This window comes from Streptococcus ovis DSM 16829, from assembly GCF_000380125.1.
In the GTDB taxonomy this organism is placed as follows: domain Bacteria; phylum Bacillota; class Bacilli; order Lactobacillales; family Streptococcaceae; genus Streptococcus; species Streptococcus ovis.
Genome location: NZ_KB904580.1, coordinates 115,344 through 172,843, shown reverse-complemented (window position 1 = coordinate 172,843; position 57,500 = coordinate 115,344). Strand labels below are relative to the sequence as shown.

General features: G+C 41.9%; 57 protein-coding genes and 3 pseudogenes (2 of these 60 cut by a window edge). 43 read left to right on the top strand and 17 right to left on the bottom strand.

Annotated features, from left to right (window positions below):
* The 4 genes in view from A3I9_RS0108565 to dhaK are tightly spaced (at most 12 nt apart) and all read right to left on the bottom strand, a layout consistent with a single transcriptional unit that may run on beyond the window.
* Positions 1-608, bottom strand: the 5' portion of a protein-coding gene (locus A3I9_RS0108565) for an MIP/aquaporin family protein (protein WP_018378634.1). It extends 106 nt beyond the left edge of the window; 608 of the gene's 714 nt are visible here — the first part of the coding sequence; its start codon is at positions 606-608; its stop codon lies beyond the left edge, outside the window.
* 12 nt (positions 609-620) lie between these two features.
* Complete coding sequence (dhaM, locus tag A3I9_RS0108560) at positions 621-995, bottom strand: dihydroxyacetone kinase phosphoryl donor subunit DhaM (protein WP_018378633.1); 375 nt, start codon at positions 993-995, stop codon at positions 621-623.
* Positions 996-1,574, bottom strand: a complete 579-nt coding sequence (dhaL, locus tag A3I9_RS0108555; protein WP_018378632.1) for a dihydroxyacetone kinase subunit DhaL — start codon at positions 1,572-1,574, stop codon at positions 996-998. It lies immediately after the preceding gene.
* 10 nt (positions 1,575-1,584) lie between these two features.
* Complete coding sequence (dhaK, locus tag A3I9_RS0108550; RefSeq protein WP_018378631.1) at positions 1,585-2,577, bottom strand: dihydroxyacetone kinase subunit DhaK; 993 nt, start codon at positions 2,575-2,577, stop codon at positions 1,585-1,587.
* A gap of 163 nt (positions 2,578-2,740) precedes the next feature.
* Between dhaK and dhaS the strand changes: the two genes are divergently transcribed.
* The 8 genes and pseudogenes from dhaS to A3I9_RS12730 form a co-directional block, all read left to right on the top strand.
* Positions 2,741-3,280, top strand: coding sequence for a dihydroxyacetone kinase transcriptional activator DhaS (gene dhaS / locus A3I9_RS0108545; protein WP_018378630.1), 540 nt, complete (start codon positions 2,741-2,743; stop codon positions 3,278-3,280).
* 10 nt (positions 3,281-3,290) lie between these two features.
* Entirely contained in the window at positions 3,291-4,277 is a 987-nt protein-coding gene (gene dhaQ / locus A3I9_RS0108540) for a DhaKLM operon coactivator DhaQ (protein WP_026217405.1), read from the top strand.
* A gap of 296 nt (positions 4,278-4,573) precedes the next feature.
* Positions 4,574-6,667 carry an ATP-dependent Clp protease ATP-binding subunit gene (locus A3I9_RS0108530; RefSeq protein ID WP_018378627.1) on the top strand — a complete coding sequence of 698 codons (2,094 nt, stop codon included), beginning with the start codon at positions 4,574-4,576 and terminating at the stop codon, positions 6,665-6,667.
* Positions 6,668-6,778: 111 nt separating this feature from the next.
* Positions 6,779-8,302, top strand: a complete 1,524-nt coding sequence (locus A3I9_RS13050) for a hypothetical protein (RefSeq protein WP_018378626.1) — start codon at positions 6,779-6,781, stop codon at positions 8,300-8,302.
* Positions 8,303-8,428: 126 nt separating this feature from the next.
* On the top strand, positions 8,429-9,046 hold the full coding sequence (locus tag A3I9_RS0108520; RefSeq protein WP_018378625.1) for a CPBP family intramembrane glutamic endopeptidase: 618 nt from the start codon (positions 8,429-8,431) through the stop codon (positions 9,044-9,046).
* Between the two features lie 13 nt (positions 9,047-9,059).
* Positions 9,060-9,470 (top strand): peptide deformylase, encoded by a 411-nt coding sequence (locus A3I9_RS0108515; protein WP_018378624.1) that lies wholly within the window; start codon positions 9,060-9,062, stop codon positions 9,468-9,470.
* A gap of 295 nt (positions 9,471-9,765) precedes the next feature.
* Positions 9,766-10,026, top strand: coding sequence for a DUF3592 domain-containing protein (locus tag A3I9_RS13610; RefSeq protein WP_018378622.1), 261 nt, complete (start codon positions 9,766-9,768; stop codon positions 10,024-10,026).
* Positions 9,990-10,649, top strand: a pseudogene (locus A3I9_RS12730) (aldo/keto reductase); the annotation flags it as partial. The gene A3I9_RS13610 and the pseudogene A3I9_RS12730, both read left to right, overlap by 37 nt.
* A gap of 48 nt (positions 10,650-10,697) precedes the next feature.
* On the opposite strand, the pseudogene A3I9_RS12725 reads toward A3I9_RS12730, so the two are convergent.
* From A3I9_RS12725 to A3I9_RS0108490, 3 genes and pseudogenes are all read right to left on the bottom strand, one after another.
* Positions 10,698-11,665: pseudogene (locus tag A3I9_RS12725) on the bottom strand (aldo/keto reductase).
* A gap of 93 nt (positions 11,666-11,758) precedes the next feature.
* The gene (locus A3I9_RS12720) at positions 11,759-12,385 is read right to left on the bottom strand and encodes a DUF2812 domain-containing protein (RefSeq protein ID WP_018378620.1); all 627 of its coding nucleotides are present in this window, start codon (positions 12,383-12,385) and stop codon (positions 11,759-11,761) included.
* A gap of 11 nt (positions 12,386-12,396) precedes the next feature.
* Positions 12,397-12,708 (bottom strand): PadR family transcriptional regulator, encoded by a 312-nt coding sequence (locus tag A3I9_RS0108490; RefSeq protein WP_018378619.1) that lies wholly within the window; start codon positions 12,706-12,708, stop codon positions 12,397-12,399.
* Positions 12,709-12,900: 192 nt separating this feature from the next.
* Here A3I9_RS0108490 and A3I9_RS0108485 point away from each other — a divergent pair, with 192 nt between their 5' ends.
* The gene (locus A3I9_RS0108485) at positions 12,901-13,617 is read left to right on the top strand and encodes a YebC/PmpR family DNA-binding transcriptional regulator (protein ID WP_018378618.1); all 717 of its coding nucleotides are present in this window, start codon (positions 12,901-12,903) and stop codon (positions 13,615-13,617) included.
* Positions 13,618-13,755: 138 nt separating this feature from the next.
* Here the strand turns inward: A3I9_RS0108485 and A3I9_RS0108480 are convergent, their stop codons facing one another.
* Complete coding sequence (locus tag A3I9_RS0108480) at positions 13,756-14,616, bottom strand: metallophosphoesterase (RefSeq protein ID WP_026217404.1); 861 nt, start codon at positions 14,614-14,616, stop codon at positions 13,756-13,758.
* A gap of 90 nt (positions 14,617-14,706) precedes the next feature.
* On the opposite strand from A3I9_RS0108480, the gene A3I9_RS0108475 reads away from it, so the two are divergent.
* Together A3I9_RS0108475 and A3I9_RS0108470 are read left to right on the top strand one after the other, a co-directional pair.
* On the top strand, positions 14,707-15,780 hold the full coding sequence (locus tag A3I9_RS0108475; RefSeq protein WP_018378616.1) for an MmcQ/YjbR family DNA-binding protein: 1,074 nt from the start codon (positions 14,707-14,709) through the stop codon (positions 15,778-15,780).
* Positions 15,752-16,177, top strand: coding sequence for a GNAT family N-acetyltransferase (locus tag A3I9_RS0108470; RefSeq protein ID WP_018378615.1), 426 nt, complete (start codon positions 15,752-15,754; stop codon positions 16,175-16,177). The genes A3I9_RS0108475 and A3I9_RS0108470 overlap by 29 nt, the downstream gene beginning before the upstream one ends.
* Before the next feature lie 46 nt (positions 16,178-16,223).
* On the opposite strand, the gene A3I9_RS0108465 is transcribed toward A3I9_RS0108470, so the two are convergent.
* Entirely contained in the window at positions 16,224-16,931 is a 708-nt protein-coding gene (locus A3I9_RS0108465; RefSeq protein WP_018378614.1) for a UTRA domain-containing protein, read from the bottom strand.
* A 182-nt stretch (positions 16,932-17,113) separates the two neighbouring features.
* On the opposite strand from A3I9_RS0108465, the pseudogene malQ reads away from it, so the two are divergent.
* The 3 genes and pseudogenes from malQ to A3I9_RS0108450 all read left to right on the top strand — a co-directional run bounded on the left by malQ (position 17,114) and on the right by A3I9_RS0108450 (position 21,645).
* Positions 17,114-18,625 (top strand): annotated as a pseudogene (gene malQ, locus A3I9_RS12715) (4-alpha-glucanotransferase).
* A 20-nt stretch (positions 18,626-18,645) separates the two neighbouring features.
* The gene (locus tag A3I9_RS0108455; protein WP_018378611.1) at positions 18,646-19,440 is read left to right on the top strand and encodes an endonuclease/exonuclease/phosphatase family protein; all 795 of its coding nucleotides are present in this window, start codon (positions 18,646-18,648) and stop codon (positions 19,438-19,440) included.
* Between the two features lie 39 nt (positions 19,441-19,479).
* Positions 19,480-21,645 (top strand): PTS transporter subunit IIBC, encoded by a 2,166-nt coding sequence (locus A3I9_RS0108450; protein ID WP_018378610.1) that lies wholly within the window; start codon positions 19,480-19,482, stop codon positions 21,643-21,645.
* 55 nt (positions 21,646-21,700) lie between these two features.
* Here the strand turns inward: A3I9_RS0108450 and A3I9_RS13045 are convergent, their stop codons facing one another.
* Positions 21,701-22,342 (bottom strand): hypothetical protein, encoded by a 642-nt coding sequence (locus A3I9_RS13045; protein WP_018378609.1) that lies wholly within the window; start codon positions 22,340-22,342, stop codon positions 21,701-21,703.
* A gap of 243 nt (positions 22,343-22,585) precedes the next feature.
* On the opposite strand from A3I9_RS13045, the gene pulA reads away from it, so the two are divergent.
* The 8 genes from pulA to A3I9_RS0108400 all read left to right on the top strand — a co-directional run bounded on the left by pulA (position 22,586) and on the right by A3I9_RS0108400 (position 32,121).
* Positions 22,586-27,286 carry a type I pullulanase gene (gene pulA / locus A3I9_RS13655; protein WP_018378608.1) on the top strand — a complete coding sequence of 1,567 codons (4,701 nt, stop codon included), beginning with the start codon at positions 22,586-22,588 and terminating at the stop codon, positions 27,284-27,286.
* 159 nt (positions 27,287-27,445) lie between these two features.
* The gene (gene rsmD, locus A3I9_RS0108430; RefSeq protein WP_018378607.1) at positions 27,446-27,985 is read left to right on the top strand and encodes a 16S rRNA (guanine(966)-N(2))-methyltransferase RsmD; all 540 of its coding nucleotides are present in this window, start codon (positions 27,446-27,448) and stop codon (positions 27,983-27,985) included.
* A complete protein-coding gene (locus A3I9_RS0108425) occupies positions 27,975-28,259 on the top strand; it encodes a hypothetical protein (protein WP_018378606.1) in 285 nt (94 codons plus the stop codon). The genes rsmD and A3I9_RS0108425 overlap by 11 nt, the downstream gene beginning before the upstream one ends.
* A complete protein-coding gene (gene coaD / locus A3I9_RS0108420; protein WP_018378605.1) occupies positions 28,252-28,734 on the top strand; it encodes a pantetheine-phosphate adenylyltransferase in 483 nt (160 codons plus the stop codon). Before A3I9_RS0108425 ends, coaD begins: the two co-directional genes overlap by 8 nt.
* Positions 28,724-29,773 (top strand): SepM family pheromone-processing serine protease, encoded by a 1,050-nt coding sequence (locus A3I9_RS0108415; RefSeq protein WP_018378604.1) that lies wholly within the window; start codon positions 28,724-28,726, stop codon positions 29,771-29,773. Before coaD ends, A3I9_RS0108415 begins: the two co-directional genes overlap by 11 nt.
* Positions 29,774-29,889: 116 nt before the next feature.
* Positions 29,890-30,477, top strand: a complete 588-nt coding sequence (locus A3I9_RS0108410) for a YutD family protein (protein ID WP_018378603.1) — start codon at positions 29,890-29,892, stop codon at positions 30,475-30,477.
* Positions 30,478-30,481: 4 nt separating this feature from the next.
* Positions 30,482-31,603: a dual-specificity RNA methyltransferase RlmN gene (gene rlmN, locus A3I9_RS0108405; RefSeq protein ID WP_018378602.1), complete on the top strand. Its 1,122-nt coding sequence runs from the start codon at positions 30,482-30,484 to the stop codon at positions 31,601-31,603.
* Positions 31,603-32,121 (top strand): VanZ family protein, encoded by a 519-nt coding sequence (locus tag A3I9_RS0108400; protein ID WP_026217403.1) that lies wholly within the window; start codon positions 31,603-31,605, stop codon positions 32,119-32,121. The genes rlmN and A3I9_RS0108400 overlap by 1 nt, the downstream gene beginning before the upstream one ends.
* 3 nt (positions 32,122-32,124) lie before the next feature.
* Here A3I9_RS0108400 and A3I9_RS0108395 read toward each other — a convergent pair whose 3' ends face one another.
* The 4 genes from A3I9_RS0108395 to A3I9_RS0108380 all read right to left on the bottom strand — a co-directional run bounded on the left by A3I9_RS0108395 (position 32,125) and on the right by A3I9_RS0108380 (position 36,003).
* Positions 32,125-32,694: a GNAT family N-acetyltransferase gene (locus A3I9_RS0108395; RefSeq protein ID WP_018378600.1), complete on the bottom strand. Its 570-nt coding sequence runs from the start codon at positions 32,692-32,694 to the stop codon at positions 32,125-32,127.
* Between the two features lie 246 nt (positions 32,695-32,940).
* Positions 32,941-33,765: an ammonia-dependent NAD(+) synthetase gene (gene nadE / locus A3I9_RS0108390; RefSeq protein ID WP_018378599.1), complete on the bottom strand. Its 825-nt coding sequence runs from the start codon at positions 33,763-33,765 to the stop codon at positions 32,941-32,943.
* On the bottom strand, positions 33,765-35,222 hold the full coding sequence (locus A3I9_RS0108385) for a nicotinate phosphoribosyltransferase (RefSeq protein ID WP_018378598.1): 1,458 nt from the start codon (positions 35,220-35,222) through the stop codon (positions 33,765-33,767). Before A3I9_RS0108385 ends, nadE begins: the two co-directional genes overlap by 1 nt.
* A 118-nt stretch (positions 35,223-35,340) precedes the next feature.
* On the bottom strand, positions 35,341-36,003 hold the full coding sequence (locus tag A3I9_RS0108380) for a prepilin peptidase (RefSeq protein WP_018378597.1): 663 nt from the start codon (positions 36,001-36,003) through the stop codon (positions 35,341-35,343).
* A gap of 147 nt (positions 36,004-36,150) precedes the next feature.
* On the opposite strand from A3I9_RS0108380, the gene A3I9_RS0108375 reads away from it, so the two are divergent.
* From A3I9_RS0108375 to mnmM, 5 genes are all read left to right on the top strand, one after another.
* Complete coding sequence (locus tag A3I9_RS0108375; RefSeq protein ID WP_018378596.1) at positions 36,151-36,984, top strand: AraC family transcriptional regulator; 834 nt, start codon at positions 36,151-36,153, stop codon at positions 36,982-36,984.
* Positions 36,985-37,064: 80 nt separating this feature from the next.
* Positions 37,065-38,000, top strand: a complete 936-nt coding sequence (gene mnmL / locus A3I9_RS0108370; RefSeq protein WP_018378595.1) for a tRNA modification radical SAM protein MnmL/YtqA — start codon at positions 37,065-37,067, stop codon at positions 37,998-38,000.
* Positions 38,001-38,068: 68 nt separating this feature from the next.
* Positions 38,069-38,854 (top strand): aminoglycoside 3'-phosphotransferase, encoded by a 786-nt coding sequence (locus tag A3I9_RS0108365; RefSeq protein ID WP_018378594.1) that lies wholly within the window; start codon positions 38,069-38,071, stop codon positions 38,852-38,854.
* Between the two features lie 11 nt (positions 38,855-38,865).
* On the top strand, positions 38,866-39,567 hold the full coding sequence (gene gloB / locus A3I9_RS0108360) for a hydroxyacylglutathione hydrolase (protein WP_018378593.1): 702 nt from the start codon (positions 38,866-38,868) through the stop codon (positions 39,565-39,567).
* Between the two features lie 25 nt (positions 39,568-39,592).
* Positions 39,593-40,153, top strand: coding sequence for a tRNA 5-(aminomethyl)-2-thiouridylate-methyltransferase MnmM (gene mnmM / locus A3I9_RS0108355; protein WP_018378592.1), 561 nt, complete (start codon positions 39,593-39,595; stop codon positions 40,151-40,153).
* Positions 40,154-40,159: 6 nt separating this feature from the next.
* Here the strand turns inward: mnmM and A3I9_RS0108350 are convergent, their stop codons facing one another.
* Positions 40,160-40,519, bottom strand: coding sequence for a type II toxin-antitoxin system PemK/MazF family toxin (locus A3I9_RS0108350; protein ID WP_018378591.1), 360 nt, complete (start codon positions 40,517-40,519; stop codon positions 40,160-40,162).
* The gene (gene mazE, locus A3I9_RS0108345) at positions 40,512-40,724 is read right to left on the bottom strand and encodes a type II toxin-antitoxin system PemI/MazE family antitoxin (protein ID WP_018378590.1); all 213 of its coding nucleotides are present in this window, start codon (positions 40,722-40,724) and stop codon (positions 40,512-40,514) included. The genes A3I9_RS0108350 and mazE overlap by 8 nt, the downstream gene beginning before the upstream one ends.
* Before the next feature lie 298 nt (positions 40,725-41,022).
* Between mazE and A3I9_RS0108340 the strand changes: the two genes are divergently transcribed.
* From A3I9_RS0108340 to pflA, 10 genes are all read left to right on the top strand, one after another.
* On the top strand, positions 41,023-42,138 hold the full coding sequence (locus tag A3I9_RS0108340; protein ID WP_018378589.1) for a carbohydrate kinase: 1,116 nt from the start codon (positions 41,023-41,025) through the stop codon (positions 42,136-42,138).
* Positions 42,125-43,045 (top strand): pseudouridine-5'-phosphate glycosidase, encoded by a 921-nt coding sequence (locus tag A3I9_RS0108335; protein WP_018378588.1) that lies wholly within the window; start codon positions 42,125-42,127, stop codon positions 43,043-43,045. The genes A3I9_RS0108340 and A3I9_RS0108335 overlap by 14 nt, the downstream gene beginning before the upstream one ends.
* A 135-nt stretch (positions 43,046-43,180) precedes the next feature.
* Positions 43,181-44,515: a hemolysin family protein gene (locus tag A3I9_RS0108330; protein ID WP_018378587.1), complete on the top strand. Its 1,335-nt coding sequence runs from the start codon at positions 43,181-43,183 to the stop codon at positions 44,513-44,515.
* Between the two features lie 160 nt (positions 44,516-44,675).
* Positions 44,676-45,395 (top strand): thiol-disulfide oxidoreductase-associated membrane protein CcdA2, encoded by a 720-nt coding sequence (gene ccdA2, locus A3I9_RS0108325; RefSeq protein ID WP_018378586.1) that lies wholly within the window; start codon positions 44,676-44,678, stop codon positions 45,393-45,395.
* 28 nt (positions 45,396-45,423) lie between these two features.
* Entirely contained in the window at positions 45,424-45,753 is a 330-nt protein-coding gene (locus A3I9_RS0108320) for a hypothetical protein (protein WP_018378585.1), read from the top strand.
* A gap of 12 nt (positions 45,754-45,765) precedes the next feature.
* A complete protein-coding gene (locus A3I9_RS0108315; protein WP_018378584.1) occupies positions 45,766-46,374 on the top strand; it encodes a redoxin family protein in 609 nt (202 codons plus the stop codon).
* Between the two features lie 21 nt (positions 46,375-46,395).
* Complete coding sequence (msrB, locus tag A3I9_RS0108310) at positions 46,396-47,514, top strand: peptide-methionine (R)-S-oxide reductase MsrB (RefSeq protein ID WP_018378583.1); 1,119 nt, start codon at positions 46,396-46,398, stop codon at positions 47,512-47,514.
* Positions 47,515-47,561: 47 nt separating this feature from the next.
* Positions 47,562-48,296 (top strand): response regulator transcription factor, encoded by a 735-nt coding sequence (locus A3I9_RS0108305; RefSeq protein ID WP_026217401.1) that lies wholly within the window; start codon positions 47,562-47,564, stop codon positions 48,294-48,296.
* Positions 48,293-50,008, top strand: a complete 1,716-nt coding sequence (locus tag A3I9_RS0108300) for a cache domain-containing sensor histidine kinase (protein ID WP_018378581.1) — start codon at positions 48,293-48,295, stop codon at positions 50,006-50,008. Before A3I9_RS0108305 ends, A3I9_RS0108300 begins: the two co-directional genes overlap by 4 nt.
* A 74-nt stretch (positions 50,009-50,082) precedes the next feature.
* Positions 50,083-50,874, top strand: a complete 792-nt coding sequence (gene pflA / locus A3I9_RS0108295; RefSeq protein WP_018378580.1) for a pyruvate formate-lyase-activating protein — start codon at positions 50,083-50,085, stop codon at positions 50,872-50,874.
* 67 nt (positions 50,875-50,941) lie between these two features.
* On the opposite strand, the gene A3I9_RS0108290 is transcribed toward pflA, so the two are convergent.
* Positions 50,942-52,639, bottom strand: a complete 1,698-nt coding sequence (locus A3I9_RS0108290; RefSeq protein WP_018378579.1) for a M3 family oligoendopeptidase — start codon at positions 52,637-52,639, stop codon at positions 50,942-50,944.
* Between the two features lie 184 nt (positions 52,640-52,823).
* Between A3I9_RS0108290 and A3I9_RS0108285 the strand changes: the two genes are divergently transcribed.
* From A3I9_RS0108285 to A3I9_RS0108260, 6 genes are all read left to right on the top strand, one after another.
* Positions 52,824-53,717: an ABC transporter ATP-binding protein gene (locus A3I9_RS0108285; protein WP_018378578.1), complete on the top strand. Its 894-nt coding sequence runs from the start codon at positions 52,824-52,826 to the stop codon at positions 53,715-53,717.
* Positions 53,714-54,919, top strand: a complete 1,206-nt coding sequence (locus A3I9_RS0108280) for an ABC transporter permease (RefSeq protein WP_018378577.1) — start codon at positions 53,714-53,716, stop codon at positions 54,917-54,919. Before A3I9_RS0108285 ends, A3I9_RS0108280 begins: the two co-directional genes overlap by 4 nt.
* Before the next feature lie 151 nt (positions 54,920-55,070).
* Positions 55,071-56,006 carry a manganese-dependent inorganic pyrophosphatase gene (locus A3I9_RS0108275; protein WP_018378576.1) on the top strand — a complete coding sequence of 312 codons (936 nt, stop codon included), beginning with the start codon at positions 55,071-55,073 and terminating at the stop codon, positions 56,004-56,006.
* A 120-nt stretch (positions 56,007-56,126) separates the two neighbouring features.
* Complete coding sequence (locus A3I9_RS0108270; RefSeq protein ID WP_018378575.1) at positions 56,127-56,573, top strand: rhodanese-like domain-containing protein; 447 nt, start codon at positions 56,127-56,129, stop codon at positions 56,571-56,573.
* 46 nt (positions 56,574-56,619) lie between these two features.
* Positions 56,620-57,282: a DUF1803 domain-containing protein gene (locus A3I9_RS0108265; protein ID WP_018378574.1), complete on the top strand. Its 663-nt coding sequence runs from the start codon at positions 56,620-56,622 to the stop codon at positions 57,280-57,282.
* Between the two features lie 194 nt (positions 57,283-57,476).
* On the top strand, positions 57,477-57,500 hold the beginning of the coding sequence (locus A3I9_RS0108260) for a hypothetical protein (protein ID WP_018378573.1). Its footprint extends 597 nt past the window's final position; the window shows 24 of its 621 coding nt (coding positions 1-24); its start codon is at positions 57,477-57,479; its stop codon lies beyond the right edge, outside the window.

The window sequence follows — 57,500 nt, the reverse complement described above, 5'->3', positions numbered from 1 at the left end:
TTTTCGATTGGAAGGAGGGCGTGCATGATACGTGGACCAAGGTCACGCGATGGGTTGATGGCATAGCCTGTTGTTGGGCCAAGTGAGAAGCCGACAGCAAAGATGACTAATCCGACAATAATTGGACCTAAGCCAGCAGCAACTTTATTTGGACCAATGGCAAGGATGGTCATCACGAGGATAGCTGTGCCAAGTGCTTCACCAAGGAAGTTTGAAGCTGTATGACGGATGGCTGGTCCTGTTGAGAAGCTCGCAAGAATCAAGCCTTGATCTTTGGTTTCTTTCCAATGTGGGAAATAATGTAACCATAGGACAACAGCAGCCAGCATGGCTCCTAGCATTTGAGCGAGAATGAATGGGACAACTAAGTTCCAAGAGAGGGCTCCGATAGCTGCCATTGCTAGTGTGACAGCAGGGTTCAGATGAGCAGGGCTAAACAGTCCTGAAATATAGACGGCTACTGTACAGGCAATCCCCCATCCAAAGACAATGGCTGTCCATCCTGTTCCTTCTTCTTTGGTTTTGCTGAGGATATTTCCGGCAACAACACCGTCTCCAAGTAGAACCAAAATGAAGGTTCCAATAAATTCACCTAAAAATTGAGTCATGGGTAATCTCCTTTATTTATTGATTGTTAATTCCGATAATTGTGTTTGGATACTATCTAGATCAGCGCCAGCTTGCAAGAGAGCAGCAGCGGTGTAAGCACCTTCTACAATCGGTACGGAATTAATGATGATGTCCTTATCTGAGAAATCAGCGACTAATTCTAAATTCATTTTGGCTGATCCGAGATCGAAGAATGCGAGCAAAGTATCTTTGTCATTTTGTTCCACTACCGCCTGTACTTGGTCAAATGAAGTGCCGATACCGCCGTCTTCAGTCCCACCGACGTAGGTGATAGAAATGTCTCTTGCAACTTCGGAAACCAAATCGATCACGCCTTGGGCAATATGTTTTGAATGTGAAACGACCACAATTCCAATATCTGACATTTAGACACCTCCGACTTCAAGCAGGGCTTTGAAGAGCAAGCCAGATGAGAAGGAACCTGGGTCAATATGCCCAATTGACCGTTCACCGACATAGGAAGCGCGGCCTTTTGTAGCTTTCATCTCTTTTGTGGCCTCAACTAATTCATCAATGATTTCTTCAGATAGGTTTCTGTCCTTCAAGGCAATCACAACACCCGACCAGACGTCCACCATTGTTTTTTCATTGCGCTCCGCTTTTCCTCGCTTTTGAATCATGTCAAGGCCAGCAGCAACGGTGTCTGCTAAATCGGCGCCAGCCTGCTCTGCCTTTGTCATGCCCATAAAAGCTGAGCCGTAGAGAGGACCAGAGGCACCACCGACTTTGCTCAAAAGTTGCATGGAGACCATTTTAAGGACATCTGCTGCGCTAGCAAATTCATTGGCTTCCAAATTTTCCATGACGGCGGACATGCCACGCGCCATATTGCCCCCGTGATCGCCGTCACCGATTGGCGTATCGAGTTCGGATAAATAATCTTTGTGTTCTTGGATTTTTGCATGAAAGGCAGTCATCCAAGCTTGTGCAGTTGTTACATCCATTTTCTTCTCCTTATCCCCAAGCGATAGTTGTAACTGGGCTTTCAAGGGCAGCACGCCAGTCCTCGTTTTCCAGTTTAATTAAGGTCAATGACAAACCGGCCATGTCAATAGAAGTCATGTAGTTGCCTAATTTTTTGTAAGTGATGGCTAAGCCTTTTTGATCTAAAAGCTCCGCTACATCGTTGGCAAAGACATATTGTTCCATAAGTGGTGTAGCCCCCATACCATTGATGAGAATACCGAATTTGTCTCCTGCTTTGGCATCGAATGAATCAGTCAATTTTTCCACCAATTCCTTGGCTAACTCTTTTGAACTTTGCATTTTTTCTTTGCGATAACCTGGTTCGCCGTGGATACCGATACCAAATTCGATTTCATCTTCTTCAAGAATGAAGCCAGGTTTCCCAACTTCAGGGACAGTGGCACCGCTAAGGGCAAGCCCTACGGTATGAATGTTTTGTACCAATTCATCCGCAACGGCTTTGATTTCTTCAAGAGATTTACCAGCACGTGCCATTTCTCCAAGAATCTTGTGAACAAAAATAGTACCTGCTACCCCACGTTTTCCTTGAGTGTAGAGACTGTCTTCTACAGCGATGTCATCATCTACGATAACACTGGCTACTTGAATTCCTTCCATCTCTGCCAAATCTTGCGCCATCTCAAAGTTCATGACATCACCCGAATAATTTTTAATGACCATGAAGACCCCAGCGCCTTCGTCTGCTTCTTTGATAGCTTCTAACACTTGGTCAGGAGTTGGTGAGGTGAAGACAGCACCACAGATGGCTGCTGAGAGCATACCGTCTCCAACAAATCCTGCGTGAGAAGGTTCGTGACCGCTTCCTCCACCAGAGATAATACCGACTTTCCCTGTTTTTTCAGCATTACGTGCAATAATGTCAAAACCTTCTACGCGATGGACCAAGTCACTGTGGACAAAGGCCAGTCCGTCAAGCATTTCAGGAAGGACGTCTGTTGGGTTATTGATGATTTTTTTCATGAGTGAAACTCCTTTTTGTTTTTTCATTTTCATTATAAAACCTTGCAAATTTTTCGGGAAGGGACAAAAAAGAAGATTTGTCCGCATGGAGAGAGTTTTCAATTGATAGAAAACATGATAGACTGACTATAGCAAATCACTTAGTATAGCATAGGAGGAAGAGATGGTCTCCTCATTGATTACAAAAAAAAGGATTGCGAAGGCTTTTAAAAAAATATTTGTCACGCTGCCTTTTGATAAGATTTCCGTCAGTGTTATAATGGAAGAGGCTGGGATACGACGTCAGACCTTCTATAATCATTTCCTCGATAAATATGAATTGTTGGAATGGATTTTTCAGACGGAATTACATGAGCAAGTAACGGACAATCTGGATTATATTTCTGGGCGACAATTGTTGACAGAGTTGTTGCACTTTTTTCAGTCTAATCGAGAATTTTACAGAAAATTATTTGAGATTGAAGATCAAAATGATTTTTCGTCGTATTTTGAAGGGTATTGTCAGCAGTTGATTGATAAGTTAATTGAAGATTATCACATCAGGACATTTGAATCAGCAACAGAGCGAGAATTATTTTTAACCTATCATAGTTTGGCTTTGGCTAATCTAATCAAGCATCTGTTGACTGGTTCAACGACTTCTTGTCAGTTGGATGGAGAAGCTATCGTACAGCTAATTACAACATCATTAAAGAATTATTAGGGTAAGAATTATGGTACAGGTATGTAATAAGGGGATGGATTTTGTATTGGAAAGTGTTGACGCGATTACTCAGGTTCATCCACATTTGAAACAGATTGGACAGTTAGCAGCTATCTTTGACAGCCAAGTCTCTGAGCACCAGATTCCAATCTTATCAGGTGGTGGTAGCGGACATGAGCCAGCACATTTTGGCTATGTAGGGCAAGGCATGCTGACAGCTGCTATTAGTGGTCCCATTTTTGTGCCACCGTGTGCGGCGGATATTTTAGAAGTTATTCGTTTTTTAAATCGTGGCAAGGGTGTCTTTGTGATTGTCAAGAATTTTGAGGCGGATTTACGTGAGTTTTCGCAGGCGATTTATGCGGCGCGTGCGGAAGGGATTCCAGTCAAATATGTCGTGTCACATGATGATATTTCTGTAGAGACATCTAACTTTAGATTGCGCCATCGCGGGGTTGCAGGGACTGTCTTACTTCATAAAATCGTGGGACAAGCTGCTTATCAGGGAGCAACATTAGACGAGTTAGAAGCGTTGGGCTTGGCAGTTGCAACCTCCATGGCGACCTTAGGGTTTGCTACAAAGCCAGCGACGATTTTAGGAGATGATCATCCGATGTTTCAATTGGAGCCAGGGAATATTTCGTTTGGAATTGGGATTCATGGAGAACCTGGGTATCGGACGGTTCCGTTTGAATCGTCAGAGATTTTGGTCAATGAATTGATTAATAAGCTTAAGCTTAAATTGAAATGGCAGGATGGGGAAGCTTTCGTGTTACTTGTCAATAATCTCGGGGCGACGTCTAAAATGGAAGAATTGATTTTTACAAATGATGTTCTTAATTTTTTAGCGCTAGATGACTTGAAAATTGTATTTGCAAAAACAGGGCACTTGATTACTAGCTTGGACATGGCTGGTTTGTCCATTACGCTCTGCCGTTTGCAGGATAAAAAATGGCTCCAATATCTACAAGCTCCGACAGATGCATTTGGTTGGTAAGAAAAATAAGTAGTGAAAAACATTCGCTTCACCGGATGTTTTTTTTCTGATGGTCAAAAAAAGTCAAACAAACCTATTGACCTTTACTGACCAAAGGTATATAATACAGTCATAGGGATAAGAAATCCCATGTAGGTTGCGATAGAGGAGGTTGGAAATCATGGATTATTTTTTTAAGAAATTGGTCAGGGAACGTCAGCTTTTGCAATCGGAGCCTGAACCTGTTTTAAGAGTAGTGACCATATTTTTTTAACAAAAAGGTCAGTTTAGGTCAAACAAGAAATAGGAGTACAAACATGAACAACAATTTTAACAATATGGATGATTTATTTAATCAATTAATGGGCAATATGGGTGGCTATCGTTCTGAAAATCGTCGCTACATGATTAACGGTCGAGAAGTGACACCAGAGGAATTTGCCATTTATCGTCAGACAGGTCAGTTGCCACAAACTGAAGGAGCGCAAGCTATTCCTCCACAGGCAGAAGGACAAATGAAGCAGGACGGAATTTTGGCCAAGTTAGGTCGAAATCTAACAGAAGAAGCTCGTCAAGGCAAGTTGGATCCAGTCATCGGACGGAACAAGGAAATTCAAGAAACAGCTGAAATTTTGGCTCGTCGTACCAAGAACAATCCTGTTCTGGTGGGAGATGCGGGTGTCGGAAAGACTGCTGTTGTCGAAGGATTGGCACAGGCCATTGTCAACGGAGATGTTCCTGCTGCGATTAAGAACAAGGAGCTGATTTCGATTGATATTTCAGGTCTTGAAGCAGGGACGCAGTACCGTGGTGCCTTTGAAGAAAATGTGCAACATTTGGTGAAAGAAGTCCAAGAAGCGGGCAATGTGATTCTCTTCTTTGATGAAATTCATCAAATTTTGGGAGCTGGCTCGACTGGTGGGGATTCTGGCTCCAAGGGCTTGGCAGATATTTTGAAACCTGCTCTTTCTCGTGGGGATTTGACGGTGATTGGGGCAACAACCCAAGATGAATACCGCAATACCATTTTGAAAAATGCAGCGCTGGCTCGTCGTTTCAATGAGGTTAAGGTCAACGCTCCATCAGCTGAAGATACCTTTGCGATTTTGAAAGGCATTAAGCCCTTGTACGAAGCCCATCACAATATCAGTCTTCCTGATGAGATGTTGAAGGCTGCAGTGGATTATTCTGTGCAATACATTCCGCAACGGAGCTTGCCAGATAAGGCTATTGACTTGGTCGATGTGACGGCAGCCCACTTGGCAGCCCAACATCCTGTGACAGACATCAAGGCTTTGGAAGCTGAGATTCTGCAAGCCAAGCAATTGCAACAGGCGGCAGCAGACAAGGAAGATTACGAGACCGCTTTAAATGAGAAGGTTCGCATCGACAAGTTGCAGGAGAAGATTGACAACTATACCGAGGGACAGAAGGCTGTCGCGACAGTCAATGATGTGGCCGAAGCGGTGGAGCGGATGACAGGGATTCCAGTATCGCAAATGGGAGCTTCTGACATTGAACGCCTCAAGGGCATGAAAGAGCGCTTGGAAGCGAAGGTCATTGGTCAAGATGAAGCCGTTGAGGCTGTGTCTAAAGCCATTCGTCGAAATCGTGCAGGCTTTGATGAGGGCAATCGTCCGATTGGTTCCTTCCTCTTTGTCGGACCAACGGGTGTCGGAAAGACCGAGTTGGCCAAGCAGTTAGCGTTGGATATGTTTGGTAATAAAGAAGCCGTCATTCGTCTCGATATGTCAGAATACAGCGACCGAACTGCGGTGTCTAAGTTGATTGGGACAACGGCTGGTTATGTGGGCTATGATGATAATTCGCATACTTTGACGGAGCGCGTGCGTCGCAATCCCTACTCAATTGTCCTCTTTGATGAGATTGAAAAGGCGGACCCGCAAGTTATGACGCTTCTGCTCCAAGTCTTGGACGATGGGCATTTGACAGATGGTCAGGGCAACACGGTAAACTTCAAAAATACGGTTATCATTGCTACTTCCAATACTGGCTTTGGTTATGAAACGGCTGATGAAGACGATGAGAAAGTGGACATTATGGACCGTATCGCTCCATACTTCCGTCCAGAATTCCTCAATCGCTTCAACGCGGTCATTGAATTTCACCATTTGACCAAGGAAGACTTGCTGGAAATCGTGGACTTGATGTTAGCACAGGTCAATGTGACCCTTGGTAAGAAAGGCATTCACTTGGACGTGACCAAAGAAGCGAAAGATTTTCTCATGGAAAAAGGCTATGACAAGGCGATGGGGGCTCGTCCACTCCGTCGTGTGATTGAAAGCCAGATTCGTGACAAGGTGACCGATTTCTACTTGGAACACTTGGATGCCAAAAATCTACAAGCAGATGTCGTAGATGGCGAGATGGTGATTTCTGAAGTCGCCTAAAATAGAAAAGGCTGTGGGTGATTCCACAGCTTTTTTTGTGATTCCTTGCGTTTACATTTGCAATTGAGAGTGATACAATTGGGGGTGTTTAAAGCAAAAAGGAGAATGCTGATGAAAAAGAATATTGCTACCAAGTGGGGAATGATACTGACGATCGCTCTGGGAGGATTGATTTTACCGACGCATGTTTTAGCGGTGGACCATGAGGATATGACTAGTAGCACTCAACAGTCAACTATCCATACAGCTATTGCTGAAGTTCCTACGACGAGCCGTCAATCAACGACTAGTCGTTTGACAAGTGAGGGAACTTCCAGTTTGCCTATGACTTCTACCGACACGAGCACAAATCACCAAACGTCTACTACAATCAGTCAGACAACCGTTACGACACCAACGACGACAAAAAGTACCATACCAGCTCCTCCTCAGGATCCAAAACCTGAAGCAAAACCAATTTATCGCCTTTATCACCCTATTACAGGTGAGCATCTGTACACGACAGACCGAAATGAAAAAGATGTACTTTACCAGCAGCGTGGCTGGGGCTATGAAGGAATTGCTTGGTATGCTCCGGGTGAAGGAAAACCAGTCTATCGACTCTATAATGCAGGCCTGATGAATCACTTGTATACAAGTGACACAAATGAAGTGAAGGTACTAACCAGTCGCCATGGCTGGAAATCAGATAATAACGGTCGTCCAGTTTTTTATTCAGGCGGTACCGTGAAAATCTATCGTGTCTACAATTATCGATTGCGTGGTTTACATCACTGGACGACAGATGAGTATGAATACAGTGTGTTACCGCGTCATGGATGGACGCAAGAAGGGAATGTTTTTCATGGGGAGCGAAAAGGACAGCCGATTCGGACTCAGTTTGCTGCAGATGAGGCCATTGCAGCGCAGGTCAAGGGACTAGGAGGTTACCACCTTTCTGGGAATGCAAAACAAGATGTTGTAAAGGCCATTAAACAAATTAAGGCTCAAGGGTATCAGATGGGCTTTGTGATGATGGATGTTCATACAAAACGTGGTGTAGAATACAATGCAGATCAGCGTTTTTACGCAGCTAGCACTGTTAAAGGCCCTTATGTGGCTAGCCTTGCAGCGAAAAATCCTGTCTCAATTGCGCAATCGGGAACAATTATGCGACAAGTATTGAGTTATTCGAGCAATGAAGGTTACGAATATCTCGCCAATCGATATGGCTTTGGAACATGGCGCCAATGGCTAGCAGAAGCAGGTGTCCGTTCGGATATCGGCAAGGATCTCTACCCTTACTATAGCAGTCGGGAATTGTTCAAGTTATGGCAGAGAAACTATACTTATTTTACAAATGATAGACAAGGTCAGCAAGTGGGGCTCTGGTATGAAAATCCGAATTTATCTCCCATAAAATCAGCTTTAGGTGGGCAGTACCGTACGCGGAGTAAGGCAGGCTGGATTGGTGATTGGGAGTTTCAATCAGCTAGTGATGGAGGTATTGTCTATGCTAAGAGCGGTCCTTATATCATTGCCATCATGACCGATGCTAGCGGGCAGTTAGATAAACTACAACCAACCATCCGTGCTTTACATACTCTCGTTATGACCTTAAATGAGGTCCATAAAGAAATGATTCCTACCCAGTAATAAAGTGCTTTCCCCTGTTTCATTGATATTCGTCATCCATGTAGAAAATAGTCTTGTTTTCTTATTGAATCGGGTACAAAAACAATTTAAAATAGATAGATGTCATTTAAAAATAGGAGATTTAGTTTGAAAAAATTACTAGGATTTTTATCAGGAATCGGTTTGCTATTGATGTTTGGAATGGGGGCCAGTTTTGTGCTGGATAAACCAAGTATAGTTGAGGTAGTTGTGGCTTCTTTAGTAGAGGGAGTTGCTCTTATATTAGCTATCTGGTATGCCAAGAAACAGGGATTTTTTGCCGATGAAGAGCCCTTGTTTTTTTGGAAAAGGTTAGCCTATGTTCTTCTTTTCTATATGATGTTGCGTGCAATTGGCGACATAGGTCATTGGTTGATGGCGATGCAAGGGAAAATAGTGACGGATAACAGTGCCTTAATTGACAGCATTAGTCGTCAGATACCGATTTTTTATGATGTCTTTAGTAGAGTTATTACTTCTCCTGTTGTAGAAGAGATTATTTTTCGAGGGATTATCCCTCGGATACTTTTTCCAAAGCATCAGATTGTAGGCCTTATTGTCAGTGCGATCATCTTTGGCTTCCTACATGGTGTTGCAACGGTGGGAGAAGCTGTAATTTACATCGGTGGTGGCCTGGTATTTGGTCTGGCTTACTACCGTAAGAAATCTGTAACAGATAGTATACTGGTTCATATAGTGGCTAATTTGCTAGCCTTGATCAACTAAGAGGGAGGACACTATGATTCGTCCTATTGTGAAAGATATGTTGTTTTTGCAACAAAAATCCTTACCTGCTACTCAGGCTGACTTGCCTATCGGTAAGGATTTACAGGATACCCTGCTGGCCCATAAAGATAGTTGTGTTGGTCTAGCAGCCAATATGATTGGGGTCAGAAAACGGATTATTATTGTGAATTTGGGCGTGCTGGACTTGGTGATGTATAATCCTGTCCTTCTCAGCAAATCTAGTTCTTATCAGACGGAGGAGGGGTGTTTGTCATTGACAGGTACGCGTGAAACTACTCGTTATCAAGAAATTGCAGTTCACTTTTTCAATGATGCTTGGCAGGAGCAGACCATGACCTTTACTGGATTTACCGCTCAAATTATCCAGCATGAATTGGATCATTTGGAAGGGATGTTAATTTAGGAGAAACTGAATGCATTGGAATGTATTTTGGGGCTGTTACTGCTTATTTTTTTGCAGTGTCTATGTTTGTTTTATCTTACTTCTTGGTGTTTCAGCGATTTCGTAAAGATAGTGATTGTACAGAAAAAGTCATAGGTGAAGTTGTTGATTTTTCCTTTGTGCAGTACTACCCATTGTTGTCTATCCTGTTAATGGTAAGATTTATCGAGTGGTGGGACCGAAATTTCAAGGGAGTGTACAAACCACGACTCGGTCACCCTTTTCTCATCCGAATTCTCAAGTGGATGCACATGGGATGACGAGGGAACATCTCCCTCAGATTTTAACATTTTCTACGGTGGCTAATTCCTTTATTTCCATTACAAAGTCACCATTGTTAGACTTATTTCCAGTCGGAAGTACTGTCATGGTCTACTATAATCCTCGCACTCCCAAGTATGCCTATGTCGAACGTCCCTTAGATCCATCTGCTAAATGGGCTGTTTTCTCAATGTGGTTTCTGATTTTGAGCGGAATGAATTTGATTGGACCAAGGAAAATATCTTGGCAAGTGTAGAAGAAAGTTTGGAACGTTTGCAGACAGATTATGTAGATTCTCTCTTGCTTCATCGTCCAGATGTTTTATTTGAACCAGAGGAGGTTGCAGCAGCCTTTGATGAGTTAGAAGAGAGTGGAAAGGTTCGTTACTTCGGTGTCAGCAATGTGATGCCACTACAAATTGAATTGTTGAAGAAATATGTAAAACAACCACTTGTCTTCAACCAACTGCAACTATCATTGGAACAATCCCAGTTGATTGACCAAGCACTCTATATGAACAATAAAGAAACAGATATGTCCATCAATCGTGATGGAAGCATCTTGGATTACTGTCGCTTGCATGATATTACGATTCAGGCTTGGTCACCGCTTCAATATGGTTTCTTCCAAGGAACCTTTGTGGACAATCCAAAATTCCCAGAATTGAATGCAGTATTGGATAAATTTGCCAAACGTGAGGGCGTGACAAAGGCAGCCATTGCCCTAGCGTGGATTTTGCGCCACCCTGCTAAGATGCAAGTGATTATTGGCAGTATGAGCCCTGCCCATATCCAAGAAGCAGCAGAAGCAAGCAAGATTACCCTATCTCACCATGATTGGTATGAACTTTATCTCGCTTCTGGAAAATATTTGCCATAACTAACTGAAAACGCCTAGCTCTTGCTAAGCGTTTTTTGCTTGATAAGGTTAGGATAGATTAGCAGAAATTTGACTGAGTGTTTCCCAATCTTCTTGTGAAAGCTGAAATTGCATGGCTTGACATTGCTTTCGCCTTGCTTGACGCTACTTGCCCCAGGGATGGCAAAAATGGACGCCTTTGGATGAGAAATGAGCCAATTAAGCGCGATGTGCGCAGGAGTGCAATCATAGGCAGTTGCTAGTTCTTGAATGCACTGCATCAGTGGTCGTGTTTTCTCTAGATAGCGTGGATGGATGTGTGAAGATAAGCGGCGCGAGAGGGACACTTGTTTGTAGGCTGTCTTATCGCTGTGAAAACGTCCAGTAAGAAGTCCTTGTTGGAGTGGAGAGTAGGCAATGATGGAAATTCCAAGTCTTTGTGCGGTTTCTAAGACGCCATTGGTTTCTGGACTGCGGTCAAGGAGATTGTATTTGACTTGGTTAGAAGCCAGTGTCAACCCATACTCCTTGAGGTAGTTGTGCGCCAGCTCCATCTCTTTAGCTGAAAAATTGCTGACGCCGACATGGCGGATGAGGCCTGCCTCCACTAATTTGGCCATTTCCTCGATTTGCTTTTGAAGAGAAGAAAGGGAGTTTGGTCGATGAATCTGATAGAGGTCAATCACGGGTCGTTCTAGGTAAGCTAGACGCTGGTTGATGGTACGAGAGATAGAAGAAGCAAAGCGAAAGGCAGGCCACCACTTGTCCGCAATCATTGTGCTTCCTTTTTCTAGTACCTTCTCATCTTCTAGACGATTCAAGGTACGGCCGACAAATGATTCAGAAATCCCATTGCCATAGATTTCGGCGGTGTCTATCCAGTTCACACCCTGTGTTAGTGTAGTTTTCATAATCTGATAGACAAGGTCGTCTGTCACGGTTTTCCAGGTTCCATGGCTGTTGCTAAATTGCCAGGTACCAAGTCCGATTGGGGAGAGATAGAGGTCAGTTTGACCGAGTTGTTTCGGTGTGATCATTGTGAGAAATTCCTTTGTATGATAGTTGTTCTGCCAACGAATCAGTTGACTGAACATGGAGAAGCTAGCTAGTATCTGCTAGCTATGGTTATCCTAGTTTTCAAATTGTTTTTTCTGTTTTTGGGCGCTATAGAGGTAATAGGCGGCGCTACCTAGCGTGAGGAAAAATAGGAAAGGCGTTCGAAATGTCAAAACAAATAAGCTTTCAAAGATGAAGGAGAACCAAAAACGGGTACCTGTCATGTCCCAGAGTGATGGAGTGAGATAGAGAGATTTTATGTCTAAAAAGCCCCAGAAACCCTGTGGAGAGTTGATAAAATGTGTTAACCAAAAAAGAGAAACTGCAAGGAGTGTCCAAAAGCTACTCATCGTTCGCTGATATTGGCGCTTGGCTAAAGCCTCTTTGGAATCATCATCAGAGAAGATGACAGCATCGGTCGCTTCAGGTGTCTGTTGGAAGAAGTAAAAATCATCCGAACTGACATAGAGCAATTTCCAGCCATTATCCGTAAAAAGGGTGATGTAATCTGCGTAATCTTCTTTGGCAAGATTGGGACGGTAGTCAATACGAACAGTTGGAATAAACTCATCTGTTCGTGGTTTGAACGTATAGGAGCTAAAAAACTCGTTAAAGGCTATTAGCTGATAACCTTGGCTTTGAATGGCGTTAATCCAGTTTTCCATCTCCACAATCGTTGTAAAATTTTTCCGTTTTTTCATGATGTATCTCCTCAAAAATCTAGTTTTTCAGCTACTTTACTGAGTTTTTGGATGCGTTTGGTTTCTAGTTGTAAGATTTCTTTCCCACTGTCCGTGATGTGATAAACTTTGCGTCGTGGATCTTCACTTGGGATATTCACAATCCAACCGGCTTTTAGAAGATTCTCAATAGCACCATACATAGTGCCTGCTGCGATCCGCACTTCTCCCTCGCTTAGTTCTTCTACTTGTTGCATGATGGCATAGCCATGAGCGGGCGTTAAAAGCGTCAGCAGGATATAATAAGTTGTTTCGGTCAGGGGTAAGGCTTTATGACGTTTCAAAAAAATCACCTCCATATTTTAAAATATATATCGTTTAAATGTATAGTTTTATTATATATCGTTTGACTATATAAGTCAACTGTATAATGGAATTAGGCTAGTCTTCTCAAAAAACGGACTTTGTGGTATAATAATCCATGCTGGAAAGTAGCTCTGCTATTTTCAAAAAAGAAAACAAAAGAGGTGATCCCCATGGGACGTAAATGGGCCAATATTGTAGCCAAGAAAACCGCTAAAGACGGTGCCAACTCAAAAGTGTATGCCAAATTCGGTGTAGAGATTTATGCAGCTGCGAAGAAAGGTGATCCAGATCCAGAGACAAACTCTGCTTTGAAATTTGTTATCGACCGTGCTAAGCAAGCACAGGTACCAAAGCACATCATTGACAAGGCGATTGATAAAGCCAAAGGAAACACAGATGAGACTTTCGTGGAAGGTCGTTACGAAGGGTTTGGACCAAGTGGCTCCATGCTTATCGTTGATACCTTAACATCAAATGTGAATCGGACTGCTGCCAATGTCCGTGCTGCCTTTGGTAAAAATGGTGGGAACATGGGCGCTAGTGGTTCGGTTTCCTATCTCTTTGACAATAAGGGAGTGATTGTCTTTGCTGGAGAGGATGCAGATAGTGTCTTTGAGCAACTCTTAGAAGCAGATGTTGATGTAGAAGATGTGGAAGCAGAAGAAGGCACAGTAACTGTTTATACTGCGCCAACTGACTTGCACAAGGCTATTTTAGCCCTTCAAGAGACTGGTACAACTGATTTCCAAGTAACGGAATTAGAAATGATTCCCCAATCAGAAGTTGTTTTGGAAGGGGATGACCTTGCCATCTTTGAAAAACTCTACGATGCACTAGAAGATGATGAAGATGTTCAAAAAATCTACACCAACGTAGAAGGATTTTAAATTGATGAAACCAGCCCAAAGGCTGGTTTTTTGCAACAGAAAAGTAGGTAAAAGAATAAATTCTTACCTACTTATAGGATTGGGTGAATAAGGTGGGAAAATTGAATCGCAAAACCATAGGTATAATTAACATTTCTTTTACTTGTCACATTCAAACAGACTCATAGAATTGAGGAGTTCGGTTTTGAACTTCTCTTTTTTGTATGCTTGATAGTGGGGATTGGTTTTGACGAGGTTGTAGCGTTTGGAGAGGTTCCAGGTGCCTGTGGGGTTGAGTTCGGGGTGGTCTTGGACGAAGTTGATGGTCAGATCCCATTCGCGAATGTAGCCAAGTGGACGTGAGTGGTAGCGAACCGTATCTAGCTCGACTGTCCCAAAGGAACGGTGGGCGTGGCCAAAGACGACATCTTGAACGCCATATTTGACAAAGAGTTGGTGGAAGGCTTGACTGCCGAGAAAGGCGTTGAAGGGGGCAAATTTCTCGTGCCACATGGTGAAGTGCTGGTGGGGCACAAAATGCATGGCAAGGATGAGGGGGGTTGTGTCCAACTTTTGTAATACTTCTTCGAGGCGCTTGAGGGTGTTTTGACAAATTTCAGGGTCAGGGAGTGGACGGTCAATCCGTCGATCAAACCAGAGTTGCTTGCGCTTGAGAATAGTTTTCTCATCTTCATTGACAAAGGAATAATCGTACCAACCATGAAAGGCAAGGAGTTGCCGATTGCCAATTTGATGGAGCTGGAAATCCTGTGTTTCAATCTCTTCTTCCGTCAAATCCAGCATATCATGATTCCCAAGATTGTAGGTCACAGTGAAATGCTGGCGCAGGGTTTCTAAAAAGGGTTCTGAGATGCTCTTGTGATGATTGGAAATATCCCCAGCCAGATGGAGGTGGGTCACCTTTTTTTCATGTAAGGTTTGGATAAGAGTGCTCATCTCCCACTCGCCAAAAGCATTCAAATCAATGTGGAGATCACTCATGATAGCTAGTATTTTCATGAGACTATTGTAGCATGAAGCCTGCTCACTGTCAGAAATGAGGTATTTCCAGCGAAATTTGATATAATACAGTCAACATAAGGAGGAAGTATGGGAATCGAAGAGGGATTGTTTGAGAGAAAACGTGTCATTTTAGAGAATTTGTTGCCATTTGGCTTTGTCCAGACAGAGCAGGGCTATGTTTACCGAGAGCTGATGTTATCAGGAGACTTTGAAGTAGAAGTACTGCTGGATAAAAAGGGACAGTTGACAGGGCGTGTCATCGATGTGGACTTGGGGGAAGTGTATACAGCCTTACACGTTACGACAGCGGTGGGAAACTTTGTTGGCCAGGTGCGAGCAGCCTATCTTGCTGTACTCAGTCGGATTGTAGAAGCTTGCTTTGAGAACCAGCCCTTTATCAGCCAACAGATGAACCGTTTAGCCCGTCGGATCGCACAGGAGTGGGGCGACCCTTTGGATTATCCTTTTGAAAAATATCCAACTTACAGCTCTTATCGTATCGGTGGCAAGTGGTATGCTCTTATCTTTCCTTTACAGTGGAAAAAGCTGGGTGATTTTGCCCAAGAAATAGCAGAGCAGACAGTGGAGGTGGTCAATCTTAAAGTGGCGCCTACTGATATGGAAACTTTGCTGGGTAAGGAGGGGATTTATCCGTCTTACCATATGTCGAAAAAAACGTGGATTTCCCTTGTTTTAAACGATAGTTTGTCAGATGATGAGGTCTGGAACTTGCTGGAGAATAGTCGAAAACTAGCAAATCCCAATGCGTTGGCAAGAAGTGAGGGGCCGAATTATTGGATACTACCTGCCAATCCAAACTATTATGATATTGATGCGGAATTTGCGGCACATTCGATTGTCGATTGGCCTCAAAAGGCTTCGATTCGTAAGGGCGATTTTCTAGCCATATACATGACAGCGCCTATTCGATCCCTTCGTTATCTGTGCCGTGTGCTAGAAGACGGTCTCGAAAAGTCCGCTGAATCCAAGCGAATGAAGTTGGAATTAGTAGAGAAGTTTGAAGACGAGATATTTCCAATTGACCGCCTCAAGGAATGCGGTGTGACCAATATCCGAGGACCTCGTCGGATGACCAAGGAATTAATTACAGCCATAAAGGAGGTGGCATCAGATGATTCGACCGATGGTGGAAAAGGATAGTGAGGCTATCTGCCAGTTAAATAATGAAGAATTAGACTATGATTTAGACAGGGAGGCGACAACCAGAAACATTGCTCGTTTGCTAGAGAGTTCTCAGCATTGTCTTCTGGTGGCTGAGGTCGATGGGCAGGTAGCGGGTTATGTCCACGCTCAATTATACGAAACGCTCTATTTCAAACCACTCTGGAATGTGCTGGGCTTGGCTGTAGCAAGCTGTGTTCAGGGGCAGGGGATTGGGAGAGAACTTATGGTGGCCTTGGAAGATAGCGCAAGACAGGCAGGAGTTGCGGGTATTCGAGTTAATTCAGGAATTAACCGCAGAGGCGCTCATGAATTTTATCGGGCTCTAGGCTATCAGGAACGTCCCGACCAAAAACGCTTTTTGAAAGAATTATAGTCAAAAAAACTGCTCTGAATCATCAGGGCAGTTTTCCTCTGTTCTTTTACCGCTTGGCCATAGATACGAATGTCACTTGATCTGGACGGTAGCTGATACTACCATATTGGAAGGGTTGACCGTTGGATAGATAAGTTGTACTCGTGACAACAACGACCATATCATATCCTTCCAAATCCATGTGTTGCCGTTCGCTTTCAGTAGCGTAGCGAAAGGATATTTCGCGTCTAGAGTGTGAGATTTTTAATTGCAATTCTTCTTCTAAATAGCGGTAAATCGAATGTTCAGCAATTTCTTGATTAAGATAGGGGACGATGCGACGATCAAAGTAGGAAATGTCATACTCTAAGCGCTTCTGGTCAATACTACGGACGCGCGCCACTCGATAAAAATCCACTTTCTCATCTACCTCAAAGTTCTCCATCAGCTCTTTTTCACCTTGAACAATATAGAGTTCAAGCAACTGTGTATGGATATCATGCTGAGCATTTTTGTTTAATTCATCAACCGTTCTGATTTCGGACACGTATTGTTTCTTCACGAGGTGGTGGTCCAAAACAATTGAATTTTTCCCCTGTCTTTTTTGAATATAACCATCTAATTCAAGCATAGAGAGAGCTTTTCGAATAGTATCTTTTGAATAAGAATAGAGCTCCATTAATTCATTTTCGGTAGGGAGTTCTTGATTGGCATCCCAGATATTTTGTTCAATTTTATTTTTGATGTCTGTGTAGACTTTTTTGTATTTGCTCATCTTTTCCCATCTTCCTGAGTGATAATCCTCTGTATTTCTAGTGTACCATAAAATGACATGGCATGGTATATTATTTTTTGACGACATTTACGTAAAACTTTAAATTATTACGTAAAACCTATTGACAAATGAAAACGGTTCCGTTAAAATGAAAGTGCATTCAATTGGAAAGGGACTAGTTTATGTTCAAAAGAACAAGTGGTGTATTGATGCACATTACTTCTTTAGCAGGGAAATTTGGGATTGGGACCTTTGGACAATCTGCCTATGATTTCGTGGATTTCTTAGTAGAAACAAAACAAAGTTATTGGCAGATTCTTCCGTTAACAACCACAAGTTATGGGGATTCTCCCTATCAATCTTTTTCTGCTATTGCTGGAAATACGCATTTGATTGATTTTGATTTATTGGCTAGGGAGGGCTGGTTAGATAAAAGTGATTATGAGCGTGTTGATTTTGGAACAAATCCTGAGAAAGTAGATTATGCGTTGTTGTTTCAGGCTCGTAGACCTATTTTAGAATTAGCAGTTCAAAATTTTTTGAAGGATACAACTGCACAGTCCATTTTTTCAGCCTTTAAAACGGCGAATTCCTCTTGGCTAGATGCTTATGCTGAGTTTATGGCGATAAAGGAATATTTTGGCAACAAGGCATTACAGGATTGGCCTGACCAAGCCGTCATTTCTCGAGACGAAGTAGCACTTGCTCGTTACCGACAAGATTTGGCAGAGCAAATTGACTATTTCAAAGCCTGTCAGTATTTCTTTTTCAGTCAATGGAAGGCATTAAAACAATATGCAAATGACCGCCACATTAAGATTATAGGGGATATGCCCATCTATGTATCAGCTGATAGTGTAGAAGTATGGACTCAGCCTCAATTATTTCAGTTGGATGAGCAGAGGAAACCACTCTATGTAGCGGGAGTACCGGCTGATAATTTTAGTGCAGATGGCCAATTATGGGGGAATCCCCTTTATGATTGGAACCAGCATGAAAAAACAGGATTTAGTTGATGGATTTATCGCATTCGTGAGAGTTTGAAGTTATATGATGTTTTACGAATTGATCACTTTAAAGGATTCTCAGATTATTGGCAAGTAGATGGGAATGCCGCAGTTGCTCGCATTGGAACATGGCAACCAGGTCCAGGATATAAGCTGTTTAAAACGGTTAAGGAGAGCTTGGGGGACTTGCCAATTATTGCAGAAGATTTGGGTAATATAGATGACAAAGCTCGTCAATTGCTAAATGATTGTGGCTATCCTGGGATGAAAATTTTAGAGTTTGGTCTGAGTGATATCACTGGTAAGAGCATCGATGCCCCTCACAGATGTATTGCGCATTCGATTGCCTATCTTGGTACACACGATAATGAAGTGGTCAATGAATGGTATGATCAATTGACAACAGAGCAACAAGCATATGTTGATGACTATAGCCATCGCAACCCACATGAGCTTGTGAATCAAGCCATGCTCCGGATCTTATTTGCTACTGTGAGCAATACCGTAATTGCCAGCATGCAAGACATACTGAATTTAGGGAAGGAAAGCCGTATGAACAGACCATCTACCATTGGTGGTAACTGGGAATGGCGGATGCGAACAGAAGAGTTGACTCAGGACAAAAAGGACTTTCTACGGAAGATGACGAAGCTTTATCAAAGAAGCAATGAAGCCCTAGAAGAGTAGCCCTATTTTATGGAGGAGATATGAAATTATTGACGGTAAATGTCCACGCTTGGATGGAAGAGAATCCGTCTGAAAAATTGGATATACTGGCTCGGACGATTGCAGAGCGGGCCTATGATGTCATTGCACTTCAAGAGGTTAATCAACAGCGAAAAGCTCCCTCGGTTGGAAAAGAATTAAAACAGGATAATTATGGGCTAGTGCTTTTAGAAAGATTAAGAAATCTTGGAATTCAGGACTATTCATACTTTTGGACCAACTCACACATTGGATATGATACTTATGATGAAGGTCTGGCAATGTTAACAAAATTACCTGTTTATGAAGTAGATGAATTTTATTGTAGTAGGCACAAAACAATTGATTCCATCTTATCTCGTAAGGTTTTAGGCGTGACAGTCTACTATGAAGACCAGTTGGTAGAGTTGTATTCTTGCCATATCAATCTTCCAGATTCTCAAGGAGAGAATCAATTGGAGAATATCCAAGCGATTCTTGATCGAACCTCAACGGATCATCTTAAAGTCCTAATGGGAGATTTCAATACAGATGCCTTGTCCGATGTATCCACCTATGAAGCCATCAAAGATTTAGGGCTTCGAGATAGTTATGAATTGGCAGCCACAAAAGATAGTGGCATAACAGTTGAAAAAGCGATTGACGGTTGGAGTCAACACACCCAAGAAAAACGGTTGGATTATGTCTTTTTAACAGAAGAGAGGAGGGTATTATCGAATCGAGTGATTTTTAACGGAAGAAATCAACCAATTATTTCAGACCATTTTGGCGTCGAAGTAGAGCTAAGTCTCACATAAATAAGTTATAAAAAATTAACATTGTAAAAAGGAGAACCAATGAAAAAATTATTGAGTTTTGAATTTTGGCAAAAATTCGGGAAATGTTTGATGGTGGTTATTGCTGTCATGCCTGCAGCAGGTTTGATGGTCAGTATCGGGAATTCGATTCCCTTGATGAATCCAGATTCAGAATTATTGATTCGAATTGGAAATATCATTGCGCAGATTGGTTGGGGGATTATTGGCAATCTTCACTTGCTATTTGCACTTGCAATTGGTGGTAGCTGGGCAAAAGAACGAGCAGGAGGCGCTTTCTCGGCAGGTCTTGCTTTCATCTTGATGAATCTTATTACAGGTCATTTCTTTGGTGTGACGACAGATATGCTTGCAGATTCTGAGGCAACTGTCCGTACAGTCTTCGGTACAGTGATTCCAGTAAATGGTTATTTTATTAATATTTTAGGACAACCAGCCTTGAATATGGGGGTATTCATCGGAATTATTGCAGGTTTTGTTGGAGCAACAGCCTATAATAAATATTACAACTATCGTAAATTACCAGATGTGTTGACCTTCTTTAATGGGAAACGCTTTGTACCATTTGTTGTAATTGTTCGTTCCGTGCTGGTAGCGTTAATTTTGGCTATCTTCTGGCCGGTCATTCAAACAGGTATCAATGGTTTTGGGAAATGGATTGCAACTTCACAAGATACAGCACCAATCTTAGCACCATTTGTTTATGGTACATTAGAACGACTTCTATTACCATTTGGTCTCCATCATATGTTGACCATCCCAATGAACTATACTTCACTTGGGGGAACTTATGATATTTTAACAGGTGCGCAAGCTGGCAGTCAGGTATTCGGTCAAGACCCATTGTGGCTCGCATGGGTGACAGACTTGATTAACTTGAAGGGGGCTGGCGATATGGCACAGTACAATGACCTTCTTGCTCAGATTACCCCAGCTCGTTTTAAAGTGGGACAAATGATTGGTTCAACAGGTATCTTGATGGGCTTGACCTTTGCGATGTACCGCAATGTAGACAAAGACAAGATGAAGAAATACAAAGGGATGTTTTTATCCTCTGCTCTAGCTGTATTTCTAACAGGTGTAACAGAACCAATTGAATTCATGTTCATGTTTGCTGCCTTGCCATTGTATGTGGTATATGCATTTGTTCAAGGGGCAGCCTTTGCGATGGCAGATATTGTAAATCTTCGGATGCACTCATTTGGGAATATTGAATTCTTGACACGTACACCGATGGCACTGAAAGCAGGTCTAGGGATGGATGTCATCAACTTTATTTGGGTGTCAGCTCTCTTTGCAGTAGTGATGTACTTTATCGCAGATTTCATGATTAAAAAATTCAATCTTGCAACAGCCGGTCGAAACGGCAACTACGATACTGAAACGATTGACACTCCTACGAATGCAGCAGGAACTGCAGATGCCAATTCGCAAGTAGTGCAAATCATCAACCTTCTCGGTGGTCGTGAAAACATTGTTGATGTAGATGCTTGTATGACACGTCTTCGAGTGACGGTCAAGGAGATGGCGCAGGTCGGAGACGAACTGGCTTGGAAACAGGCAGGAGCAATGGGCTTGATTCTTAAAGATTCAGGTGTTCAAGCGGTTTATGGACCAAAAGCAGACATCTTGAAATCAGATATTCAAGATTTATTAGAATCAGGTGTTGTGATTCCTGCAACATCATCTGTTGTTGGCAAAATTGAGTCAGTTGATGTCGCATTTAAAGGAATTTCTGTTGACGTACAAACTGTTGCAGAAGGTCAAGCCATGGCGATTACAGATGTTAATGATCCAGTCTTTTCACAAAAAATGATGGGAGACGGATATGCCGTTGAACCAATCAATGGCAATGTTTATGCTCCAGTTTCAGGTCTTGTAACCAGTGTTTTTCCAACAAAGCATGCTCTAGGCTTATTAACAGATGAAGGATTGGAAGTCTTAGTTCATGTTGGGCTTGATACAGTAGCTCTAAATGGTGCTCCATTCTCTATAAAAGTAATAGAAGGCCAACGAGTTGTTGCGGGAGACTTGCTCTTGGTAGCAGACATGGAATCCATTCGAGCAGCTGGTCGTGAAACGACGATTGTTGTTGCATTTACAAACACAGCTGAAATTAAAGCGGTGAGTCATCCAATATTGGGAACCGTTGCTTTAGGAACTGTTGTCGCACAGGTTGAATTGTAATCAAATCATAACAAAACTGCTCTGAATTATCAGGGCAGTTTTGCTTTATAAAAAGTTATTGTCGGTTAAGGGTGACTCCAAAGTCTTGTGCACGGTTGTAATCCATTTCCTCCTGTGTTGGGGCCATGAAATGAACAGGGGTAAAGGTGCCGTTTTCGATTTTGAAGCCCTGTTGAATAATGCCGTTGTATACTCCTCCAAGTCCTGTAATTCCTGGAAGGATGGCTTCGATATCTCCATCGAAGTGGTCAATGCGATAGGTATTTGGAGCAACAAGGGTCACAGAACTAATCGTAGCTTGACTATTTTGGATATTATCTACACCGTCCCAAGCGAAGTTTGCGGTTGTTGTGACGGTACCGTCTGACGCAAAGGTGATGGAAACATCTTTTGCTTGCAAACTGTTTCCTGAAAATGTACCAAGGACTTCTGGAGGAAATGTACCAGATGTCGTTACAGGTTCGACGGTCACTGGTACTGCTTGAGTAGGAGAAGTAGGTGTTTGGTTTGTACTTACGGTTGTTGAAGGGGTATCTTGGCTAGTTTGTTGCGTTGTTTTTGCGACAGTTGTTGCCGTGGCAGGAGATGAATCTTTGGCCTTACCCTGCTTACCCTGCTTGGGACCACAGGCAGCAAGTAGCGTTACGGAAGCCATTAGACAGATGACAGTAGAGAGTTTTTTTGACATAAGATGCATGTTGATACTTCCTTTCTTCAATTCACTTATATTATAGCAGATTATATTACAAGAATCAAGACAAAACGTAACATTTGTAATACGTTTGTAATATTTTCAGATAAAGATATAATTGAGAATATTGAAATAAAAAATATGGAAATGAGCTAAAATATTTCTGAAAGAGTTCGAAAACAATTACTTATTGAAAACGTTTGCGCAGTGTGATAAAATGTTACTAAAATAAATATCAAGGAGTAGCTGATGAAACAACATTCCATCTCTAAACGGTCGTCACATATGGAGAAACCACATAAGTACGCATTGAAGAAGTTAAGCATAGGTCTTGTATCTGTCACTGTTGCGTCTAGCATCATCACACCTGCCAGTGCTGTTTTGGCAGAAGAAACGGGAAATGTCCGTGCTCAAACAACGGTAGATACGCAGGTCACTGATGCAAACGTTGGCGTAGTGGATACCACTACCGCTGAGCCTATCACACAGGATACAACCTCTCCACAGGAAGTTCCGACAACAACAGAACTCCCAACGACAACAGAACTTCCGTCTACAACAAAAGCGACTACTACAACAATATCAACACCGGAATCCGCTCCTCAGATTGATGAGAATCGAACAGTTGTGCGGGTTCATTATAAACCTACAAATAATAATGATGGACGAAGATTTTATGCGTGGGTATGGGGAGATAATGCTCAGCATGATAAAGATGGTCGCTGGGTAGAGATGCAACGTGCTACAACAAAAGATGGTCAATTAGAGTATATTCTAACTGTACAAGCGGAAATTGGCAGAAAACAACTTCATTATATCATTGCGACTGGTACAGATTTTCAAGAAAATCAAACAGGATGGAATAGGTTAGTTGGTGCTAAGAAAATTTTTGGAGATAGCGATGATGGACTTCTCGCCCCAGTCAATGAGCTGACAGATACAGATATTTATCATGGTGAAGCAGATGGCTGGTATTCACAGTTCCTTAATGTTCAAACACCAGAATTTGATAAAAAATTTGGTTACACAGATAAAATTGTTGATCGGCAAGGAAATGTTCAAGTCGTAGGTGCAAAGGGGGAACTCGGTGCAACACTAAAAGATGGAAATGCTCAATTTAACCTTTGGGCGCCAACGGCTACAAAAGTTACTTTAAACATCTATCAGTCCACTGCAGAGGATGCTCAAGTCAAAACGCAAATTGAGATGCAAAAAGGGACAGACGCACACCCAGAAGACCACCAAAGCAATACCATCGGACTTTGGTCAGCGACTGTAGACGCTACTACTTTGGGTGATTTGATAGAATCTGGTATTGCCTATGATTACACCATCACTGCACCCAACTCCTACTTTATTCAAAAAACAGTTGCACTGGCTAAAGAACAACAGGATGGTACATGGAAACCTGTAGCCTATCATTATATCAATAGTGCTATTCGTGAAGGGCAAGGTAAAGAATTATTATCTGGAATTTCGCAAGAAGCAGATGTCAAACAACGGACAGTAACAAGAGCACTTACTCCGAAAGAAATTGCTGCATTCTATGTAGGTGAGGACCGTACAGTCACTACCCAAGATCCATACTCTGTTGCCACTGTTCAAAATGGCAATCGTTCAGTTTTATTGGATGCTTCAAAAATAGGAGCACCGGTTACAAAAACTAATAATAAGCGGGTTTCCTCACTTTCGGCAATGAGTGTTCTTGAAACCAATGTGCGTGATTTTTCGATTGCGAAAAACTCCGGTATTGAGGAGTCTAAAAAAGGGAATTTCCTTGGTGTTGTACAGAAAGATACGAAAGATACTGCAACGAATCAAAAAACGGGATTGGATTATCTCAAGTATCTTGGAGTTAATTACATCCAGATGATGCCATTGAATGATTTTGAAACAGTTCCAGAGTTGGATCAACATGATCCTCGAAATACTGAAATTTCGGATTTTGAACCAGATGGGCAGCATCTGAACCAGCAAAACTGGGGTTATGACCCTAAAAATTACAATGTACCAGAAGGGTCATATTCAACAAATCCAGCTGATCCAGCTAATCGTATTCAAGAACTGAAAGAGATGATGCGTACCCTCCACGATGAAGGGATTAATGTCAATCTAGACGTTGTTTACAATCACCTATATGATGCACAGAAGAATCCATTTGAGTACACTGTTCCAGGCTACTATTATGCCGTCAATGGCGATGGAGCTATGAACAATGATGTCGGTGTTGGAAATGCTGTTCGTTCGAATTCTGAAATGATGCGTCAGTATATCGTCAGCTCTGTCGTTTACTGGGCCAAAGAGTATGGTATGGATGGTTTCCGCTTTGATGCCATGAGTGACTTAGATACCAAAACATTGACACAAGTCCGTAATGCCCTAGATTTAATAGACAAAAATATTGTAACATATGGTGAAGGTTGGAATTCGATGGGGAATTACCTACCAAATAATGTGGAAGAAGGTGTGAAGGCAAGTATTGGCAATGCAAAATTACTTCCAGAGTACGGCTTCTTTGATAATCAGGCGCGTGACGCCGTGTCAGGGTCTGCCTATAATCATAATCCTGGTGCACCTGGATTTGTTAATGGTCCAGATAAAAATGATAATATTTCCAATACAACACCGATTTCAAAGGCATTGCTGGGTGGACTTGATCGATCGGTTGAACCATATGCAAATGCAGCCCAACAATTGAACTATGTCGAAGTACACGACGGCATGACGTTAAATGACTTACTTTGGAAATATAATCCAACTGATGATGCACAGAAACACCTGAAGCGGGTTGAACTTGCAACTGCTATGAGTGCCTTGTCTCAAGGGATTAACTTCTCACAACATGGGCAAGAGTTCTTGCGGACGAAAAAAGAGTCACATAATACTTATAATAGTGGTGATACCTATAATCAGATTGATTGGAGTTTGACTCAAACGAATGTGGATGCAGTGAATTTTAGTAAGTCCCTCTTTGCATTACGTCAATCTGATTCCGTTTTCCATATATCAGATTACGAGCAACTAAAAAAACAGATGACGGTGACAAATGCTCAACCTGGGTCAGGTATTGTGACCTATGAACTCCAACGTTCAAATGGCGCAAAATATCTCGTTGTCTTTAATAATAATACAAATTCTGCTGATCCTAAACTCGTATTAGGAGATCAAGAATATTATTATGGACGAGATGAAAAATTTGGTAAAATCAATGATTTTTCAAATGTTTTTATTGTCACAACCAATTCACAAGGTCTCTACGGCAAAATTGGTAAAACGAATGGAGAGAAGAAAATTACTTTGGATCCACTCTCTGCAACAGTTCTCTATATTCCTGCAACTCCAATAATTGTGAAGGAAACGATTGATTATGAAGGAGATTCTAATAAGAAAGTAAGCATTGTAAAAGTGAAATCAGATGATCCAGAGAAGATGTTTACTTATGGGCAATCAGAGATTGCTACTAAAGGAGAGCAAGATTTAGGTCATATCCAAAATGTTTTAACTTCATTGCAGGAAGCAGAAAAAGAGATTGTCTACTATGCTACAAATAATGAAGACAAGCTGATTGAGACAACAGAGCAACCTCAATTAGACGAGCATGGTGTACCAAAGAACGATTCAGGTGTGAAATGGGTATTGAAGGAAAACATCAAACCAGATAAGACAACAACTACTCAGTCAACAACCTCTAAATCTACAACTTCTAGTCCAACAACAACTAAAGCGCCAACGACGACCAAGGTGTCCACAACGACTAAGGCGTCCACAACGACTAAGGTTCCCACAACGACTAAGGCGTCCACAACGACTAAGGTTCCAACAACAACTAAGGTCCCAACAACGACTAAGGCGTCCACAACGACTAAGGTTCCAACGACGACCAAGGCGTTAACAATGACTAAGGTCCCAACAACAACTAAAGCGCCAACGACGACCAAGATTTCAACAACAACCAAAGCTCCAACAACAACTAAGGTCCCAACGACGACTAAGGCGTCAACGACAACCAAAGCCCCAACAACGACTAAGGTTCCAACGACAACTAAAGTTCCAACAACGACTAAGGTTCCAACGACGACCAAGGCGCCAACGACAACCAAAGCTCCAACAACAACTAAGGTCCCAACGACGACCAAAGTTTCAACGACAACTAAGGTCCCAACAACGACTAAGGCGTCCACAACGACTAAGGTTTCAACAACAACTAAGGCGTTAACAACGACTAAGGTCCCAACAACAACTAAGGCGTTAACAACGACTAAGGTCCCAACAACAACTAAGGCGTTAACAACGACTAAGGTCCCAACAACGACCAAGGTTTCAACGACAACTAAGGTCCCAACAACGACCAAGGCGTTAACAACGACTAAGGCGTCCACAACGACTAAGGTGGCAACGAAGCCAAGTACAACAACTAAAGCAACAACGGTACCTAAAACGCCATTAATCCCTAAAACAACCACAGTATCTAAGTCGACAACCAAATCAACGACGAAGCCAACAACGACGACTAAGATAACTACTAAACCATCTGTTCCGAAACAGAAAGATACGGTTAAACCTGTTTACCGTCTTTATCATGAAAGTCTCAAAGTCCATCTCTACACTACTGATACTAATGAGCGTGATACGTTGAAAAAACGTGGTTGGAGATTTGAAGGAGAAGCTTGGAAAACAACGACGAACGAAGGAGTACCAGTTTATCGTCTCTACCATCCAGGTCTTCGTGTTCATCTCTATACAAAAGATGCTAATGAGTATAAGGTATTAGGCACACGTGGCTGGAGAAAAGAGGGAGTTGCTTATCGTTCTCATGGTGAAGTGAAAGTGTATCGTCTCTACCATCCAGGGATTAAGAAACATCACTATACCAAGGATATGAACGAGTACAATACACTCGGCAAACGCGGTTGGAGAAAAGAAGGCATCGCTTGGTATAGCGAAAAATAACAGAGGATCATGGGAATTTTGAACTGTAATCCTTCCAAAATGGATCTCTCTCTCCAATTTAGAGTCTAGGATCAAACCTAGGCTCTTTTCTTGGTCACAACGATGAGTAGCTATTGTTTGATTTTCCATTTTTTCCGTATTTTTGCTATAATATTCACTATGAGAATTGTTTCTGGAAATTTTGGCGGGCGTCCGCTTAAGACTTTAGAAGGAAAGACAACACGTCCTACTTCTGATAAGGTGCGCGGTGCCATGTTTAATATGATTGGTCCCTATTTTGAAGGGGGACGCGTGCTGGACTTGTTTGCAGGGAGTGGCGGTTTAGCTATCGAAGCAGTATCACGTGGGATGACTTCAGCTGTTTTGGTTGAACGTGATCGTCGCGCGCAAGCTATTGTCCAAGCCAATATCGCTATGACCAAGGAAAGTGAAAAGTTTCAGCTTTTGAAAATGGAGGCAAGTCAAGCATTGCAAGTGCTGACAGGCTCTTTTGATTTAGTCTTTCTTGATCCCCCGTATGCCAAGGAAGAAATCGTGTCAACCATCACGCAACTCTGTGAGAGAAAGCTTTTGTCAGAGGTTGTTATGGTAGTCTGTGAAACGGATAAGGCAGTAGAGTTGCCCGAAGAAATTGCTGAACTGGGGATTTGGAAACAAAAAGTATATGGGATTAGTAAGGTAACAGTTTATGTTCGATAAATTAGAAATGTTTTATCCTGCCATTTTTGTCGCCTTGGTTGGTCTAGTAGTGGTCTTAGCCATTCGTCTAACGCAGGCGATGGTCGCCTTGAAAGAAGCGGGGAAGTCAATTGGTCAGCGGTATGAAAAACTCTATCTCTGGATGGCTTGTTTCTATTGCTTGCCTTTTCTGATTCATTTTTTGCGAACAGGGGACTGGATTTCGATACTACTGGTCTTAGCTCCGACAGTTAGCTTTGTGTATTTTTATCTGAATGGAGATGACGATGACTAAAATCGGTTTATTTACAGGATCTTTTGATCCAGTGACAAATGGGCACATGGATTTGATAGAGCGGGCGAGTGGGTTATTTGATCATCTTTATGTTGGCTTGTTTTACAATCCACATAAGACTGGTCTGTTTACCTTAGAAGAACGAAAAAACATTCTAGAGGAAGCTTTGGTGTCTTATCAAAATGTGACTGTTATTGTTTCGACAAATGAGTTGGTTGTAGATGTGGCAAGCAGATTAGGGGTCACCCATTTGGTCCGTGGCTTGCGCAATGCGACGGATTTGGAATACGAGGCTAGTTTTGATTTTTACAATCATGCACTGGCTCCAACTATTGAAACAGTTTACTTGCTGGCTAAACCAGCATTGAAATTTGTTTCTTCTAGTCAGATTCGGGAATTGCTCCATTTTCAGCAAGCAATTCATCACTATGTACCAGAAGCAGTGTTAAAGGAGTTAGAAAAACGTGAAAACTAGTAAAAAAGTGACCTTAATCGTTTCCCTCATTATGGCGACGATTGTTCTATGGGCTTCAGTTTTGGTGCCCTTACCCTATTATATTGAAAGCCCAGGAGGCGCATCGGATGTTCGACAAGTGCTGAAAGTAGATGGAAAAGAAGATAAGGAGCCAGGTTCTTATAATTTTACCTATGTCCGTGTTTTGAAGGGGACGGCCCTTCAATTATTAATGGCGTATTTTAATAAGCACGCTGATATTTATACAGAGCAAGAGATGACAGGTGGTTCCTCAAATGCAGACTATTTTCGTATCAGTCAATTTTACATGGAAACTTCGCAGAATATAGCGAAATATCAGGCCTTGAATTTGGCGGGGAAAGAAGTCAACATGGATTTCTTTGGGGTCTATGTACTCAATGTGGCAGATGATTCGACCTTCAAGGGAATTTTGAATATTGCTGATACTGTGACAAGCATCAATGGAAAGACCTTTAAGAGTTCGGCTGAATTAATTAAGTATATCAGTGGATTGAAACTGGGTAGTGACGTGACAGTGGGTTATGAAAGCAATGACAAATCACATACTGCAGATGGAAAAATCATTAAATTAGAAAATGGTAAAAATGGTATCGGCATCGGATTGGTTGATCATACGGAAGTCAATAGTAAGGTACCAATTGAATTTTATACAGATAATATTGGTGGTCCAAGTGCAGGTTTGATGTTTACTTTAGCGATTTATACGCAGTTGGCAGATCCGGATTTGCGAGATGGACGCATGATTGCAGGAACAGGTACAATTGAGCAGGATGGCTCTGTCGGTGATATCGGTGGAATTGATAAAAAGGTCCTTTCAGCTGCACAGGCTGGCGCTACTGTCTTTTTTGCACCAAACAATCCTGTAGATAAAGAAATCTTGAAAGTGAAACCAGATGCATTGAGCAACTATGACGAAGCAGTCCAAACTGTCAAAGAAGAGGGACTGGATATCGAAGTAGTCCCAGTGAAAAATGTCAAAGAGGCGATTGCTTATCTTGAAAAAACAAAAGGCGAGTGATCGCTTTTTTGTATCCCCAAACTGTCAGAATTTTATTAGAATCATTTCTGTCATAGAAAAAAACAAGAGAATAGGGTATAATGATAGGGTTAGAATAGATTAGAAATGGAAGAAAAATGAAGAAAGAAGTTTCTCCAGAATTATACAATTACAATAAATTTCCTGGACCTGCTTTTGCTCGTGTCGGTGACAAGGTTGTTTCTGAAGGCATTGAATTGGACTTGCTAGTGAATCATAAGGAAGCATTTGACCAAACTGTTTTTGGACAGCGTTTTTCACAATTGATGCTCAAATTTGATTATATTGTCGGTGATTGGGGCAATGAGCAATTACGATTAAAGGGTTTTTATAAGGATGATAAACCCGTTGCTTCTCACTTGAAAATCGGACGCTTGGACGATTATCTGTTGGAATATTGCAATTTTGGCTGTGCTTACTTTGTGTTGGGCAATGAAAACCCGCAGGAAATGCCTGCCGAACCAGAAGAAAAGCCACGCCGTCGTCGCAATCGCTCTCGAAATAATCGTAAACCACAGCAACAAGAGCGTACCAATAACACCAAGCAAGGAAAATCACATAAGGCTGCACCTTCGAATCAGAAGCAGCAGAAGCAAGAACGCCAAAAACGACAAGATAAAAAGAAAACCACGCGTGAAATTCAAGAAGCAAAACGTGGGTTCGTGATTCGTCAGAAAGAGAGATAAACCTATGAAACCATCAATTTATGGACTCAGTCGTCAACAATTAACAGATTGGGCATTGGAAAATGGGGAGAAAAAATTTAGAGCGACACAAATTTGGGAATGGCTCTACCAAAAACGAGTTCAGACATTTGAAGAGATGACCAACTTACCAAAGTCTTTGATGGAGAAGTTGGCAGCAACATTTGTTGTGAACCCTTTGCAACAACGCATTGTCCAAGAATCAGCAGATGGGACAGTGAAATATCTTTTCGAATTACCTGATGGCATGCTGATTGAGACGGTTTTGATGCGTCAGCATTATGGTTTATCAGTCTGTGTAACGACTCAAGTGGGCTGCAATATTGGCTGTTCTTTCTGTGCTTCAGGCTTGATTCCAAAACAACGTGACTTGACCAGTGGTGAGATTGTGGCGCAAATTATGCTAGTTCAGAAATACTTTGACGAGCGCAATCAAGGCGAGCGCGTCAGCCATATTGTTGTTATGGGGATTGGGGAGCCACTTGATAACTATGAGAATGTCATGACTTTCCTCCGTGTGGTCAATGATGACAAGGGACTAGCTATCGGGGCCCGTCATATCACGGTTTCGACATCAGGTTTAGCGCCAAAAATTCGGGAATTTGCGCGTGAGGGAGTACAAGTCAACCTAGCAGTGTCACTCCATGCTCCAAATAATGACATTCGTTCGCGGATGATGCGGATTAACCGCCGTATTCCGATTGAAACGCTTTTTGAAGCCATTGAGGACTATATCGCTGTGACCAACCGTCGTGTGACCTTTGAGTACATTATGCTCAATGAAGTCAATGATGGAGTGGAACAGGCACAGGAATTGGCTGATTTGACCAAGAAAATCCGTAAATTATCCTACATCAATCTGATTCCTTACAATCCTGTTTCAGAGCATGATCAGTACAGTCGTTCGACACCAGAGCGCGTGGCTGCCTTTTATGACCGTCTCAAGAAAAATGGGGTTAACTGTGTCGTTCGTCAGGAGCATGGAACAGATATTGACGCAGCCTGTGGTCAACTACGTTCTAAGACCTTGAAAGATGACCGTGCGAAAGCACGTGCACGTATTGCAGCAGCCAAGGCCAAGGCAGGCATTCAGGACTTGCAAGCATGATGAGACGATTTGTTGAGACAGACGGGGAACTAACCGTACTGGGACGTAAACTAGTCAAAATAATGGCTGGGGCCTATGCTCTAGCCATTTGTTTCATGTGTTTTCTGCCTCAGAGTTGGTATGCCAGTCCCAAAGAATTTCAGACACCTGGCATTATTCAGGTAGACCGTTTCTTTTTTCTCTTCATCCCTTTCAACAGTTTTGTCAATGCAGATAAGCTGGACAACCTCGTGGACTTTTTCTGGGTACTCCTGCAAAATGCCACCAATATTTTTCTGCTTTATCCTCTCGTTTTGGCGCTTCTTTGTCTTTTTGAAAAATGGCGGAGCGTTAAGAAGGTTCTCCTTTATAGCTTCTGCATGAGTTTTTGTATAGAGTGTACCCAACTCTTATTAGACTGGCTCATCAATGCTGAACGAGTCTTTGAAATTGACGACCTCTGGACCAATACATTGGGTGGCCTATTAGCCTATGGAAGTTATCACTTCCTCAAAAAATGGATACAAGAAAAGGACTGATTTTCAGTCCTTTTGTTTTTTTGTAAACTCTTCTTTTAAAATAGCATACTCTGAAACATCTACCAGCCTGCCTTTCAGGTTGACTGCTTGGCGAAAGGTTCCTTCGCATTTCATACCGGCTTTCTCCATGACGCGACCAGAGGCAGGATTTTCTGTCGCATGGATGGCTGTGATGCGATTGCAATGTACTTGCTCAAAGAGAAAAGCGATCACAGTTTTTAGCGCTTCCGTCATCAATCCTTGTCCCCAGTAATCTTGACTGAGGATATAGCCCAGTTCACAGGACTGAGCAGATTGATTCATGGCAATCACACTAATATCCCCAATGACAAAGTCTGGCTGTTCTTTGAGGGCAATCACCCAGTGGAGAAAATCAGGTTTGTCATAGCTTGCTACCCATTCTGTCAGGAGTTGGCGAGTAAAATCGATGTTTTCATGGGCATACCAAGTAACGTAGGTGATATTTTCAGAGCGAGAAGCCCAGTTTTCAAACATATGTTGTGCATCTTCTAGCACATAGGGGCGTAGTAGTAGGTGTTGACTTTCCAAGACGGGTGTACCGAATAGATTCATAGCTATTCTCCTTGTTTTCTCAATTTAAAAAGATTCCTAAACCAGACTCGCTTTCATATTTCAAGACTCAGGCTAACACAGTCCACGGGACTTATCACGCTTTTCTTGTTTCTTGAGCGCAAGCTACGCCACTGTCCGAAACGAAGTGAGTTACAATGGTGAATACCTTTAGGTATAAAAAGGTCCTCCAGACCTACCTCGCTTTCACGTTTTAAGGGTCGGGCTAAAACAGTCCACTGGACTGTTTTACTTCCAAAAGTCATCAAAAACGGTGATGGGGAGGTGACGTTTGTGTTGGCCTTTGTGCCACCAGCTTTCAATCTTGGCTTGGGCTTCTGGTGATACTGTTTTTCCTTCGAGATAGTCATCGATGTCTGCATAGGTCACGCCAAGCGCCACTTCATCAGCCAACCCCGGACGATCTTCTTCCAAGTCTGCAATCGGGATTTTTTCATACAATCGCTTGTCCGCTCCCAACTCTGCAAGGAGCCGTTTTCCTTGACGCTTATTGAGGCGGAAGAGTGGTAGAATATCTGCGCCACCATCTCCAAACTTAGTGAAGAAACCAGTAATATTTTCAGCAGCATGATCTGTTCCGATAACTGCCCCAGCGTATTGTCCTGCAATGGCATACTGGGTAATCATGCGCTGGCGAGCTTTGATGTTTCCCTTATTGAAGTCAGAAATGGGAACACCGCCCTTTTCTAACTCAGCAACCTGCCCATCAACCGCGTCCTTGATGTTGACTGTCAACTCGACATCTGCACGAATAAAGTCAAGGGCAAGCTGGGCATCGGCTTCATCAGCTTGCACGCCATAAGGAAGGCGAACAGCGATAAATTGATAGTCAGCATTGCCAGTTTCTGAGCGGAGTTCTTCCATAGCCAGTTGTGCAAGACGGCCTGCTAGGGTTGAATCTTGCCCTCCTGAGATACCTAAGACGTAAGTTTTAAGGAAGGGATGCTTGAGCATATAGGCCTTCAGAAAGTCGATAGAAGTACGGATTTCTTCCTTGGCATTGATGCCTGGTTTGACACCTTCAAAGGCGATAATTTCTTCTTGTAAACTCATTACTTCACCCCTTTTTCGTAGGCTTCTTTGCGGATACGGTCAATTAGTTCCATCTTATTATCCCAAACATCTTTTGCCAAATCGACTGGGTAATCCTGTGGGTTGAGAATACGTTTGTACTCATCCCAGAGTTTGTCTAATTCTTTGCGAGCATAGTTTTGAATTTCCTTTAAAGTAGGTAAGGTATAGACCAATTTTCCTTCTTGAAAAATATCTACTAAGAGTGGAACAGCATCAAAATTATTGACTGTTTTATTGATGTAAGTATAAGTAGGATGGAACATGAAGATTTCGTCCATATCATTGACGTTGACATCAGTAAAGGTGATGTAGTCCCCTTCTGATTTGCCTTTTTCACGACTCGTAATGCGCCACACCTGTTTCTTACCTGGAGTGGATACTTTTTCAGCATTGTTTGACAGTTTGATTGTATCCTGCATCTGGCCATTTTCGTCTTCGATGGAGACAATTTTGTAGACTGCACCTAATGCAGGTTGATCATAGGCAGTAATGAGTTTCGTCCCAACGCCCCAGACATCAATTTTTGCTCTCTGCATTTTCAAGTTAAGGATAGTATGTTCGTCTAGGTCATTGGAGGCGTAAATCTTGGCATTTGGGAAGCCAGCATCATCGAGTTGTTGGCGGACTTTCTTAGAGAGATAAGCCAAGTCGCCAGAATCTAGACGGACACCAAGGAAGTTAATCTTGTCTCCCAATTCCTTGGCAACTTTGATGGCTGTTGGTACACCAATACGAAGAGTATCATAAGTATCCACAAGGAAGACACAGTCTTTATGGGTGCTAGCGTAGGCTTTAAAGGCATCATAGTCGTTACCATAAGCTTGAACAAGAGCGTGTGCATGTGTACCCGAAACAGGGATATTGAATAATTTTCCTGCACGAACATTAGAAGTGGCATTGGCACCACCGACAACAGCGGCGCGAGTCCCCCATAGCGCAGCATCTAATTCCTGAGCACGGCGGGTACCAAATTCGAGCAGAGGTTCATCTTCAATGACTGCGCGAATTCGGGAAGCCTTGGTCGCAATCAAGGTCTGGAAATTCACGATATTTAGCAGAGCAGTTTCCACCAATTGGCATTGACCGAGGGGGCCTTCAATTTGTACGATGGGCTCATTAGCGAAAACTAAATCTCCTTCTTTAGCAGAGCGAACGGTCAATTCCATTTTAAGATTTTTCAAGTAATCTAAAAATGTTTCCTTGTAGCCAAGTTCTCTTAGATAAGCCAAATCTGATTCAGAAAAGCTTAGATTTTGAAGGTAGCTGACAAGTCGTTCCAAACCTGCAAAGACAGCGTAGCCATTGCTAAATGGCAGTTTTCTAAAATAAACTTCAAAGACGGCTTTTTTATTATGGATGCCTTGTTCAAAGTAGACCTGCATCATATTGATTTGGTAAAGGTCTGTGTGTAGGGTTAAACTATCATCTGGGTACATAATGTTCTCCTTTTTATTGACCCTATTATAGCATATTTAACCCAAAAAGTTTGTAGTATAGAATCACAAACTTTGACACATGCTTCTTGGTATTTGATGATGTCGTCCTGCAAGGTGATTAAAATAATGTGTGAGAAAAGGGTAAGTAGAAAATAAAACCTAAAAGTAAGAAAGGGATGAAGGGGATGGGGGCTTGCTGCTGTTTCCGAAGAAAAATAAAGATAATTCCTAGAAAAGAACTAATCTGGATAATCCATAATAAATCTATCAGCGAAAAACAAAGAGCAAAAAGCGCAAGATAGAGGAAGTCTCCTGCCCCAATTTTAAGTGGGTATATTTCAGATACGATAGCTAGTAAAATGCAAAAGATAAAGGTGAAATTCATTCCAGTACAGCAAAGCGTGATGATAGTAAAAGCCAGCCAAATCATCAAGGGATATTCCTGATGTTTGATGTCATAGACAGCTAGTACCAAGCCCGTCAAAAGCAGGAGGCATTCAAGGATAGAAATGATTTGATAGCCTGTTAAAAGAATTAGTAAGCCTGTGATGAACTCAAAGACGGCATACCAATAAGGGATTTTTTTGTGGCAGTAGCGACACTTGGACTTTGTAGAAAGTTGAGAAATAATCGGAATTAAATCCCAGGCCTTGAGGTGCTTCTTACAATGATTGCAGTGGCTGGCAGGAAAGAGGATAGACTCCTCAGGGAAACGGTCAATGACGAGGCCAAGGAATGAACCAATCGAAGCCCCTAATAAAAATAGTAAAATTGTCTTCATACCTATTTATTCGCAAAAGGAAGTTGGAAAATGGAAGAAGCGGATAAAAAATTGATATAATGAAGAAAATCCCCTTAATCTTTGTACGAAAATTCTAGGGCAATCGGGAAAAGAAATTGTTAAACTCTATATGAGAGGTGAAGAAATATGATGCATCAATTTAACCAAACCATGGCTTATCTGGAAAGCGTGTTGGACGTGGAAGTGGATATGAAACAAGTTCAGCAGTTGTCAGGATATTCTTACCCAATGTTTAGTAGGCTATTTTCTATCCTAGCGGATATGACTTTAACGGAGTATTTACGTAATCGGAGACTGTCTGAAGCGGTGAATGACCTACGCCAATCACCCGATAAAATCATTGACATTGCTCTCAAATATGGCTATGATTCTGCTGATGCTTTCAGTGCAGCTTTCAAGAAATTTCATGGAACGACACCCTCAGAAGTTAGAAATGGGAAGTCTTTCAAGGTCTTTCCAAAAGTTCAATTATCCTTGAAGATTACAGGAGGAAAAACCATGGATATTCGGATTGAAAAGAAAGTCGCTTTTTCAGTAGCAGGTGTCTTACGAGAACAGATTGACAATAGCCAGTGCCCAGCCGTCTGGGATGACTTGTACGGTACGCATTCTTTTGAGACATTAGAAAGCTTGGGCAATGGACAATCTTTTGGGATTTGCTCGGATGTCACAGCAGACGAAAGAATCAACTACATGGCAGGATACCATGTGACGGATAAAGAAAAGGCGCGGGAACTTGGTCTCAGCATTATCGATATTGCAGAAGCAGAGTATGCCATCGTTCCAGTGAGAGGAGCGATTCCATCTTCCATTCATCAGGCTTGGAAATATGCGCTAGAAGTCTTTTTCCCTGAAATAGGTTACCGACATTCAGGTGCGCCGGATTTTGAGGTGTATTTCGAAGGAAATATGCACAGCCCAGACTATGAAATGGAGCTTTGGATTCCAGTTGTGAAATAAAGGAAAAGCAGTTGTTGAAATAGGAGCGACTACTTTATTTTTCAAATCTGATAGTGTAGAAATGTGCTATAATAATAGTCATGAAACGTTATAGAACTGTCAATGATTATTATCGAGAATTATTTGGTGAAAAGATTTTTAAATTGCCCATTGATGCAGGATTTGACTGTCCTAATCGTGATGGAACGGTTGCTCATGGTGGCTGTACGTTTTGTACGGTATCGGGATCTGGCGATGCCATTGTCGCCCCTGATGCACCCATTCGTGAGCAATTTTACCATGAGATTGACTTTATGCATCGTAAGTGGCCAGATGTGAAGAAATATCTGGTGTATTTCCAAAATTATACTAATACGCATGCGCACGTGGATGTTATCCGTGAGCGTTATGAGCAGGCCATCAATGAGCCAGGTGTCGTTGGAGTTAATATCGGTACTCGACCAGACTGTTTGCCTGATGAAACCATTGCTTATCTGGCTGAATTGTCCGAGCGCATGCATGTGACGGTGGAGTTGGGTTTACAGACGACCTATGAAGCGACATCAGAGTTGATTAACCGAGCGCATAGCTACGAGCTTTATGTGGAGACGGTCAAACGGATTCGTGAGCAAGCGCCAAAAATTGAAATCGTCTCTCACTTGATTAACGGACTTCCAGGGGAAACCCATGAGATGATGGTGGAAAATGTGCGTCGCTGTGTAACAGATAACGATATTCATGGCATCAAACTCCATCTTTTGCACCTCATGACCAATACCCGTATGCAACGGGATTACCACGAAGGACGCTTGCAGCTACTCAGTCAGGAAGAATATGTCAACATCATCTGCGACCAATTGGAAATCATTCCTAAGCACATGGTCATTCACCGGATTACAGGCGATGCCCCACGCGATATGCTGATTGGCCCCATGTGGAGCCTCAACAAATGGGAAGTCCTCAACGCCATTGACAAAGAAATGGAGAGAAGAGGGAGCGTGCAGGGCTCAAAATGTCCAGTGGACATTTTGAGGTAGAAAATAAAAAAAACTGCGATAGCGGTTTTACCTTGTAACCATATTAGAAACTGATGCAGGTCAAATAGATGAAAAAAGAATTGCTACCATTAGACGATTTACAATTTCCAAAAGCTTTCGATAAATTTACGAAAAATAGCATCATATACGATAGCAGCAGTTCACCAGCTGCCTGTGTTTATTTTATTGACAAGGACCAAAGATATTTCTTGAAAAAGGCTACTAAGGGAAGTTTAGAGAAAGAAGTGGCTCTAACACGCTACTTCGCATCACAGGGACTTGCTCAAGAAGTTATTGATTATGTGTCCGATGATCAAGATTGGTTGCTGACGGCTAAGGTAGAGGGAGAGGACGCGAGTTCTGCCCAGTACTTAGCTAATCCTAAGAAACTTTGTCAGACATTAGCAGAATGCATGAGCCAATTGCATGCATTGACAGTTGATGAGAATTTGGTTGGAAATCGGACAAGAGAGTATTTGAAAGCTGTAGAAGCTGGTTATCAAGTAGGAAATTTTGATTCTCACTATTTGTTTTCACATCAAAAGAAAACCGATAGGAGCAGTGCATATAAAAAGGTTCTAGAGTACTCTCCCTGTTTAGAAACGGATACGCTGATTCACGGAGACTTTTGCTTGCCTAATATCATCTTAAACGATTGGCAGTTTCAGGCAATGATTGATTGGGATAGTGCTGGTTTGGGTGACAAACATATTGACCTTTTTTGGACCGTGTGGTCACTAGCTTATAATTTACAAACCAATCGCTATCGGGACTATTTTTTAGATTCTTACGGTCGGGGAAATATCAATTTAGAACTACTAGAGGCGATTGCCTATTTTGAAGTGTTTGGATAAGGAGAAATAACATGAACATCCCCGCAATCCCCGCATTAGTGGATAATTACATTTGGGTATGGTCACAAGGTGACGAAGCTATTATTGTTGATCCAGGAGAGGCTCAGCCTGTTTTAGATTATTTGGAGCAAAACCAGCTGACAGCGGGTGCTATTTTAATCACGCATGTGCATTCGGACCATGTGGATGGTATTGGCGAGATTGTGGCCAACTACCCTGATGTTAAAACCTACGGCCCCAAAGAAGTTAGCCATTTGGTAGATACGGTTTTAGCAGATGGTGACAGTATTGCGCTCTATGGGGCACAAATTGATGTCTTTTTAACGGCTGGTCATTCGGAGGAACACATTTCTTACCTTGTTGATAAAGAGCATCTTCTGTGTGGCGATGCGCTTTTCTCAGCAGGGTGTGGAAGAGTTTTTACAGGGGGTTATAATGCCCAGTATCAATCCATGACCTTCTTCAGAAATTTAGCAGATGAGGTGAAAGTCTATGCTGGTCATGAGTACACTTTGACGAATTTACGATTTAGCCTATCACAAAATTCAGACGAGTTTACTGAAGATTACTATGAGCAAATGAAGCTCAAAGTGGGCAAAGGTATCCCAAGTTTGCCATCCACTATAGGGGTCGAAAAACAAGTCAATCGCCTCCTCATGGCAGCAGACGTCGCCGAGTTTACAAGACTGAGACATTTAAGGGACAATTTTTAATACAGAATAGTTAAGGAAACCAATGATGATAAAACTCCCCATTCACCTCTCGCATGATTTTTTAGCAGAGGTGCTAGATAAAGATAGCATTGCGGTAGATGCGACCATGGGAAATGGCAATGACACAGCATTTCTTGCTGGTTTAGCTAAGAAAGTCTATGCTTTTGATATTCAGGAACAAGCGGTGCAGAAAACCAGTGAACGTTTGGCTCAACTAGGCCTAGATAATGCAGAATTGATTTTAGCTGGGCACGAAGTGGTAGATAGTTACGTCTCAGAGCCGATTCGTGCAGCCATTTTTAATCTCGGTTACCTACCAAGTGCGGATAAATCTGTTATTACCAAGCCAGATACAACCTTGATAGCCATCGAAAAAATCCTAGCGCAACTGGAAGTCGGTGGGCGCGTGGCGATCATGATTTATTACGGTCATGAAGGTGGCGATATGGAAAAAGATGCGGTGCTAGATTATGTGCAGACACTAGACCAGACAGCATTTACGGCGATGCTCTATCAGCCACTGAACCAAATCAATACCCCACCGTTTTTGGTGATGATTGAGAAAATAACAAACAAAAACCACTAGGATTTTCTAGCGGTTTTCTTCATCTTCGAAAATATACTGGTATAATTGGACGACCTTTTGAAAGGCCCAAGTATCTAGCTGTCCAATTTTTTGGATTTTTCTAGCCCGATAGTCAAAGGTATGGAGCTGAAAGGGGTTGACTGCTCCATCAATGTGTGGATGGTTGATATCAATCAATAAATTCTGCCTTCGCAGTTTTTCTTGCCCATGAGTGATGGGGCAAACGGAAACAAATCCTGTTTGTTTAGCATAATTGTAACTAGATACTACTAGAGCTGGTCGGCGTTTCTGAATTTCCTTTCCTGCTGAAGGATAAAAGTCAATCCATACCAAATCTTGTTTTTGGGGGATGTATGCATTATTCATTCTCTAAGAGTTTTACTCCTTCAAAGTCGTCAGTCATCGTCAAATCTGTTTTTCCATCAAAGGGATTGGTGAGTTTAGGTGCAAGTACAATCACGCCATCTACCCCTTTGTACACGGAGAATTCTGTTCCTTCCTGAATGGAGAGGTGTTTGGGAATTGTGACTGTCATCGAATTACCAACTTTTCTAGCTTTTACTGTTACCATGCTCTATACTCCATTTTTGTTGTATACATTAAGTGTATACGATTTCTGATAGAAAGTCAAGCAGATGATAAATATTAGCTCTCAATGACTTATTTGTAAAACAGATACTATTTTAGACGAATAGACAAATGGAATAAGAGAAAAGAGAGTTCATCACTTGTACGCGCTGATTGTATGCGCATTCAAAAAATCATAATTTTTACAGTTTTTGCTTGTAAAGTGTAGAAAAAAGTTGTAGAATGCATTTGTAAACAAAAATCACTTTTTAGAACTTTGTCACAAAAAGAGGAGGTGAGAGATGGCTCTTACAGAAAAAGAACTAGCCATTTTAGAAGTGATTCGTAAGCACCCATTCCATTCTCAACAGGACATTGCGGATGAGCTTGGGATGTCGCGATCAGCCTTGGCCAATAGTATTTCGGACTTGATTCGAAGAAACTATTTATTGGGTAGAGCTTATATTATCAACGACGAAGCCCCTGTAATTTGTATTGGTGGAATGAATGTGGACCGCAAATTTTATGCGACACAAACCTTGATTCAAAAGACCTCAAATCCTGTAACTAGCTCGGTTTCGATTGGTGGTGTGGGACGCAATATTGCTGAAAATTTGGGTCGTCTGGGTGAAAATGTCCTCATGTTGTCTCGAGCAGGGGATGATCAAGATTGGGAAATGATCAAATCTTCTTCTCAATCCTATATCAACCTGAGACAGGTGGAAGTTGATGCTACTGAGGCAACGAGTTCCTACACAGCTGTCATTGACCAAGATGGTGAAATGAATATTGCTTTAGCCAACATGGCCATTTGTGATACGATGACGGTTTCTTGGTTGGAACAGTATGAAACGTTGCTTACTAGGGCCCAGGTTTTAATAGTAGATTTGAATCTGCCGCAGGAGAGTTTGGCCTATCTGATTGAATTGGCGCGTGAGAAGCAAATCCCTCTCTTTATCATACCGGTATCTGCTCCTAAGATGAATCATTTGCCGCGTCAGTTAGAAGGCGTGGAATGGCTCATTGTCAATCAGGATGAGAGTGAGTATTTCTTTGATACAACTGTTCAGACAGAAGAGGAGTTTCAGACACTCGCCCAAATGTGGCTGGCTCGTGGTGTAAAGCAGGTCTTGATGACTCGTGGAGCCAAGTCCATGTATTATGCGAATCAGGACGGTCAGTCCATAGAAATAGAGCCGAAGCGGGTGCCGCATTTGGTAGATGCGACTGGTGCAGGAGACTCTCTTTCAGCAGGTGTCCTCTTTGGTTGGTTGAATCAGTTTTCAACGCAGGAATGTCTAGAATTTGGATTGACCAATGCCTATCATACTATTTTGTCACAAGATACGGTGAGAAAATCACTTTCTCGCCACACATTTTTACAAGAAAGAAAGGAATTATTTGATGTTAAATCTTGATCAGTATTTAGAATTTTCACAAGAAGTTGCGGAAGCGAAAGCAGCTGGAAAACCGATTGTAGCGCTTGAATCTACTATTATTTCACACGGAATGCCTTACCCACAAAACGTTGAAATGGCAAAAACCGTTGAACAAATCATCCGTGACAATGGTGCAGTACCAGCAACCATTGCTATCATGGATGGAAAGTATAAAATTGGTTTGTCAGAGGCGGATTTGGAACGTTTAGCAACTGAAAAAAATGTAGCAAAAGTTTCTCGTCGTGATTTGGCAGAAATCATTGCGACCAAACGAATTGGAGCAACGACTGTTGCAACAACCATGATTGGTGCTGCTTTTGCTGGGATTAAATTCTTTGTCACAGGTGGTATTGGTGGCGTTCACCGTGGTTTTGAGGACACAATGGACGTATCCGCCGACTTGGATGAATTGTCACAAACTGCTGTGACCGTTATCTGTGCAGGTGCGAAATCCATTTTGGACTTGCCACGGACCTTGGAATACTTGGAAACAAAAGGTGTACCAGTCATTGGGTACAAGACAGATGTCTTGCCAGCTTTCTATACAAGTACTAGCCCTTACAAATTAAATAGCTCGACAGATTCTGTTGATACCATCGCAGCTATTACCAAAACAAGTGAAAATCTCGGCTTGTCAGGCGGTTTGTTAGTAGTAAATCCGATTCCAAAAGAACACGAATTGGATGAGGCATACATCAATGAAATTATCGAAAAAGCTGTTGCAGAAGCTGAAGAAAATGGTATCGTCGGAAAAGACATTACCCCATTCTTGCTTGGTAAAATCGTTGAATTGACAGAAGGTAAGAGCTTGGCAGCTAACATTCAATTGGTGTATAACAATGCCAAAGTTGGCGCACAAATTGCTAGTAGCTATCAAAAATTGTAAACAACAAAAAAGTTCTTAGAAATATTCTAGGAACTTTTAGTTTGGAGAATTGAACGAAATAAGCCGACTATTTCCGTAATTTGGAAAATATGCTATAATAGGAATACTTATTTTAAAAATGAACAGGAGATTGTCATGGAAGACCCCGGTAGTCAGACCATTTACATCAAAATTATTGTCTTACTTATTCTAACTTTGCTCAATGCCTTTTTCTCAGCTTCTGAGATGGCTCTAGTATCGCTGAACCGTTCACGTGTAGAACAAAAAGCAGAAGAAGGGGATAAACGCTTTATCCGTTTGGCCAAGGTTTTGGAAAATCCTAATCATTTCCTATCAACCATCCAAGTAGGAATCACTTTTATTAGTATCCTGTCAGGGGCTAGTTTAGCCAGTGATTTGGGGGCTGTCTTGGCCACATGGATGGGCAATGATGCAACAGCTAAGACCATTGGTTATTGGTTGGCATTGGCTTTTTTGACTTATATTTCTATCGTTTTGGGAGAACTGTACCCTAAGCGTATCGCTATGAATATGAAGGAAAATTTGGCAGTAGTGTCAGCTCCGATTATTATTGGTCTGGGGCGTATTGTCAGTCCTTTTGTCTGGCTCTTATCTGCTTCGACGAACCTGTTGAGTCGTATCACACCGATGCAATTTGATGATGCGGATGAACAGATGACGAGGGATGAAATTGAGTATATTTTGACCAAGAGCGAAGAAACACTAGATGCAGGTGAGATTGGTATGCTTCAAGGGGTTTTCTCACTGGATGAAATGGTGGCGCGTGAGGTCATGGTACCACGTACGGATGCCTTCATGGTTGATATTGAAGAGGACGTTTCCGAGATTATCGCCAGCATCCTCAAGCAGAACTTCTCTCGAATTCCTGTCTATGAGGGTGATAAGGATAACATTATCGGCCTTATCCATACCAAGTCGGTGTTATCGGCTGCTTATGAGCATGGCTTTGAACATATCAATATTCGTCGGATTATGCAGGAACCGCTCTTTGTTCCAGAAACGATTTTCATTGACGATCTTTTAACCACCTTGCGCAATACCCAGAGGCAGATGGCCATTCTCTTGGATGAGTATGGTGGCGTTGCCGGTTTGGTAACCTTGGAAGACTTACTGGAAGAAATTGTCGGTGAGATTGATGACGAGACGGATAAGACAGAGATTTTTGTCCGTGAAATTGCAGAACAGACCTACATTGTCCAAGGAAATATGACCCTCAATGACTTCAATGAGTATTTTGATACAGAGTTGGAAAGTGATGATGTCGATACCATTGCAGGATTCTACTTGACGGGAGTTGGAACGATACCAAGTCAAGAAGAAAAAGAAACCTACGAAGTTGATAGCAATGGCTTCCATCTATCGATGGTCAATGATAAGGTCAAAAACGGTCGTGTAACGAAACTTAAAATCATGGTGCTTCCCATTGAAGAGGAAGCCACCTCAGAATAAGATACATGGTAAACTAAGGGATTTCCCTTAGTTTTTTATATATCCTATAGAAAAATAGCATACCAAATTCTAGTTTTTGAAGGGGATTGTCTATATTTTTTTTCGAGTGAGTAGCTTATACTGAATATGTCAAGCGAAATAAGTTAGAAAGGAGTTACGAATGGGAACCTCACTTATTTTCACGTTTTCAGTTTTTGCGGCTGGGATCTTATCTTTCTTTTCTCCCTGCATCTTTCCGCTTTTGCCCGTCTATCTGGGGATTTTGCTGGATGAGAGTAAGGAGCGAACAGTTTCCCTCTTTGGTTTTTCTATTAACTGGTACAGCTTGCTCAAGACCGTAGCCTTTATGGCTGGTTTGTCTTCTGTTTTTCTGTTACTGGGTTTTGGTGCAGCCAGTCTGGGAAGTTTGTTTAACAGCCCAAATTTCAGAGTGGTCATGGGGCTGATCATTATTGTTCTTGGGCTCCACCAGATGGAATGGATTAACATTGCTAGCCTGCAAAAACAGAAACAGCTTCGTTTTAATTTCCAAACTAAAAATGGTTTCTTGTCAGCGTTTTTATTGGGCTTAACCTTTAGTTTTGGCTGGACCCCTTGTGTTGGCCCTGTGCTAGGCTCTGTTCTAGGATTGGCTGCTTCAGGCGGGGGCAGTTCGGTACAAGGGGGGCTCTTGCTTCTGGTTTATACACTGGGTTTGTCTTTGCCATTTCTACTCATCACTTTGTCAAGCTCTGCCCTTGTCAAACAGTTTAATAAACTAAAGCCTCATATGCTAACCATGAAAAAAATTGGTGGTGCCTTGATTATCCTAATGGGAATTACCCTCGTTTTGGGAAAGGTCGATGCTATCACTGCATTTTTTGAAACAATTTTTAACTAACTATTTTACATAAAGGAGTACATATATCATGAAAAAATTACAAACAGTCGCTATCTTACTTGCTTGCGGTGCTTTCTTAGCAGCTTGCTCAACCCAGCCTAAATCTGATAATAAAAAGACAGACGAGTCCTCTATGATGGAGAAAAAGGACAAGATGTCCGACGACAAAATGAAAGATGACAACATGTCAGATGATAACATGAAAGACGACAAGATGGAAGGCGACAAAATGTCCGATGACAACATGAAAGATGATAAGATGTCAGACGATAAAATGTCCGATGACAAGATGGAAGACGACAAGATGGAAGACGACAAGATGGAAGACGACAAGATGTCAGATGGAGAAAAGAATTAAGGGAGGACGTTTATGAAAAAACTCCAACTACTGACAATCGCTTTAGCTTGCACGAGTCTGCTTGTAGCCTGTTCCACACAGGTCAAGACAAACGGAAAGGCTACGGAGTCGACTAAGATGGTAAAAGAGACAGACAAACTCTCTCATAAGAAAGAGATGAAAGATGATCAGATGTCAGATGCTAAACAGATGAATGATGGTAAAAAAGCATCCGATTTTAGTTTGATGGGTGTAGATGGGAAAACCTACAATTTATCAGACTTTAAAGGCAAAAAGGTCTATTTAAAATTCTGGGCGTCCTGGTGTCCTATCTGTTTAGCTGGATTAGAAGAAGTCGATGGCTTAGCCAAGGATGCACCGGCAGACACTGTCATTCTCTCAGTTGTTTCTCCTAATAAAAAAGGAGAACAATCAGAAGAAGATTTTAAGAAATGGTACAAAGAACTTGGGCACAAGAACTTGCCAGTCCTCTTAGATCCAAGTGGAAAACTGATTGAAGAATATGGTGTTCGTGTATACCCGACCTCAGCGTTCATTGGTAGTGACGGTATTATCACGAAGGTGATGCCTGGTCATATGGAGAAAGCAGATATTCTCAACACATTTGAAACAATTAAATAATAAAGAAATGGAGGTCAGCCTATGCAACCTCAAATGAAATCATTTTTAGTAGCAGTCATCTTTTTAGGAATCCTGATTTTGTCAGGGGTTATCTTCCTCAAAATCGAGTCAAAACTAACTCGTGAGCAACTGAATTCAGTCCCTGAAGTGAAACAAATAAGTACAGAACGTAAATTGAAAGACAAATCTAAGGTTGATCCCAAAAATCTAAAAGAAATTTACTTGGCAGGTGGCTGTTTTTGGGGAGTGGAAGCCTACTTTGAACGGGTAGATGGTGTGGTAGATGTAACGGTTGGCTATGCGAATGGAAAGAGCGATACCACCAACTACAAGTTAATTGGGCAAACAGGGCATGCAGAGACTGTTCACATTCAGTATGATAAGAGTGAAGTCAGTTTGCGTGACTTGCTCCTACATTACTTCCGTATCATTGACCCAACAAGCAAGAATAAGCAAGGCAATGATATAGGAAGCCAGTATCGAACAGGTATCTACTACACCGATAAAGAGGATGAAGCCACCATCAAACAAGCCTTGGAAGAACTAAGTCAGAAATTTGACAAGCCTATCGTGGTTGAGAATGTACCACTTGATCACTATGTCTTAGCAGAAGACTATCATCAAGATTACCTCAAGAAAAATCCAAATGGCTACTGTCATATCAATGTCAATGCAGCGGCTTATCCTGTCATCGATGAAAGTAAATATAAAAAGCCAAGTGATGAAGAAATTAAGAAAAAATTAACCAAGGAAGAGTACGATGTCACCCAAAACAATGATACAGAGAAAGCCTTCTCCAATCGTTATTGGGATCAGTTTGAAGATGGTATTTATGTGGATGTTGTGACAGGAGAACCCCTCTTTTCTTCTAAGGATAAGTTTGAATCAGGCTGTGGTTGGCCAAGTTTCTCTCGACCTATTAGCCCAGATGTCGCTCGTTATAAGGAAGATACAAGTTACAATATGAAACGGACGGAAGTGCGAAGTCGCGCTGGGGATTCACACCTAGGGCATGTCTTTACAGATGGGCCAGAAGATCAAGGTGGTCTTCGCTACTGTATCAATAGCTTATCCATTAAATTCATTCCGAAAGCAGAAATGGAAGCCAAAGGATATGGGTATCTTCTAGCCTACGTTTAGGCTTTCTGCTATAATAAAGATAAAGAGAACAAAAGAAGGTGACGGCCATTTATTCCATTTTGATAGTAGAAGACGAATACCTTGTTCGACAAGGTATTTGTTCTTTAGTTGATTTTAAAAAATTTCAAATTGACCGTGTCGTTGAAGCAGAAGATGGTCGTAAAGCTTGGGAACTTTTCCAAGATCAACCATTTGATATTGTCTTGACAGACATCAATATGCCTAAGATGAACGGGATTCAGTTAGCACAACTGATTAAAGACCACCATCCAGCCTGTCATCTTGTTTTTTTGACAGGCTATGATGAGTTTGACTACGCTCTTTCTGCACTCAAGCTGGGCGCAGATGACTATCTACTCAAGCCATTCAGCAAGACAGATGTGGAAGGGATTTTATCAAAAATCCAAGACAAGCTAGTCCAAGATGTGAAAAAAGAAAAGCTGGAAGAGTATATCATGCAAGAAGAGTATTCAGACTTGCAGAAAAAGATTCGCAACCATCTAGGAGACAGCGATTTTTCGCTCAAACATCTAGCGGATGAGCTAGGCTTTAGCCCCAATTATCTCAGCGTTCTTATTAAGAAAGATGTGGGAATGAGCTTTCAAGATTATCTCAATCAAGAACGGATGCGACAGGCGAAATTTTTATTGCTGACAACGGATTTAAAAATTTATGAAATTGCTGAAAGAGTTGGTTTTTGGGATATCAATTATTTCTCTCAACGTTTTAAGCAGACGGTCGGTGTGACACCGAGACAATTTCGGAAAGGGGAAGGTGAATGAGAAAACATTCCTTGGCAGTGCAGTTATTTCTCTATAGTTTTTTAGTGATGATGGCTCTACTTGGAGTGGTCGGAACCTTCTATTATCAGACGAGTTCTACTGAAATTGGGCATTTGAGCGAGCAGAAAACGCGCGATAGTTTGCAGCAAAGTGGCTCTTTCATTACTTCTTATCTGAACAAGCTAAAGCAGACGACCAATAGTTTGGCAGGAAATCGCTTGTTAAGAGAGTATATTGCTCATCCTGATGAAGATCACAAAGAGGACTTGCTCTTTGTGATGAATAGTTTGATTACAGGAGATGCTGATCTGGTATCCGCTGTCTTGGTGACCAAAGAAGGTCAGATAGTTTCTACAGACAATCAGCTTGTTATGAAAACTTCTGGTGATATGATGGCAGAATCCTGGTATCAAGCAGCCATTGACCAGAAAGCCATGCCTGTATTAACACCTGCTCGTAAGGAGTCTTTGACTCAAAAGGGAGAACAGTGGGTCATTTCTGTTACGCAAGAGATTGTAGATAGTAAGGGCAACAATAAGGGAGTTCTACGACTGGACATTGATTATAGTAGTTTAGAAAACTATCTGGATCAGCTTAAATTAGGCAAAGAAGGCTTTGCTTTCATTGTCAATCCTCAGAAGGAGTTTGTCTATCATCCTAAAAAAGCAGTTTATTCTTCTGAAGAAGAGATGGACGCGATGAAGCCTTACTTGGCTGTGGAAAATGGCTATACCCCTTCGAAAAAAGAATTCGTCTATCAGATCGAAATTCCAGATAGCCAATGGACCTTGGTTGGTGTGTCATCCCTTGATGAACTCCACATGGTTCGGCGTCAAATCCTGTACTCTTTCTTGGGAGCAGGCTTGGTTGCCCTCTTGATTTCTGGTCTGGGTTCAGCTTTGGTCATTCGTATCTGGTTAAAACCGATTCGTGACTTGCAGCAAGTCATTTTGGCAGTTGGGCAGGGGCAGTCGCACCTGCGTGCCAAGGAAGTGGGAACGGCTGAATTGTTAGATTTATCGCGCTATTTCAATAAAATGCTGGATCAAATTGACGCTCTCATGGCTTCTGTCAAGCAACAAGAGCAGGATATTCGGGAGTATGAGCTGGTGGCACTGGCCAGTCAAATCAACCCTCATTTCCTCTACAATACCCTAGATACAATTGTTTGGATGACGGAGTTCAATGATCGTAAGCGCGTGGTGGACATTACCAAGGCATTGGCAACATATTTCCGCATTGCCCTCAATAATGGAAATGAGCAAATTTGTCTTAAGGATGAGATGGAACATGTTCGTCAGTATCTCTTTATTCAAGAGCAGCGCTATGGCAATAAGCTCAACTATGAACTCCATGAATTGCCAGCCTATGCAGACTATCAAGTACCCAAGTTAATTTTACAGCCGATTGTCGAAAATGCCATTTACCATGGTATTAAGGAAGTCGAGCGTGATGGGCTGATTGAAGTTACTGTTAGTGAAACAGCGCAGCACTTACGCATTGACATTCGCGATAACGGTAAAGGGATGGAGAGTCAGGATCAGGCAACGGAGACGACTAAATCCGTACGTCAAGGAGGAATCGGTCTTAAAAATGTCGATCAGCGTTTAGCTCTGCAATTTGGCAAGGACTACCACATGGAAATCGCCTCTGAAAAAGACTACTTCACGCAGGTGAGCCTCTTTTTGCCTAAGCAAGTCAAAGAACTGTAATTTTCAATTTTTCAACATGCCCTTTCTTTGTAATCGTGCTATAATAGGGATATAGGAGAAATAGAAAGAAAGACATGCAAGAAGAAGTAGATTACAGAAAAGTCACCGGTTTGGTGCATTCAACAGAAAGTTTCGGTGCAGTGGATGGTCCTGGGATTCGCTTTGTCGTCTTTATGCAGGGTTGTCACATGCGCTGTCAGTATTGTCATAATCCTGATACATGGGATTTGGTCAATCCTAATGCGACGACACGGACAGCAGAGGATGTCCTCAATGAGGCCATGCGTTACAAAATGTTCTGGGGTAAAGAAGGTGGAATTACCGTATCTGGCGGGGAAGCGACCATCCAGATTGACTTTTTGATTGCCCTCTTTACACTGGCAAAAGAAAAAGGAATTCATACGACCTTGGATACCTGTGCGTTGACCTTCCGCAATACTCCTCGATACTTGGAGAAATACAATAAACTGATGGCTGTGACAGACTTGGTTCTTTTGGATATTAAAGAAATCAATGTTGATCAGCACAAGATTGTAACAGGTCACAGCAATAAAAATATTCTGGCCTGCGCTCAATATTTGTCTGAAATTGGCAAACCTGTTTGGATTCGTCATGTCTTGGTACCTGGGTTGACAGATAGAGATGACGATTTGATTGAACTAGGAAAATATGTCAAAACACTGAAAAACGTAGAGCGCTTTGAAGTCCTACCATATCATAACTTGGGTGAATTCAAATGGCGTGAACTTGGCCGCCCGTATCCACTAGAAGGAACCAAGCCGCCAACGAAGGCGCGTGTTGAAAATGCGAAACGATTGATGGAAACGGAAACCTATCAAGAATATTTAGATCGGATTCGAGGGTAGGCAGAATTTTCATATAAGTGAATACAAAAAAGTGATGATTCTCATAAGAGAGTCATCACTTTTTCTTTTATAAGTTAGTGTCATCAATGCTGTCTAGGTAGTCAGTAGCAGCAGAAATTGTAGCTTCTAGGGCACCTTCTTTGAATGGAGACTGCAAGTTGGCAGCATCAACGATTTGTAAGAAGGACTTAGAACCGCCGAGGTCGCAGATACGGAGATAGTCTGCCCAAGCGTTTTCATCATGGTCAACCTGCGTCCGTTTCCAGAATTGAAGGGCACAGACTTGTGCTAAAGTATAGTCAATGTAGTAGAACGGACTTGCGAAGATGTGTCCTTGACGGAACCAGAAGCCGCCATGGCTCAAGAAGTCAGAATCAGAATAGTCACGGTCTGGCAAGTAGAGGTCTGCTAGTCGCTTCCAAGTGGCTTTACGCTCTGCAGGTGTCATTTCTGGATGTTCATAGACTTCGTGTTGGAAGTGGTCTACAAGGACTCCATATGGTAAGAAGAGAAGTGCATCAGATAAATGACTAAATTTATATTTGTCAACTTGTTCGTTAAAGAAGCGGTCCATCCATGGCCAGGTAATGAATTCCATTGACATAGAATGGATTTCACAAGATTCATTGGTTGGCCAGATGACTTCTGATGGCTGGATCCAGCGTGAACGGTAGACTTGGAAGGCGTGTCCTGCTTCGTGGGTCAAAACATCCACGTCAGCACTAGTTCCATTAAAGTTTGAGAAGATAAAGGGACTCTTGTAATCTGGAATGTAAGTACAGTAACCACCAGAATCTTTTCCTTCTTTGGCAACGAGGTCGAGAAGATCATGCTCCACCATAAAGTCAAAGAATTCGCCAGTTTCTGGAGAGAGTTCGTGGTACATTTCTTTGGCCTGTGACACGATAAAGTCAGGATTTCCTTGCGGTTTGGCATTGCCATCTAGGAAGTTGAGGTTGATATCATAGTATTTCAAATCTTCAATCTGCAAGCGTTTGGCTTGGCGATCACGGAGTTTCTGAACGGCTGGGACAACATGCTTGAGGATTTCTTCACGGTAGACTTTGACCATATCGCGGTTGTAGTCAAAGCGATTCATCATCTTGTAGCCGTATTCCACATAATCCTTGAACCCAAGTGTCTTGGCAATTTCACTGCGAACGTTGACCAATTCATCATAGATACGGTCAAACTCAGCTTCGTTGGCCTCAAAGAATCCATTGATGGCATTGTGAGCTGCGATACGAGTCGTACGGTCCGTAGATTGAGAATGCGGTGGCATTTGTGACAGATTCAGGGTTTGTCCTTGGAACTCAATCTTGGCAGAAGAAATCAAAGCATTGTATTGATCTACCAAATCATTTTCCTTTTGGAAGAGGGGAATGGCTTCAGAAGAGAAGGTTTCTAGCTGATTTTCAGCCAACATGAAGAAGGTATCCGGCAAGATGTCAGAAAGAGCTTCACGGTATGGACTTGCCACAACAACGCGGTAATAGTTGGTTGCCAATTCACTAAAGAGAGGACTGTATTCATTCCAGAATTTCGTCTCTTCATTGTAGAATTCATCATTCATGTCAACGGAATGACGGATACTCCAAAGGTTAGCTTGTGTATCAATTAAATTGTTGATACGGGTAATGTCTTGAACAATTTTTACCGTCTCTTCGGCTGAAGTTGCTGCTGAAAGCTCTTCTGTGAGAGCGGTCATTTCTTTCTTAATGGCCTCATAATCTGGACGGGTGTAAGTATAGTCTGCGAATTTCATAAAAAACTCCTTCTAAACTGGCAACTGCCAGCGTCATCATTACTTTCTATCATACTCCATTTCAGAGTCTTTGGCAAGATAGTAGAAATTCTTTTGATTTGTAAAGGCATCTGAAAATTTTAGAAAAATATTGCAATCGCTTGCAAAAAATGATATGATAAAAGCACTAAAAAGGAGGTATCCTATGCTAACAGTATCACATGTATCAAAAAGTTATGGTGAAAAAGAAGTGTTACATGACTTATCTTTCGATATTCCATCAGGGACAATCTGTGGATTTGTCGGGAAAAATGGTGCAGGTAAGACAACTTTTTTTCACTCACTCTTAAAATTTGTTGGCTATGAAGGGGAAATTGTATTTAACGACAAACCGTTTACCAGCGCCACTTATGCAGCAGTGGGCTATTTACCAGAAGAACGTAGTCTGATGCCGAAGTTGACGATTATGGAGCAGGTCCGCTACCTTGCGGGGTTAAAGGGAATGTCAACTAAGGAAGTTGCAGAAAAATTACCTGTATGGATGGAACGGTTAGAGGTCAAAGGTAAACTGACAGATAAAATAAAGAGCCTCTCAAAAGGAAATCAGCAAAAAGTTCAACTGATTATTACCTTGATTCATGAGCCTGACTTGATTATTCTTGATGAACCATTTTCTGGCTTAGACCCTGTGAATACAGCTATTCTAAAACGAATTATTTTGGAAGAAAAAGAGCGGGGTGCGACCATTATCTTTTCAGATCACGTCATGACCAATGTGGAGGAACTTTGTGACCGTCTCATCATGATTCATGAAGGGGAAATTGTCCTAGATGGTCCAATCAACGACATCCGTCAAAGTTATGGACGGACAAGGTTGTTTATCTCTGGAGAGACACCACGAGAGCGAGTAGAAAGCTTACCTCATGTACGGTCCTTCCATATGACGAACCAGGGAAACTGGCGTCTGATTTTAGAGGATGAAACTGCAGGCGAAGAGCTATTTGAACTCATTACAGAAGGTAAATATATCCCTGTCTTTGACCAGCAGACGCCGACTATTGATGAAATCTTCAAAATGAAAGCGGGGGTTGAAGGATGAAACAAGTCTTATTAGTTGCTAAAGAAACCTATCTACGTCAGGTAAAGTCGGTCGCCTTTCTCATCATGGTGCTTGGTCCCTTCTTTTTCCTTGCTTTCTCAGTAGGCATTGGACTGATTTCAGGAAATGCAGCTGCGGATCGTTTTCAAATGGCTGTTCTTTTTGAGGAACCTATTCAGAAGGAAGATGTCTCTTCTTTGACAGATGCAACGTTTGACTATCAAACGGAATCAGATGCTCAAAAAGCATTGGAAGATGGGGAAATCGTGTCTTATCTGACTATACAGGTCAAGAATCAGCAGGTTGAGGCTGTCTTTCATAGTGACAGTCCTCTGGGAGAAACTGAAAAGGCGCAAATTGTACAGAACCTGTCTGTCATTCAAAGTCGCTTAAATATACAAGCTGCTGGCCTAACCAATGAGCAATTGGCCACATTGTCCCTTCAACCGAAAATCTCAGAAAAAGTAGAGACCGGGAAGGAATCTGAAAATCTAGGAAAGATGTTATCCTTCTATGCTCTCATTATGGTGATGTACTTCATTATCATCCTTTACTCCTCTTCGACAGCGCAGGAAATTGCCAATGAGAAAGGGACAAAGATTATGGAGGTCATCTTCTCTAGCGTGCCTGCAAGTAACTATTTTCATGGTCGTATTTTAGGAATTTTTGGCGTGATTATGACGCACATTGGTTTGTATGTTATCGGTGGAATTGCTGCCTATAAGAGCTTTGAAAATTCTGATATGCTGAAAGGCATCAAGCCATTATTGGATGCTGTTCTTCAAAATCTGGATTGGACCTTAGTTGGTTTTGCGACCTTGGGTGTTTTGATTTACGTGGTCTTTGCAGCACTGTGTGGATCGCTCGTTGTGCGGGCAGAAGATGCCAACAAAGCCGTCTCCCCTGTCATGTACCTCGTGATTGCAGGGTTCGTTGGGGCTATGGCACTTGGGCAACACGGAGTGGACAATCTACTTCTTAAGATTGGTTCTTACCTGCCGTTTATTTCGTCATTCTTCATGCCAATTCGTGTGATCAATGGGCACGCATCTGTGTTAGAAAGTACGATTTCTCTCATCGTTTTGGCCATTACGACCCTCCTCTTGATTCATTATATTGGTAAATCCTATGCAGGTTTAATTTTGCAAACAGATGACCTGGGCTTCTTCAAGAGTCTAAAACGAGGATTTGGGAATAAGTAGAGTGTTGTTTATTGTATCCCAGCTAGTTGTATGAAAATTGATCTTGATAAAACGTGGAATCTGAATGGCTCCACGTTTTTCTCATTCTCTTCCATTCACAAGAAATGTAAAATATGGTACAATAAGACAAACAAGATAAAGAGGTAGAAACATGTCTAAATTATTAGTTTTTGGTCACCAAAATCCTGATACAGATGCGATTGCGTCATCATATGGTTGGGCTTACTTGGAGCGGACAGCTTGGGGACGCGATGCAGAAGCAGTAGCGCTTGGAACTCCAAATGAAGAAACAGCCTTTGCGTTGAACTATTTTGGTGTCGAAGCACCTCGTGTGGTGACATCGGCTAAGGCAGAAGGTGTGGAAAAAGTTATTTTGACAGACCACAACGAATTCCAACAATCGATTTCAGACATCCGTGATGTAGAAGTGGTGAGCGTAGTAGACCACCACCGTGTGGCGAACTTTGAAACAGCTAATCCACTCTATATGCGTTTAGAACCAGTTGGTTCAGCTTCTTCTATCGTGTACCGTCAGGCAAAAGAAGCTGGTGTGACACTTCCGAAAGAAGTGGCAGGTCTGTTGCTTTCAGGTTTGATTTCAGATACCCTTCTCTTGAAATCACCAACAACACATGTAACAGATCCACAAGTTGCTACTGAATTGGCAGAACTTGCTGGTGTAAACTTGGAAGAATACGGTTTGGCACTTTTGAAAGCAGGGACAAACCTAGCGAGCAAGTCAGCTGAAGAATTGATTGATATTGATGCCAAAACATTCCCATTGAATGGAAACGAAGTGCGCGTGGCGCAAGTCAATACAGTTGATATTGCAGAAGTCTTAGAGCGCCAAGCAGAAATTGAAGCAGCTATGCTTGCATCATCCGAAGCAAACGGCTATTCAGACTTTGTCTTGATGATTACAGATATTGTCAACTCAAATTCTGAAATTTTGGCAGTTGGTCGCAATATGGACAAGGTGGAAGCGGCTTTCAACTTCAAATTAGAAAATAACCATGCCTTCCTTGCTGGTGCTGTTTCTCGTAAGAAACAAGTGGTACCACAATTAACAGAAAGTTTTAGAGCGTAAAGATTAAGCGGATGGAAACATTCGCTTTTTTAATGCAATAAAGGATGTGTCAGACTTGAAATTTGCTTCACTCTTCTATCTCTGTGTATAATAGAGAAAAATAAAACTAAGGAAGTATCTATGAAAAAATTTTTCGTAATGGGTTTACTTGCTGTCGGAATGTTAACCGCCTGTCAACCAATGGAAAAAACAACCAGTTCCAGTCAGCAGGAAGTTGTCCAAGCAGCAGATATCAACTGGGACCAGGCTGGACCTGATGCCAAGGCCAATCATATTTCTTTTGACATGGTCAAGGCTGACGTAGAAGCCGGGGCAAAGTTTTACGATGTGCGATCTGAGGAAGAATACGAGACAGAAAATTTTGGAATTACGGAAAATTTACCCCTTGCAGATCTGCAGGCAGGAAAACTCCCAGATCTACCTAAAGATACCAAAATCTATGTTCACTGCCTAAAGGGCATTCGGTCTGCTCAAGCCGTTAAAATTTTACGAGATGCTGGTTATACACAGGTTTTTGACATGGGTGGCATTGAGCATGTAGAGGCTATCGGCGGTGTTTTAGAATAAGCTAAAAAAGAGGTCTCATAATCCTCTTTTTTGGTATAATAAATCTATGATTATCATTATTCATCCAAATAAGTTGACTAAACAGGCATTTTTTAACAATCTAATCAATTATCTAGACCAGCACGAGGAAGTGACCCTTCGTCACATCAAACAGGTATTTTCAGACGAAAAAAATGTGGACCGACAACTGGAAAGCTACATCAATGCAGGCTATATTATCCGAGAGAATCGGCGTTACCGCAATGGTTTCAAGTTATTGGATTCTACAGAAGGATTGGAGCTTGGACAAGAGGTTTTTGTAGAGACAGAATCTTCAGTCTTTGAGGACTTGACATCTGTCGCTTTTGTTTGTCAAACAACAAATCAAACCAATGCGGTGATCATTGAAGAAAGAGTTGATTTTCTAAGGGAGAAAAACACGCTTGAATCCTATTTTTATAAGATGCGAACGCAGGAGCCTTTGTCCAAAGAGCAGGAAAAATTGTATGCCATTTTGGGAGATGTCAATCCAGATTACGCTCTTAAATACATGACGAGCTTTCTCTTAAAATTTGCTCGAAAAGAAAAAGTTTTACAAAGAAGAACGGATATTTTTGTACTAGCCTTGCAAGAGCTTGGTTTCATCGAGCAAGTAGAAGAGCATAGTTATCGATTGACCATGCAGCTAGATAAAGAAACCTTAGTATTTACAAAGACAGACAAGTCCTAGGACTTGTCTGTGGTTGCAGAACTATTTGCGGAATGGCTAATTCGAGTGTGTCAGATAAGTAAAAAAGATTTTGTCAATAACCTAATTATACTAAAAAAAACAGATTGTTTTTTTGGTATAATATAATAAAGTGTAACATGACCTATCTAGAAGTTTTGCAGGTAAAATACTATTTTTTTGAAAAGGAGTCGAATATGAAAATTATTAAAAAAATTGCC

Bases quoted from the DNA above. Each gene is read 5' to 3' on its own strand.
- dhaM (WP_018378633.1), bottom strand. From the start codon at position 995: ATGTCAGATATTGGAATTGTGGTCGTTTCACATTCAAAACATATTGCC.
- dhaL (WP_018378632.1), bottom strand. From the start codon at position 1,574: ATGGATGTAACAACTGCACAAGCTTGGATGACTGCCTTTCATGCAAAA.
- dhaK (WP_018378631.1), bottom strand. From the start codon at position 2,577: ATGAAAAAAATCATCAATAACCCAACAGACGTCCTTCCTGAAATGCTT.
- dhaS (WP_018378630.1), top strand. From the start codon at position 2,741: ATGGTCTCCTCATTGATTACAAAAAAAAGGATTGCGAAGGCTTTTAAA.
- dhaQ (WP_026217405.1), top strand. From the start codon at position 3,291: ATGGTACAGGTATGTAATAAGGGGATGGATTTTGTATTGGAAAGTGTT.
- A3I9_RS0108530 (WP_018378627.1), top strand. From the start codon at position 4,574: ATGAACAACAATTTTAACAATATGGATGATTTATTTAATCAATTAATG.
- A3I9_RS13050 (WP_018378626.1), top strand. From the start codon at position 6,779: ATGAAAAAGAATATTGCTACCAAGTGGGGAATGATACTGACGATCGCT.
- A3I9_RS0108515 (WP_018378624.1), top strand. From the start codon at position 9,060: ATGATTCGTCCTATTGTGAAAGATATGTTGTTTTTGCAACAAAAATCC.
- A3I9_RS13610 (WP_018378622.1), top strand. From the start codon at position 9,766: ATGACGAGGGAACATCTCCCTCAGATTTTAACATTTTCTACGGTGGCT.
- A3I9_RS12720 (WP_018378620.1), bottom strand. From the start codon at position 12,385: ATGAAAAAACGGAAAAATTTTACAACGATTGTGGAGATGGAAAACTGG.
- A3I9_RS0108485 (WP_018378618.1), top strand. From the start codon at position 12,901: ATGGGACGTAAATGGGCCAATATTGTAGCCAAGAAAACCGCTAAAGAC.
- A3I9_RS0108480 (WP_026217404.1), bottom strand. From the start codon at position 14,616: ATGAAAATACTAGCTATCATGAGTGATCTCCACATTGATTTGAATGCT.
- A3I9_RS0108475 (WP_018378616.1), top strand. From the start codon at position 14,707: ATGGGAATCGAAGAGGGATTGTTTGAGAGAAAACGTGTCATTTTAGAG.
- A3I9_RS0108470 (WP_018378615.1), top strand. From the start codon at position 15,752: ATGATTCGACCGATGGTGGAAAAGGATAGTGAGGCTATCTGCCAGTTA.
- A3I9_RS0108465 (WP_018378614.1), bottom strand. From the start codon at position 16,931: ATGAGCAAATACAAAAAAGTCTACACAGACATCAAAAATAAAATTGAA.
- A3I9_RS0108455 (WP_018378611.1), top strand. From the start codon at position 18,646: ATGAAATTATTGACGGTAAATGTCCACGCTTGGATGGAAGAGAATCCG.
- A3I9_RS0108450 (WP_018378610.1), top strand. From the start codon at position 19,480: ATGAAAAAATTATTGAGTTTTGAATTTTGGCAAAAATTCGGGAAATGT.
- A3I9_RS13045 (WP_018378609.1), bottom strand. From the start codon at position 22,342: ATGCATCTTATGTCAAAAAAACTCTCTACTGTCATCTGTCTAATGGCT.
- pulA (WP_018378608.1), top strand. From the start codon at position 22,586: ATGAAACAACATTCCATCTCTAAACGGTCGTCACATATGGAGAAACCA.
- rsmD (WP_018378607.1), top strand. From the start codon at position 27,446: ATGAGAATTGTTTCTGGAAATTTTGGCGGGCGTCCGCTTAAGACTTTA.
- A3I9_RS0108425 (WP_018378606.1), top strand. From the start codon at position 27,975: ATGTTCGATAAATTAGAAATGTTTTATCCTGCCATTTTTGTCGCCTTG.
- coaD (WP_018378605.1), top strand. From the start codon at position 28,252: ATGACTAAAATCGGTTTATTTACAGGATCTTTTGATCCAGTGACAAAT.
- A3I9_RS0108410 (WP_018378603.1), top strand. From the start codon at position 29,890: ATGAAGAAAGAAGTTTCTCCAGAATTATACAATTACAATAAATTTCCT.
- rlmN (WP_018378602.1), top strand. From the start codon at position 30,482: ATGAAACCATCAATTTATGGACTCAGTCGTCAACAATTAACAGATTGG.
- A3I9_RS0108400 (WP_026217403.1), top strand. From the start codon at position 31,603: ATGAGACGATTTGTTGAGACAGACGGGGAACTAACCGTACTGGGACGT.
- A3I9_RS0108395 (WP_018378600.1), bottom strand. From the start codon at position 32,694: ATGAATCTATTCGGTACACCCGTCTTGGAAAGTCAACACCTACTACTA.
- nadE (WP_018378599.1), bottom strand. From the start codon at position 33,765: ATGAGTTTACAAGAAGAAATTATCGCCTTTGAAGGTGTCAAACCAGGC.
- A3I9_RS0108385 (WP_018378598.1), bottom strand. From the start codon at position 35,222: ATGTACCCAGATGATAGTTTAACCCTACACACAGACCTTTACCAAATC.
- A3I9_RS0108380 (WP_018378597.1), bottom strand. From the start codon at position 36,003: ATGAAGACAATTTTACTATTTTTATTAGGGGCTTCGATTGGTTCATTC.
- A3I9_RS0108375 (WP_018378596.1), top strand. From the start codon at position 36,151: ATGATGCATCAATTTAACCAAACCATGGCTTATCTGGAAAGCGTGTTG.
- mnmL (WP_018378595.1), top strand. From the start codon at position 37,065: ATGAAACGTTATAGAACTGTCAATGATTATTATCGAGAATTATTTGGT.
- A3I9_RS0108365 (WP_018378594.1), top strand. From the start codon at position 38,069: ATGAAAAAAGAATTGCTACCATTAGACGATTTACAATTTCCAAAAGCT.
- gloB (WP_018378593.1), top strand. From the start codon at position 38,866: ATGAACATCCCCGCAATCCCCGCATTAGTGGATAATTACATTTGGGTA.
- mnmM (WP_018378592.1), top strand. From the start codon at position 39,593: ATGATAAAACTCCCCATTCACCTCTCGCATGATTTTTTAGCAGAGGTG.
- A3I9_RS0108350 (WP_018378591.1), bottom strand. From the start codon at position 40,519: ATGAATAATGCATACATCCCCCAAAAACAAGATTTGGTATGGATTGAC.
- mazE (WP_018378590.1), bottom strand. From the start codon at position 40,724: ATGGTAACAGTAAAAGCTAGAAAAGTTGGTAATTCGATGACAGTCACA.
- A3I9_RS0108340 (WP_018378589.1), top strand. From the start codon at position 41,023: ATGGCTCTTACAGAAAAAGAACTAGCCATTTTAGAAGTGATTCGTAAG.
- A3I9_RS0108335 (WP_018378588.1), top strand. From the start codon at position 42,125: ATGTTAAATCTTGATCAGTATTTAGAATTTTCACAAGAAGTTGCGGAA.
- A3I9_RS0108330 (WP_018378587.1), top strand. From the start codon at position 43,181: ATGGAAGACCCCGGTAGTCAGACCATTTACATCAAAATTATTGTCTTA.
- ccdA2 (WP_018378586.1), top strand. From the start codon at position 44,676: ATGGGAACCTCACTTATTTTCACGTTTTCAGTTTTTGCGGCTGGGATC.
- A3I9_RS0108320 (WP_018378585.1), top strand. From the start codon at position 45,424: ATGAAAAAATTACAAACAGTCGCTATCTTACTTGCTTGCGGTGCTTTC.
- A3I9_RS0108315 (WP_018378584.1), top strand. From the start codon at position 45,766: ATGAAAAAACTCCAACTACTGACAATCGCTTTAGCTTGCACGAGTCTG.
- msrB (WP_018378583.1), top strand. From the start codon at position 46,396: ATGCAACCTCAAATGAAATCATTTTTAGTAGCAGTCATCTTTTTAGGA.
- A3I9_RS0108300 (WP_018378581.1), top strand. From the start codon at position 48,293: ATGAGAAAACATTCCTTGGCAGTGCAGTTATTTCTCTATAGTTTTTTA.
- pflA (WP_018378580.1), top strand. From the start codon at position 50,083: ATGCAAGAAGAAGTAGATTACAGAAAAGTCACCGGTTTGGTGCATTCA.
- A3I9_RS0108290 (WP_018378579.1), bottom strand. From the start codon at position 52,639: ATGAAATTCGCAGACTATACTTACACCCGTCCAGATTATGAGGCCATT.
- A3I9_RS0108285 (WP_018378578.1), top strand. From the start codon at position 52,824: ATGCTAACAGTATCACATGTATCAAAAAGTTATGGTGAAAAAGAAGTG.
- A3I9_RS0108280 (WP_018378577.1), top strand. From the start codon at position 53,714: ATGAAACAAGTCTTATTAGTTGCTAAAGAAACCTATCTACGTCAGGTA.
- A3I9_RS0108275 (WP_018378576.1), top strand. From the start codon at position 55,071: ATGTCTAAATTATTAGTTTTTGGTCACCAAAATCCTGATACAGATGCG.
- A3I9_RS0108270 (WP_018378575.1), top strand. From the start codon at position 56,127: ATGAAAAAATTTTTCGTAATGGGTTTACTTGCTGTCGGAATGTTAACC.
- A3I9_RS0108265 (WP_018378574.1), top strand. From the start codon at position 56,620: ATGATTATCATTATTCATCCAAATAAGTTGACTAAACAGGCATTTTTT.